The 50,392-nt window shown below is 68.6% G+C and carries 49 protein-coding genes (1 of these 49 running past the window's edge); 19 read left to right on the top strand and 30 right to left on the bottom strand.

Annotated features, from left to right (window positions below; translation table 11 throughout):
- Nucleotides 1-84: 84 nt before the first annotated feature.
- Nucleotides 85-861, top strand: coding sequence for a TSUP family transporter (locus tag CURTO8I2_RS10905; protein ID WP_255475787.1), 777 nt, complete (start codon nt 85-87; stop codon nt 859-861).
- Nucleotides 862-888: 27 nt separating this feature from the next.
- Here the strand turns inward: CURTO8I2_RS10905 and folE are convergent, their stop codons facing one another.
- The 3 genes from folE to CURTO8I2_RS10890 form a co-directional block, all read right to left on the bottom strand.
- Nucleotides 889-1,497 (bottom strand): GTP cyclohydrolase I FolE, encoded by a 609-nt coding sequence (gene folE, locus CURTO8I2_RS10900; protein ID WP_159681095.1) that lies wholly within the window; start codon nt 1,495-1,497, stop codon nt 889-891.
- A 68-nt stretch (nt 1,498-1,565) separates the two neighbouring features.
- Nucleotides 1,566-1,946, bottom strand: a complete 381-nt coding sequence (locus tag CURTO8I2_RS10895) for a hypothetical protein (RefSeq protein ID WP_159681094.1) — start codon at nt 1,944-1,946, stop codon at nt 1,566-1,568.
- A 130-nt stretch (nt 1,947-2,076) separates the two neighbouring features.
- Complete coding sequence (locus CURTO8I2_RS10890; RefSeq protein ID WP_159681093.1) at nt 2,077-3,486, bottom strand: serine hydrolase; 1,410 nt, start codon at nt 3,484-3,486, stop codon at nt 2,077-2,079.
- Between the two features lie 136 nt (nt 3,487-3,622).
- Here CURTO8I2_RS10890 and CURTO8I2_RS10885 point away from each other — a divergent pair, with 136 nt between their 5' ends.
- Nucleotides 3,623-4,156 (top strand): DUF1190 domain-containing protein, encoded by a 534-nt coding sequence (locus CURTO8I2_RS10885; RefSeq protein WP_159681662.1) that lies wholly within the window; start codon nt 3,623-3,625, stop codon nt 4,154-4,156.
- 1 nt (nt 4,157) lies between these two features.
- Nucleotides 4,158-5,339: a glutathionylspermidine synthase family protein gene (locus CURTO8I2_RS10880; RefSeq protein WP_159681092.1), complete on the top strand. Its 1,182-nt coding sequence runs from the start codon at nt 4,158-4,160 to the stop codon at nt 5,337-5,339.
- A 111-nt stretch (nt 5,340-5,450) separates the two neighbouring features.
- Here the strand turns inward: CURTO8I2_RS10880 and CURTO8I2_RS10875 are convergent, their stop codons facing one another.
- Nucleotides 5,451-5,882 (bottom strand): hypothetical protein, encoded by a 432-nt coding sequence (locus CURTO8I2_RS10875; RefSeq protein WP_159681091.1) that lies wholly within the window; start codon nt 5,880-5,882, stop codon nt 5,451-5,453.
- 77 nt (nt 5,883-5,959) lie between these two features.
- Here CURTO8I2_RS10875 and dbpA point away from each other — a divergent pair, with 77 nt between their 5' ends.
- The 3 genes from dbpA to CURTO8I2_RS10860 all read left to right on the top strand — a co-directional run bounded on the left by dbpA (nt 5,960) and on the right by CURTO8I2_RS10860 (nt 9,176).
- Nucleotides 5,960-7,351, top strand: a complete 1,392-nt coding sequence (gene dbpA / locus CURTO8I2_RS10870; protein ID WP_159681090.1) for an ATP-dependent RNA helicase DbpA — start codon at nt 5,960-5,962, stop codon at nt 7,349-7,351.
- 30 nt (nt 7,352-7,381) lie between these two features.
- Complete coding sequence (locus CURTO8I2_RS10865) at nt 7,382-8,611, top strand: glycosyltransferase (RefSeq protein ID WP_159681089.1); 1,230 nt, start codon at nt 7,382-7,384, stop codon at nt 8,609-8,611.
- Between the two features lie 91 nt (nt 8,612-8,702).
- A complete protein-coding gene (locus CURTO8I2_RS10860; RefSeq protein ID WP_159681088.1) occupies nt 8,703-9,176 on the top strand; it encodes a hypothetical protein in 474 nt (157 codons plus the stop codon).
- A 179-nt stretch (nt 9,177-9,355) separates the two neighbouring features.
- Here CURTO8I2_RS10860 and CURTO8I2_RS10855 read toward each other — a convergent pair whose 3' ends face one another.
- Nucleotides 9,356-10,252: a LysR family transcriptional regulator gene (locus CURTO8I2_RS10855; RefSeq protein ID WP_159681087.1), complete on the bottom strand. Its 897-nt coding sequence runs from the start codon at nt 10,250-10,252 to the stop codon at nt 9,356-9,358.
- A 109-nt stretch (nt 10,253-10,361) separates the two neighbouring features.
- Here CURTO8I2_RS10855 and CURTO8I2_RS10850 point away from each other — a divergent pair, with 109 nt between their 5' ends.
- Nucleotides 10,362-11,099, top strand: a complete 738-nt coding sequence (locus CURTO8I2_RS10850) for an SDR family oxidoreductase (RefSeq protein ID WP_159681086.1) — start codon at nt 10,362-10,364, stop codon at nt 11,097-11,099.
- Entirely contained in the window at nt 11,099-11,605 is a 507-nt protein-coding gene (locus CURTO8I2_RS10845; protein WP_159681085.1) for a nuclear transport factor 2 family protein, read from the top strand. The genes CURTO8I2_RS10850 and CURTO8I2_RS10845 overlap by 1 nt, the downstream gene beginning before the upstream one ends.
- Before the next feature lie 136 nt (nt 11,606-11,741).
- On the opposite strand, the gene CURTO8I2_RS10840 is transcribed toward CURTO8I2_RS10845, so the two are convergent.
- From CURTO8I2_RS10840 to CURTO8I2_RS10820, 5 genes are all read right to left on the bottom strand, one after another.
- Entirely contained in the window at nt 11,742-12,134 is a 393-nt protein-coding gene (locus tag CURTO8I2_RS10840; RefSeq protein WP_159681084.1) for a barstar family protein, read from the bottom strand.
- 123 nt (nt 12,135-12,257) lie between these two features.
- Nucleotides 12,258-12,833 (bottom strand): sigma factor, encoded by a 576-nt coding sequence (locus CURTO8I2_RS10835; RefSeq protein WP_159681083.1) that lies wholly within the window; start codon nt 12,831-12,833, stop codon nt 12,258-12,260.
- A gap of 115 nt (nt 12,834-12,948) precedes the next feature.
- The gene (locus CURTO8I2_RS10830; RefSeq protein WP_159681082.1) at nt 12,949-13,746 is read right to left on the bottom strand and encodes a DNA-binding domain-containing protein; all 798 of its coding nucleotides are present in this window, start codon (nt 13,744-13,746) and stop codon (nt 12,949-12,951) included.
- Nucleotides 13,743-14,585 carry a DUF692 domain-containing protein gene (locus CURTO8I2_RS10825; protein ID WP_236551081.1) on the bottom strand — a complete coding sequence of 281 codons (843 nt, stop codon included), beginning with the start codon at nt 14,583-14,585 and terminating at the stop codon, nt 13,743-13,745. Before CURTO8I2_RS10825 ends, CURTO8I2_RS10830 begins: the two co-directional genes overlap by 4 nt.
- 65 nt (nt 14,586-14,650) lie before the next feature.
- The gene (locus CURTO8I2_RS10820) at nt 14,651-14,938 is read right to left on the bottom strand and encodes a hypothetical protein (RefSeq protein ID WP_159681080.1); all 288 of its coding nucleotides are present in this window, start codon (nt 14,936-14,938) and stop codon (nt 14,651-14,653) included.
- 210 nt (nt 14,939-15,148) lie between these two features.
- Here CURTO8I2_RS10820 and CURTO8I2_RS10815 point away from each other — a divergent pair, with 210 nt between their 5' ends.
- From CURTO8I2_RS10815 to CURTO8I2_RS10805, 3 genes are read left to right on the top strand one after another with little or no spacing between them, the layout of a single operon-like run.
- Nucleotides 15,149-15,430, top strand: a complete 282-nt coding sequence (locus CURTO8I2_RS10815) for a DUF2282 domain-containing protein (protein WP_159681079.1) — start codon at nt 15,149-15,151, stop codon at nt 15,428-15,430.
- Nucleotides 15,431-15,442: 12 nt separating this feature from the next.
- Nucleotides 15,443-15,940, top strand: a complete 498-nt coding sequence (locus tag CURTO8I2_RS10810; protein ID WP_159681078.1) for a DoxX family protein — start codon at nt 15,443-15,445, stop codon at nt 15,938-15,940.
- On the top strand, nt 15,940-16,578 hold the full coding sequence (locus CURTO8I2_RS10805) for a DUF1109 domain-containing protein (protein WP_159681077.1): 639 nt from the start codon (nt 15,940-15,942) through the stop codon (nt 16,576-16,578). Before CURTO8I2_RS10810 ends, CURTO8I2_RS10805 begins: the two co-directional genes overlap by 1 nt.
- Before the next feature lie 66 nt (nt 16,579-16,644).
- Here the strand turns inward: CURTO8I2_RS10805 and CURTO8I2_RS10800 are convergent, their stop codons facing one another.
- Together CURTO8I2_RS10800 and CURTO8I2_RS10795 are read right to left on the bottom strand one after the other, a co-directional pair.
- A complete protein-coding gene (locus CURTO8I2_RS10800; RefSeq protein WP_159681076.1) occupies nt 16,645-17,868 on the bottom strand; it encodes an MFS transporter in 1,224 nt (407 codons plus the stop codon).
- Nucleotides 17,869-17,977: 109 nt separating this feature from the next.
- The gene (locus CURTO8I2_RS10795) at nt 17,978-18,280 is read right to left on the bottom strand and encodes a zinc-ribbon domain-containing protein (RefSeq protein WP_159681075.1); all 303 of its coding nucleotides are present in this window, start codon (nt 18,278-18,280) and stop codon (nt 17,978-17,980) included.
- 172 nt (nt 18,281-18,452) lie between these two features.
- Between CURTO8I2_RS10795 and CURTO8I2_RS10790 the strand changes: the two genes are divergently transcribed.
- The 4 genes from CURTO8I2_RS10790 to CURTO8I2_RS10770 all read left to right on the top strand — a co-directional run bounded on the left by CURTO8I2_RS10790 (nt 18,453) and on the right by CURTO8I2_RS10770 (nt 22,413).
- Complete coding sequence (locus tag CURTO8I2_RS10790; protein WP_159681074.1) at nt 18,453-18,896, top strand: DUF3597 domain-containing protein; 444 nt, start codon at nt 18,453-18,455, stop codon at nt 18,894-18,896.
- 237 nt (nt 18,897-19,133) lie between these two features.
- Nucleotides 19,134-20,003, top strand: a complete 870-nt coding sequence (locus CURTO8I2_RS10785; RefSeq protein WP_159681073.1) for a type II toxin-antitoxin system RelE/ParE family toxin — start codon at nt 19,134-19,136, stop codon at nt 20,001-20,003.
- Nucleotides 20,004-20,546: 543 nt separating this feature from the next.
- Entirely contained in the window at nt 20,547-21,230 is a 684-nt protein-coding gene (locus CURTO8I2_RS10775) for an ankyrin repeat domain-containing protein (RefSeq protein ID WP_159681071.1), read from the top strand.
- A gap of 97 nt (nt 21,231-21,327) precedes the next feature.
- Complete coding sequence (locus CURTO8I2_RS10770) at nt 21,328-22,413, top strand: DUF1615 domain-containing protein (RefSeq protein ID WP_159681070.1); 1,086 nt, start codon at nt 21,328-21,330, stop codon at nt 22,411-22,413.
- A 168-nt stretch (nt 22,414-22,581) separates the two neighbouring features.
- On the opposite strand, the gene CURTO8I2_RS10765 is transcribed toward CURTO8I2_RS10770, so the two are convergent.
- From CURTO8I2_RS10765 to CURTO8I2_RS10740, 6 genes are all read right to left on the bottom strand, one after another.
- Nucleotides 22,582-24,789 carry a TonB-dependent receptor gene (locus CURTO8I2_RS10765; RefSeq protein WP_159681069.1) on the bottom strand — a complete coding sequence of 736 codons (2,208 nt, stop codon included), beginning with the start codon at nt 24,787-24,789 and terminating at the stop codon, nt 22,582-22,584.
- A gap of 53 nt (nt 24,790-24,842) precedes the next feature.
- Nucleotides 24,843-25,037, bottom strand: a complete 195-nt coding sequence (locus CURTO8I2_RS10760; protein WP_159681068.1) for a hypothetical protein — start codon at nt 25,035-25,037, stop codon at nt 24,843-24,845.
- Nucleotides 25,034-26,200, bottom strand: a complete 1,167-nt coding sequence (locus CURTO8I2_RS10755) for a PepSY domain-containing protein (RefSeq protein ID WP_159681067.1) — start codon at nt 26,198-26,200, stop codon at nt 25,034-25,036. Before CURTO8I2_RS10755 ends, CURTO8I2_RS10760 begins: the two co-directional genes overlap by 4 nt.
- A gap of 215 nt (nt 26,201-26,415) precedes the next feature.
- A complete protein-coding gene (locus CURTO8I2_RS10750) occupies nt 26,416-27,288 on the bottom strand; it encodes a hypothetical protein (protein WP_201295501.1) in 873 nt (290 codons plus the stop codon).
- 223 nt (nt 27,289-27,511) lie between these two features.
- Nucleotides 27,512-27,694 carry a CsbD family protein gene (locus tag CURTO8I2_RS10745; RefSeq protein WP_159681066.1) on the bottom strand — a complete coding sequence of 61 codons (183 nt, stop codon included), beginning with the start codon at nt 27,692-27,694 and terminating at the stop codon, nt 27,512-27,514.
- 144 nt (nt 27,695-27,838) lie between these two features.
- Nucleotides 27,839-29,338, bottom strand: coding sequence for a helix-turn-helix transcriptional regulator (locus tag CURTO8I2_RS10740; protein ID WP_159681065.1), 1,500 nt, complete (start codon nt 29,336-29,338; stop codon nt 27,839-27,841).
- A gap of 253 nt (nt 29,339-29,591) precedes the next feature.
- Here CURTO8I2_RS10740 and CURTO8I2_RS10735 point away from each other — a divergent pair, with 253 nt between their 5' ends.
- The 3 genes from CURTO8I2_RS10735 (at nt 29,592) to CURTO8I2_RS10725 (ending at nt 32,943) form a co-directional block, all read left to right on the top strand.
- The gene (locus tag CURTO8I2_RS10735) at nt 29,592-30,644 is read left to right on the top strand and encodes a hypothetical protein (protein ID WP_236551080.1); all 1,053 of its coding nucleotides are present in this window, start codon (nt 29,592-29,594) and stop codon (nt 30,642-30,644) included.
- A gap of 317 nt (nt 30,645-30,961) precedes the next feature.
- A complete protein-coding gene (locus CURTO8I2_RS10730; RefSeq protein ID WP_159681064.1) occupies nt 30,962-32,641 on the top strand; it encodes an ankyrin repeat domain-containing protein in 1,680 nt (559 codons plus the stop codon).
- 62 nt (nt 32,642-32,703) lie between these two features.
- The gene (locus tag CURTO8I2_RS10725; protein WP_159681063.1) at nt 32,704-32,943 is read left to right on the top strand and encodes a hypothetical protein; all 240 of its coding nucleotides are present in this window, start codon (nt 32,704-32,706) and stop codon (nt 32,941-32,943) included.
- Between the two features lie 57 nt (nt 32,944-33,000).
- Here the strand turns inward: CURTO8I2_RS10725 and CURTO8I2_RS10720 are convergent, their stop codons facing one another.
- The 7 genes from CURTO8I2_RS10720 to CURTO8I2_RS10690 form a co-directional block, all read right to left on the bottom strand.
- Nucleotides 33,001-33,537, bottom strand: coding sequence for a hypothetical protein (locus CURTO8I2_RS10720; RefSeq protein ID WP_159681062.1), 537 nt, complete (start codon nt 33,535-33,537; stop codon nt 33,001-33,003).
- A gap of 57 nt (nt 33,538-33,594) precedes the next feature.
- The gene (locus CURTO8I2_RS15460; protein WP_236551079.1) at nt 33,595-34,113 is read right to left on the bottom strand and encodes a hypothetical protein; all 519 of its coding nucleotides are present in this window, start codon (nt 34,111-34,113) and stop codon (nt 33,595-33,597) included.
- A 233-nt stretch (nt 34,114-34,346) separates the two neighbouring features.
- Nucleotides 34,347-35,282 carry a DUF2971 domain-containing protein gene (locus CURTO8I2_RS10710; RefSeq protein WP_159681061.1) on the bottom strand — a complete coding sequence of 312 codons (936 nt, stop codon included), beginning with the start codon at nt 35,280-35,282 and terminating at the stop codon, nt 34,347-34,349.
- A gap of 71 nt (nt 35,283-35,353) precedes the next feature.
- Nucleotides 35,354-36,100, bottom strand: coding sequence for a retron Ec48 family effector membrane protein (locus CURTO8I2_RS10705; RefSeq protein WP_159681060.1), 747 nt, complete (start codon nt 36,098-36,100; stop codon nt 35,354-35,356).
- A complete protein-coding gene (locus tag CURTO8I2_RS10700; RefSeq protein WP_159681059.1) occupies nt 36,090-37,292 on the bottom strand; it encodes a reverse transcriptase family protein in 1,203 nt (400 codons plus the stop codon). The genes CURTO8I2_RS10705 and CURTO8I2_RS10700 overlap by 11 nt, the downstream gene beginning before the upstream one ends.
- 467 nt (nt 37,293-37,759) lie before the next feature.
- A complete protein-coding gene (locus CURTO8I2_RS10695; RefSeq protein ID WP_159681058.1) occupies nt 37,760-38,053 on the bottom strand; it encodes an excalibur calcium-binding domain-containing protein in 294 nt (97 codons plus the stop codon).
- A 55-nt stretch (nt 38,054-38,108) separates the two neighbouring features.
- Nucleotides 38,109-38,942, bottom strand: coding sequence for a restriction endonuclease (locus tag CURTO8I2_RS10690; RefSeq protein ID WP_159681057.1), 834 nt, complete (start codon nt 38,940-38,942; stop codon nt 38,109-38,111).
- 247 nt (nt 38,943-39,189) lie between these two features.
- Between CURTO8I2_RS10690 and CURTO8I2_RS10685 the strand changes: the two genes are divergently transcribed.
- Nucleotides 39,190-40,944 carry a hypothetical protein gene (locus tag CURTO8I2_RS10685; RefSeq protein WP_159681056.1) on the top strand — a complete coding sequence of 585 codons (1,755 nt, stop codon included), beginning with the start codon at nt 39,190-39,192 and terminating at the stop codon, nt 40,942-40,944.
- Between the two features lie 98 nt (nt 40,945-41,042).
- Here CURTO8I2_RS10685 and CURTO8I2_RS10680 read toward each other — a convergent pair whose 3' ends face one another.
- The 5 genes from CURTO8I2_RS10680 to recC form a co-directional block, all read right to left on the bottom strand.
- Nucleotides 41,043-41,366, bottom strand: a complete 324-nt coding sequence (locus tag CURTO8I2_RS10680; RefSeq protein WP_159681055.1) for a hypothetical protein — start codon at nt 41,364-41,366, stop codon at nt 41,043-41,045.
- A gap of 76 nt (nt 41,367-41,442) precedes the next feature.
- Nucleotides 41,443-42,162 (bottom strand): DUF4329 domain-containing protein, encoded by a 720-nt coding sequence (locus tag CURTO8I2_RS10675; RefSeq protein WP_159681054.1) that lies wholly within the window; start codon nt 42,160-42,162, stop codon nt 41,443-41,445.
- 168 nt (nt 42,163-42,330) lie between these two features.
- The gene (gene recD / locus CURTO8I2_RS10670) at nt 42,331-44,271 is read right to left on the bottom strand and encodes an exodeoxyribonuclease V subunit alpha (RefSeq protein ID WP_159681053.1); all 1,941 of its coding nucleotides are present in this window, start codon (nt 44,269-44,271) and stop codon (nt 42,331-42,333) included.
- Between the two features lie 526 nt (nt 44,272-44,797).
- Nucleotides 44,798-48,415, bottom strand: coding sequence for an exodeoxyribonuclease V subunit beta (locus tag CURTO8I2_RS10665; RefSeq protein ID WP_159681052.1), 3,618 nt, complete (start codon nt 48,413-48,415; stop codon nt 44,798-44,800).
- A protein-coding gene (recC, locus tag CURTO8I2_RS10660) for an exodeoxyribonuclease V subunit gamma (RefSeq protein ID WP_159681051.1) crosses the window boundary here: on the bottom strand, nt 48,412-50,392 show its 3' portion. Its footprint extends 1,400 nt past the window's final position; only the last 1,981 of its 3,381 coding nucleotides appear in the window; its start codon lies beyond the right edge, outside the window — the gene reads right to left on this strand; its stop codon occupies nt 48,412-48,414. Before recC ends, CURTO8I2_RS10665 begins: the two co-directional genes overlap by 4 nt.

Raw genomic sequence — 50,392 nt, 5'->3', positions numbered from 1 at the left:
CACCCAACCCTCCCCCGTTGAAACGGGGGAGGGCTATGGTCCCCACCGCGCGTATGCTTTGCGCCCCTCGACCCGACTGCCCACGTGGACGCGCTGTTTCCCGAACTGGTCTGGCTGGTCTGCATCGCTTTCATGGCCGGGCTGGTCGATGCCGCGGTCGGCGGGGGCGGGCTGGTGCAATTGCCGGGGCTGTTCACCGCGCTGCCGCAGCACACGCCCGCGGCGCTGCTGGGCACCAACAAGTTCAGTGCGTTCTTCGGCACGGCCGCGGCCGGCTGGCGGTATGCGCGCAACGTGCGGTTTCCGTGGGCGCCGGTGCTGTTCGCCGCGGCCACCGCCTTCGTGTTCTCGTTCCTCGGCGCCACTGCGGTGACGCTGCTGCCGCGCGACGCGGTGCGGCCGCTGATCCTCGTGCTGCTGGTCGCGATGCTGGCCTACACGCTGCTCAAGAAGGATTTCGGGGCCTTGCACCGGCCGCGCGACGTGGGGCGCCGGGAACTCGGGTTCGCCCTGCTGATGGGCGCGGCGATCGGCTTCTACGACGGCCTGTTCGGCCCCGGCACCGGCAGCTTCCTGATCTTCCTGTTCATCCGCTTCTTCGGACTCGATTTCCTGCGCGCAAGCGCGGCGTCGAAGATCGTCAATGTCGCGACCAATCTGGCCGCGCTGTCGTTCTTCGTGCCCTCGGGCCACGTGCTGTTGGCCTTCGCGGTGCCGATGGCGGCGGCCAACGTGGCCGGCGCGTTCGCCGGCACGCGTCTGGCGCTGCGCGGCGGCACACCGGTCATCCGCAAGCTGTTCGTGCTGCTGGTGGTGGTGCTGATCGCGAAGATGGGCTGGGACACGATCGCCGGCGCCTGAGCGCCAGGCCGCGGCGCCGCAGCGACCTCAGCGCCGGCCGCCGCCTTCGATGAAACGCAGGAATTCGGCGCGGGTGCGGGCATCGTCGCGGAAGCTGCCGAGCATCCGCGAGGTGACCATGCTGACCCCGCGCTTGTGCACGCCGCGGGTGGTCATGCACTCGTGCGCGCCCTCGACCACCACACCCACGCCCAGCGGCGCCAGCGCGCGCTGAATGCAGCCGGCGATCTGGGCGGTCATCTTTTCCTGCACCTGGAAGCGCTTGGCGTAGGCCTCGACCACGCGGGCCAGCTTGCTGATGCCGACCACGCGACCGGCCGGCAGGTAGCCGACGTGCACGCGGCCGATGATCGGGGCCATGTGGTGCTCGCAGTGACTTTCGTACTCGATGTCGCGCAGCACGATCATCTCGTCGTAGCCGGCCACTTCCTCGAACGTGCGTGCGAGGTAGGCATCGGGGTCGATCGCGTACCCGCCGAACCACTCGCCGTAGGCGTCGGCGACGCGGCGCGGGGTGTCGAGCAGGCCTTCGCGCGACGGGTCTTCGCCGGCCCAGCGCAGCAGCGTGCGCACCGCCGATTCGGCATCGTCGCGGCTGACGCCGTGACGGGCGTCGGAATCAGGAGAACGGGTCATGGCGGGCACCGCGGCGACAGAGGGCGCCATGGTACCGCGTCGTATTCATTGGATCGGCGGCGGGTGGCTCAACCGACCTTGGGACCGGGCGTGTCGAGCGCGACATCCACCTCGTCCGCATCGTCGTCGGGCGCGAGATCCCAGCCGTCCTCGACCGCGCCACGGGCTTCGATCCAGCCCAGCCGGGACTGGTCGCGGGCCTGGTCCCATCCCTGTTCGAGTTCCCGCTCGACCGCGTCGAAGCGACTGCCGGCGTGGCGCTGGCGGCTGTCGCGGCCGAACCGGTAGGCAGGCGCGTAATCGTTCCAGTGACGGCCGGCGGAATAGTAGGCCGCCTGGGCCAGGCCGGCCTTGAACCGGGTCTCGAGCGCATCCTGGCCCTCCGCGGCGGCTTCGGCCGGCGTGCGGGGGTCTGGGGCGTTGGCGCTGTCGTGCAGATCATGGGTCATGGCGGGTCCGGCGAGCACGCCAGCGCCGAAACGGCGTATGGGAGGGCGGGCTGCGAATGCCACGCTAGGGCCGCTGCTGTCTGACACCAGTGAAAGGTGCCTGTTCGCCCGATTCCCCCCCAGCTGGGATTCATCGCCGCGGCGCGTCTCCGTCGAGACCGGCCAGCACGGCAGCGGTGAACAGCGCCGGGTCGAAGCGCTTGCCGGTCGGGTCTTCGCCCCGCCGTACCAGCACCACGCCGCGCGACGGCACCACGATCACGTACTGCCCGCGGTTGCCCATCGCGGCGAAGGTGTCGGCCGGCACGCCCGGTGCGCGCTGCATCAGCCACAGGGTCGCGCCATAGCCGAGATCGCCTTCGGGCTGCGGGCCGGATGGCGTGGTCGCGGTGCGCACCCAGCCGTCGGGCAGCAGGCGGCGGCCTTCGAACATGCCGTCCTGCTGCAGCAGCAGACCGAAGCGGGCGAGATCGCGCGCGGTCGACCAGACCTGGCTCGACAGCACGAACCCGCCGCGCCAGTCGGTCTCGGCCACGGTGCGGGTCATGCCCAGCGGCCAGAACAGATCGGTGAACGGCCGCGACAGCGCACGGGCCTCGTCGCCGGTGGCCGCGCGCAGCGCATGCACGGCGAGCACGCTGTCGTGGTTGGCGTAGCGGAACCGCGTGCCGGGCGGATGTACCAGCGGCCCGCCGGTCGCGGACTCGGCCACGGTGGCGCCGCCGAAATACAGTGCGTCGGTGCGGTTGCCGGCGGTGTCGCTGTGCAGGCCGCTCGACATGCGCAGCAACTGGTCGATGGTGATCGCGCTGCGTGGATCGCCGGGCGCCTGCCACTCGGGCACCGGCGCCGGCTGTGCGGGGTCGAGTGCGCCGGCTGCCTGCGCCACGCCGACCAGCGCGCCGGCCAGACTCTTGGCCACCGACCAGGTGCGCTGCGAGGTGTGCGGGCCGAAGCCGTCGCGATAGCGCTCGGCGACGATGCGTCCGTCCTGCAGGACGATCACGCCGGTCGTCGCATGGCCTTCGCCGTAATTCGGCGTGTCGAATGCGGCGGACACGGCTGCTTCGAGCGCAGCGGCGTCGCCACGCGGCGTGGCGATCGCGTCGCGTTCGCCGACTGGCCAGGGCCGGTCGTCGAGATCCGGCGCTTCGGTATCGAAGCGCGGCAACGCGGCGATCGCATCGACGCCTGCGCCGATCGGCAACTGCGCGCAGCCGAGGTTGGGTCGCCACGCGGCGATGCGCGGCGGCAGCGCGTCATCGAAGCTGACGGACACGGTGCGCGCGTCGGCATCGACCACCGCGTCCAGCGCCAGCACGTCGGCCTGGTAATCGGGATAGATGCCGACGAGTTCCAGCGCCTGCGCCTGTGTGGCCGTGCGCCCGGCGTTGAACTGCACGCTGCACAGCGTCAGCGCCTTGTAGCCGGCGGCGATCGCGCGCGCATGGGTGGCGCGTTCGCGCTCCAGCGGCGTCGGGTCTTGCGCGGTGACGGCGGCGGGCAGCAACAGCAGGGGCAGCAGCAGGGCGAGACGCATCGGCATTCCGGTCGGCGGGACTGAACGCCAGTGTAGGCGTCGCGCTTTGCCGCGCGGCCGGCGACGGGCATCATGGCCGGCCGGACCCATGCAATACACGGAGCAGGACATGACGGACGCGACTGGCACGCGGCGCATCAAGCGTTCGAAGACGACGGCCCTGCTGCTGATGGGCACCGCGCCGTTGCTGCTCAGTGCCTGCCAGCGCACCGCGCCGGTCGAAGTGCAGGACGGCCTCTACACCTCGGTCGAAAGCTGCGCGCAGGCGGTCGGCGACACCGCGACCTGCCGCATCGCGTTCGAGCAGGCCAAATTGCAGGCCGCCGACACCGCCCCGCAGTACAGCAGCCGCGAAGCCTGCGAGGCCGAGTTCCCGGCCGAGGAATGCGTCGAGCAGAAGACCTCGACCGGGCATTCCTTCATCGGCCCGTTGATGGCCGGCTTCTTCCTGTCGTCGATGTTGAACAACAACCGCGCCGGACTTGCCCAACAGACGCCGCAGGCCTCGCCCGCGTTCCGCGACAACCGCCAGGGCTGGCTGCGCCCGAACGGTGCGCCGGGCGCCGGCCGTGCCGGCATGGCGCAGGTGTCGGCCACTCCGGACCGCGCCGTCACCGCGAATCGTGGCGGCTTCGGTCGCTCGGCCAGCGGTCGCAGCACCGGCGGCTGAAGTGCGGCGCGTCGCGATCGTCGAGCGCGGCGACTGGCAGGCGCAGGCCGCCGAGTGCGGCTTCCGGTTCCACACCATCGATGGCGCCCGCTACTGGGACGAGCGCGCGTACTACGCGTTCTCGATGGCGCAGATCGAGCACGACCTCGAAGACCCGAGCGTCGAGGTCCACCGGATGGCGATGGGGCTGGTCGACGAGATCGTCGAAAGCGACACGCTGATGCAGCGCCTGGCGATTCCCGACGCCTTCCGCGACTGGATCGCCGACAGCTGGCGCAAGCGCGAACCGCATCTCTACGGCCGCCTGGACTTCGCCTACGACGGGAACGGGCCGGCCAAACTGTACGAACTGAACTACGACACGCCGACCTCGCTGTTCGAGGCCGCGTTCTTCCAGTGGCAATGGCTCGAGGACCAGCGCGCCAGCGGCCGCCTGCCGCGCGACGCCGACCAGTTCAATTCGATCCATGAAGCGCTCGTGGACCGCTTCGGCGAGCTCGCATCCAGCCTGCCGCCGCCGCTGCTGTTCGCCGCGGTGCGCGAATCGGAAGAAGACCAGGGCACGATCGCCTACCTGCGCGACTGCGCGGCGCAGGCGGGGCTGTACGGCGACGCGATCGCGCTGGAGGACATCGGCCTGTCCGAGGACGGCCGCTATACCGATCTCGACGACACGGTGATCGGTGCGCTGTTCAAGCTGTATCCGCTGGAAGACCTGTTCAACGACGAGTTCGGCCGCGCGCTGCCCAAATCCGGCCTGCGCCTGATCGAGCCGCCCTGGAAGGCGCTGCTCAGCAACAAGGGCCTGCTGCCGCTGCTGTGGGAGCGGCATCGCGGGCATCCCAACCTGCTCGCGGCCGAGTTCGACACCGGCGGCGATCTGCCTGCCGGGTGGGTGCGCAAGCCGTTGCATTCGCGCGAAGGCGCGAACATCGAGCTGCACCTCGCCGACGGCCAGCGCCTGCACAGCGACGGCCCCTACACCGGCCCGGGCATCCGCCAGGCCGCACACCCGCTGCCCCGGTTCGACGGGCATTACCCGATGGTCGGCAGCTGGATCGTCGGCGATCACGCCTGCGGCATCGGCATCCGCGAGGACGACTCACCGATCACCCGCGACAGTGCGCGCTTCGTGCCGCATGCGATCGTCGAAGCGGACGCGCCGGCGACGTTTTACGCCTGAGGCCGGGTAACTCGGCGGCATGGGTTTCGCTGCGCTCGACCCATCCTACAAAAGCATCGCGACCCGACGGCAGGATGGGTAGAACGCAGCGAAACCCACAGCCGAGAGGGCTCAGGTGCCGGGAAACGCCGGATTCGCCCGCATCCCGAACTGGTCGATCGCCAGCAACACCACCATCGCCACTGCGGTGCCCGCTAGGCCGTACACCGCGTCGCGCGGGTCGGGCGTGTTGAGGACCGGCACCCAAAGCTCGTAAACCACGTTCGCCAGCGCGCATGCCACGCCGAGCATCATCACCAGGCGCCTGTGCACGCCCAACATCAGCCACATGTAGCCGATGCCGGCGACCAGCAGGTACGACAGGCCGAAGTTGGAGACGTGGCTGTAGACGCCGGCGTCTACAGCCAACAGGGCGTCGCTGCGCCAGCCGGGGCGCTTGCGCCCGACCAGAAGCACCGCATGCGCGGCCAGCAGGATGAGGAATGCCAGTGCCGCAACGGGCGTCGGCACACGGCGCAGGGCTGGGCGGAAAGCGTCGGACATATGCACGGTGTGACCGGGATGTCGCGAGTATGCCGCTCGATCCGCCGCTGCCGCCCGAGGCCTGCGATCATGTACGCATGACCACGCCTCTCCCGTTCTCCGCGCTCGCGCTGTCGCCCGCCCTGTTGCAGGGCGTCGATGCCCTCGGCTACACGTCTATGACCCCGATCCAGGCCGAATCGCTGCCGCCGATCCTCGAGGGCCGCGACGTCATCGCCCAGGCACCGACCGGCAGCGGCAAGACCGCGGCGTTCGGGATCGGCCTGCTGCAGAAGATCGACACCGGCCTGATCGAGACCCAGGCGCTGGTGCTCTGCCCGACGCGCGAACTCGCCGACCAGGTCGGCAAGCAGCTGCGCAAGCTCGCGCTCGGCATTCCAAACCTGAAGCTCTCGCTGCTGTGCGGTGGCATTCCGCTCGGCCCGCAGCTGGCGTCACTGACGCATCCGCCGCATGTCGTCGTCGGCACGCCCGGCCGCATCCAGGAACTGGCGAAGAAGAAGGCGCTGCACCTGCGCCACGTGCGCACGCTGGTGCTCGACGAAGCCGACCGCATGCTCGACATGGGCTTCGAGGAGTCGATCCGCGACATCGTCAAGCGCGTGCCGCCGACGCGGCAGGGCCTGCTGTTCTCGGCGACGTTCCCGGATGCAATCCGCGATCTCGGCACCGCGATGCTGCGCGAGCCGGTGCAGATCGGCGTCGAGGGTGACGCGCCGGCGCCGAAGATCGAGCAGATCTTCCACGAGGTCGAACCGTCGCGCCGCGCGCCGCAGCTGGCCGCGCTGCTGCTGCGGCATCGCCCGGAATCGGCGGTGGTGTTCTGCAACACCCGCGCCGACGTCAACGAAGTCGCCGGCTCGCTCGCGCACTACGGCTTCGATGCACTCGCGCTGCACGGCGACATGGAACAGCGCGATCGCGACGAGGTGCTGGTGCGCTTCGCCAACCGCAGCTGCAACGTGCTGGTGGCCAGCGACGTCGCCGCGCGCGGCCTCGATGTCGAGGACATCGGCGCGGTCGTGAACTACGAACTGCCGCACGACGCCGACACCTACGTGCACCGCATCGGTCGCACCGGTCGTGCGGGCCGCTCGGGCCTAGCGCTGAGTCTGGTCACGCCGCGCGAACTGCCACGCACCGCCCTGGTCGAAGCGCAGTTCGGCGCGCCGCTGCGCTGGGAAAAACTGCTGCCGCTCAGCGGCAAGGGCAGCGACGTGCCGGCCGCGCCGATGGTCACGCTGCGCATCGATGCCGGCCGCACCGACAAGCTGCGCCCCGGCGACATCGTCGGCGCGCTGACCGGCGAGGCCGGCCTGCACAAGGACGCGATCGGCAAGATCGACGTCTTCGCCACGCGCAGCTACGTCGCCATCACGCGCGGCAAGGCACAGCAGGCGGCCAACCACCTGCGCGACGGCAAGATCAAGGGCCGCCGTTTCCGCGTGCAGCCGCTGAAGACGACGTAATCGTCCGCGGCGCTGCGCGACACTGCACGCATGCGCTTGCTGATCATCACCTACGGCACCGAGGGCGACGCGCGACCGCTCGCCGCGCTCGGCTGCGCGTTGATGCGCGCCGGGCACACGGTGCATCTGCTCGGCGATGCCGACACGCTCGACAGTGCGCGCGCGCTCGATGTGCCGGCGACTGCGCTGGCCGGCGACATTCGCGGCACGCTGTCGCGCATGCGCGCGATGCGCCAGATCGAGCGCGCGCTGATCCGCATCGTCGAGGCGCGCACGCCCGAATGGATGCAGCAGGCGATGGCGCTCGGCGCGGGCTGCGATGCGGTGATCGTGTCCGGCCTCACTGCCTTCGTCGGCTTGTCGGTGGCAGAAGCGCTGCGCGTGCCGGCGATCGGCGCGATGATGATTCCGATCAGTCCGACCGCCGCGTTCACCTCGCCGCTGTCGCCGCTGCGCCTGCCACGTGTACTCAACCGCAGCTCGCATGCGTTCGTGAATCACATGGTCTGGCGCACGTTCCGCGCGACGACCAATCGCGGTCATGTGGCGATCGGTCTGCCGCCGCGCAAGGCGCTGTGGACCGCGCATCCGGTGCTCTATGGCGTGTCGCCGGCGTTGCTGCCGGACATCGACGACTGGCCGGCTGACGCGATCGCCTGCGGCCAATGGGTGCCGCCCACGACCGACTGGACGCCACCGCCCGGTCTCGTCGAGTGGATCGCGTCCGGTCCGCCGCCGGTCTATGCCGGCTTCGGCAGCATGAGTGGCTTCGATGCGCCGCGCGTGCGCGCGGCCTTGCTGGACGCGGTCGGCGATCGGCGCGTGCTGTTCAATCCGGGCTGGAGCGGCATCGACATCACCGGTCTTCCGCCGAACATCCACGTCATCGGCAGCGTGCCGCACGACTGGCTACTGCCGCGCTGCGCGCTGGCGATCCATCACGGCGGTTCGGGCACCACGCACTCCGCATGCCGCGCCGGCATTGCGTCGGTGATCCTGCCCTTCGCTGGCGACCAGCCGTTCTGGGCGGGCCGCCTGCGCGCGTTGGGCATCGCCGATCGCGTGCTGTCGGGCCGGCGTCCTTCGGCACCCGGCCTGCGCAAAGCGATCGCATTCGCCGAACGCCCAGAGGTCCGCGCGCGGGCCGCCTCACTCGGCGCCGTGATGCGATCGGAAGACGGGTGCGCGACTGCGATCGCCTGTATCGAGCGATTCGCCGCCGCCGGCACCGACGGCGCACGCACGCCGCACCACGCCTGAACGCATCGGGGGCGCCTCGGGTTCACCCGAGATCCCAGCCCCCCGCGCTGTCGAGAAAATGAAGGCCCCCACTGCACATGGACCGCAGCCTATGAGCGACAACGCATCGGGCGTCTCGGGCGCCGACGCCTCGAACGGCGCCAGCGACGCGCGCGCCGCTGCGGCCGAAGCCGCTGCCGAGCACGGCCTGGACGCCACCGCCAACGCGTCGAACGACGCCGTGTCCGCCGCGGAGACCGGCAAGGCCGCGGCTGCTGCAGGCGACACCTGCACCGCCGAAGCCTCGGCGAATCGCGCGGAAGCCGCCGCCGCCGAAGCGGTCGAAGCGGCCGCCGCCATGGCCGACATCGCGGCGAACAATCCGACGCCGGCGACCGAAGCGATGGCGGGATTCGCTGCGAGTTACGCGCAGGCGGCGACCGAGGCCGCGGCGTCCGCGCGCAGTGCGCTCGACGGCATGCAGGCATCGCAGGGTCTGGGCGCGTGCGTGTCCGAGGCGCCGACCTCGCCGACGCAGGGACTGGCGCTGGGCACGATCAACCAGTTGGGTGGGATCTGGTCCTGAGGCAGCAATAACGCGTTCGTTCGATACGAAAAAAACTGAATCCCTGGCGTCTGGACATGAGGCGTCGGGGGCTGTCTGCTGAGCGCTCACGTGCAGCGCCCTCACTCGACGCGCGTTGCGCGTCGATCTCTCCCGGAGGGAGAGATGTCGGGATCGCCCGGATTCAACATGTGATCGGTTCAGCTCGCTTCGCGAAATCTGCGCACGTGCTCGATCAACGCGCGCAGTTTCGGCGGCAGGTTGCGGCGGTCGGGGTAGTAGAGAAAGAAGCCCGGGAATGGCGGCAGGAAGTCGTCGAGCACGGTCACCAGTGCGCCGCGCGTGATCCACGGTGCGAACGTCTCCTCGATGCCCATGGTCAGGCCGCCGCCGGCGAGTGCGGTGCGCACCATCAGCAGCATGTCGTTGGTCGTGACTTGCGGCTGCACGGCGACGTCGAAGTCCTGCCCGTCCTGCACGAATTCCCAGCGATAGGGCGCCACGCCCGGTGCCGGCCGCCAGCCGATGCAGCGATGCGCGGCCAGTTCGCGCGGGTGCGTCGGCGTGCCGTGTGCGTCCAGATAGCCGGGCGTCGCCACGACGACCTGGCGCACCGGTCCGGTCAGCGGTACCGCGATCATGTCCTGCTCGATCACCTCGCCCAGCCGCACGCCGGCGTCGAAACCTTCGGCGACGATGTCCGACTCGTCGTCGGTCACGGTCACATCGAGCGTGATCTGCGGATAGGCCTGCGCGAACGTCGCGACCAGCGGACCTGACAGAAAGCGTTCGGCGATCGAGGTCACCGCGACGCGCAGCAGGCCGCGCGGCGGGCCGTCATCGAGCGCGTCATCCAGCGCGGCGCCGATCCGCGCCAGCGGCTGCGCGATCTGCTGATGCAGCCGGTGTCCGGCTTCGGTCAGCCGCACGCTGCGGGTGGAGCGCGTGACCAGCGCGACACCCAGCCGGTCTTCCAGCTTGCGCACGCCTTGGCTGACGGCCGAACGGGTGACGCCCAGGCGATCGGCGGCGGCGCGAAAGTTGTCGCTGTCGGCGACCGCGACGAACACGCGCAGCAGGTTGAGGTCGAACTCCATTGGTGAGCGAGTCTAACCAACGCATCCAGCGCGACGGGGATTCTCGCGACACCGGGCCGCTTCTACCGTCTCTGCACCGGGCGCAGACGCCCACAGCAGGAGCTTTTCCATGCAGCAGGACCTCGCCGATCGCATCGTGCTGATCACCGGCGCCAGCAGCGGCATCGGCGCCGCCACGGCGCGCGAACTCGCCGGCCGTGGCGCCACCGTCGTGCTCGGCGCACGTCGCGTCGACCGCCTCGACGCACTGGTGGCCGAGATCACCGCCGCGGGCGGCCATGCCGAAGCGCGCGCGCTGGATGTGGTGGCGGCGGACGACATGCAGGCCTTCGCCGATCACGCGCTCGCCGCGCACGGCCGGATCGATGCGCTCGTCAACAACGCGGGCGTGATGCCGCTGTCGCCGTTGTCGGCGCGCAAGCGCGACGAATGGGACCGCATGATCGACGTCAACATCCGCGGCGTGCTGCACGGCATCGCGGCGGTGCTGCCGGCGATGGAACGGCAGGGCTTCGGCCACGTCATCAACGTCGCCTCGATCGGCGCGCACCAGGTCTTCCCCACCTCGGCCGTCTACTGCGCCACCAAGTACGCGGTGTGGGCGATCTCCGAAGGGCTGCGGCAGGAAACCACCACGCTGCGCGTGACCGTGGTCAGCCCCGGCACCACGACCTCCGAACTCGCCGACACCATCACCCACGCCGGCGCGGCTGAAGGCATGCGCGATTTCCGCCGCATCACGATCGAGCCCGATGCCATCGCCCGTGCGATCGCGTTCGCGATGACCCAGCCCGCGGACGTCGATGTCAGCGAGCTGATCGTGCGTCCCGTTGCGAGCCCCTACTGATGGCCGCCCGGTCTTTGCCCCGCTGCTGCCGGCTCGCCGGTCTCGCGATCGCGATGGGACTTGCGGTGCCGGTGGTGTCCGCGCACGCCAGCGATGCGCCGACGCAGGCCACGACACACGACAACGCCGCACAGATCCGCGCCGCATTCGAGGCCTGGCGACTCGGGCAGGGCAGCGTGTTCGACCTGCTCGCCGACGACGTGGTGTGGACCGTTGCCGGCGATAGTCCGGTCTCGGGCACGTACCGCTCCAAGCAGGCCTTCCTCGACGAGGCCGTCGCGCCGATCACCGCGCGACTCGCGACGCCGATCGTGCCGCAGGTCACACGCATCGTCGCCGACGGCGCCCATGTCGTCGTGCTGTGGCAGGGCACCGCGACGGCGCGTGACGGCAGCACGTACCGCAACCACTACGCCTGGCATCTCGAACTCGCCGACGGCCGCATCGTGCGTGCGACCGCCTTCCTCGACACCTGGGCGCTGGCACAGCTGCTCGATCGCGGTTGAGTCGCGCTGTTGCGGTGCTGGGCCGATCGGGCACCTGGCGACCTGCGAAGGCACAGCTGCCGCCGCAACATCGGCTGCACGGACACGACAGAGGTGTGACCATCGACGTCGCCGAGCGTGCAGGGCAAGTGGGACGTCAGCGCATCTCGAGCGTGATGTTCGGATGCGCGGCCAGGATTTCCAGCACCAGATCGAAGAACGTCGGGCCGCTGCCGGCATCGAGTGCATCGAGGTCGCGCCGGATGCGCGCCGTGTCGTAGCGGCCCGGCGTGTCGAGTTTGTCCTGCAGCCATGCGCGCGTGGTCTCGATGCCGAGCGCCTCGCGGCTGCGTTCGAAATCCGTCCAGACCAGCGTCACCGGCGCGTCGCCGTCGAGCGCGCCGTAGCCGCCGTAGAGCATGTCGTCGAGGGCATCGAGGCTGTGGCCGAGACGCCAGTCGACGCCGGTCATGAAGGTCCGGTTGATCGCGTCGTAGAACGACGCGAGATCGCGGATGCGGCGTCCGTCGAGGGTCAGGGTGCGGGACATGCGGGATCGGGCGGGGGCGATGCGGGAGGCCTGCATCATCGATGTGCACGCGTGAGGACGGTGGCCGCGATCGGCCGTTGGCGACCTGTCGGCGGCAAGCGCGGGCGCGAGCAGTGCGACCGCTCAGGCCTCGAGGGCGCGTCCGATCGCCGCGTCGCGGCCGTCTTCCACCGCGCGGGCCAGTGCGGCCACGCCGCGGTGGATGTTGACCTTCACCAGCGATTCGGACTGGCCAGTCATGCGGCTCGCTTCGACCACGCTGTAACCCTCCAGCTTGACCAGCCGGATGGCGATCGCCTGCGCCGGCTTGAGCGTCGCCAGCAGGCCGTCGAGCAGCAGGGCGGCGTCGACCGCGCCGCGGGGATCGGTGGACACGAGGTCGGGGTCGAGCGCCTCGTCCTGGCGGCGCAGGCCGCGCAGACGGTCGATCCACTTGTAACGCGCGATCGCCGCGACCCAGGGGCGGACGGGTTCGCCCGCCCGGTAGGTGTGGCGCTTTTCGTGCAGGGCGATCAGCGCGTCCTGGGCGGCGTCGTCGACCATCGAGGCCGGCAGGCGGTGGCGGAAGTAGCCACGCAGCCACGGGCCGATCTGGGACAGCAGGCGTGCGTAGGCATGCGCGTCGCCCGCCTGCGCGGCGACGAGCAGCGTTTCCCAGCTGTCGGCGTCGGCCTCGCCGTCCGCCCGCGTCGTCACCATGCCCGGCCTCCCGCCTGCGCACGCGGGGAGTGTGGCGCATCGACGCGCCGACGCGGCGGCGCCGAGCGCCGGCCCGGGCTGCCGCAGGCCGGCGACCTGCACCGCGCGGGTGCCGTCACCCGGCATCGCGGCCGTCGCGCGCCGGCGGCTGCAGAGCGGCCAGCAGGCCCGCGTGCAGCCAGCCCGACAGCAGGCCGCCCGCGAGCCGCACCGCGTCGTCCTCGCCGTGCGTGGCCACGAGCCCGGCGCACAGCGCGCCGTAGGACGCGCCGGCCGCGACCTGGCGCAGCGCGTCGCCTTCACCCGGCGTCGCCAGGCGGCAGACCGGCTGGCCGTCCTTGCGCCAGACGACGACCTGCGCCGGCTGCGCGAGGCGCGGGGCCTCGGGCGGCGGCTGGTCGCCAGTGAGCGCGGTCCAGGCGTCCAGGCAGTCGGTGCGGACGTCGATGACGGCGAGTGCCGGCACCAGCTGCAACTGCAGGCCCGCCCAGTCGTCGCCATCGAAGCCGATCGCCGCCTGCTGGAACGCCGCCACGTCCAATGGGTGCGCGTCGGCCGCGGAGAACACGCCATGCATCGCCCAGTCCAGCGCGGCGATGTCGGCGACGTCCGGTTCATGCACGAACAGCGTCGCCAGCAGCTCGGCGAAACCGTCGCCGACCGCGTCCAGGGTCCAGCTGCCGGGGGGATGGTGGATCAGGTAGTGGGTGGCCGCGGCGGTGAACGGTCCGTCGCCGACGCAGCGCCGCGTACGTTCGAACGTGCTGCGCATCGCCTCGAGCTGGGCGCTGCGTGTGTTGTTGCGGTAGACCGCCAACCCGCGCGCCATCTGCGGGCCCCAGTCGGGCGGCAGCGCCGCCGCCTCGTCGTGGAGGCTGGCCATGAACGTCGACTGCAGGCCGGCCAGGTTCATGCGGCGGCCTGCTGCACGGTGGCATCCAGCGCGAGGGCGCGGGCGCGGTCGAGTTCGCGTTCCAGGTCGTCGAGCGGCGGAATGTCGCCGTCGCGTTCGAGCATCGTCGCCACCGCGCCGGGACATCGGGCGATGACCGACCGGTAGAGGGCCCAGACCGCGTCGCAGACCGCGCGGTCGTGGGTGTCGATGTGCAGTTCGCCGGGCGTATGGCCGGCCAGGTGGATCTGCCGGACCTGCGCCAGCGGCAGGCCGTCGAGGTAGGTGTCGGCGTCCCAGCCGTGGTTGCAGGCGCTGACGTAGACGTTGTTGACGTCGAGCAGCAGGTCGCAGCCGGTGCGGCGCGCCATCTCGGCGATGAACGCCCACTCGGTCATCGTGTCGTCGGGAAAGCGGCAGTAGCTGGACGGATTCTCGAACAGCATCGTGCGGCCCAGCCGGGTCTGGGCGCGGTCGATGTTCGCGCAGACCAGATCCAGCGTGCGGCGGGTGTAGGGCAGGGGCAGCAGGTCGTGGCTGTTGTGCGCCTGGGTGCGGGTCCAGCACAGGTGGTCGGACAGCCACAGCGGCTCGATCCGGTCGGCCAGCCGGCGCAGGCGCGTCAGGTAGGCCTCGTCGAGGCCGTGCGCGGAGCCGACCGACAGCGAGACGCCGTGCAGCGCGACGGGCCAGTGCTGGCGCACGCGCTCCAGCGTCGCCAGCGCGCGGCCGCCGTCGACCATGAAGTTCTCCGAGATCACCTCGACGAAATCCACGCGCGCATCGCCGGCGAGGAAGCGCGGGTAATGTTCGCGGCGCATTCCCAGACCGAAGGTGCGGGCAGGCGGGGTGTGTGACATGGGCGGGCTCCCGGACATGGGGCGCCCACGTGCCGCGACGGCACGCGGGTCGCCCACGGGGCAGGTCAGCGCAGGTCGCCGATCGTGCCGTTCTTGGCCAGGCACTCGCCGGCCTTCAGGGCGACGAAGCCGTGGCCGGCGCAGGCGTTCATGCCCTTGCAGCTGTGCTCGGTGGTGGCGCAGTCGGAGTTGCCCTTGCACTGGTGGACGCCGTAGCAGTGGACCATGTCGTCACTGTTGATGGCGCGGCCATTGCTGCCGTTGGGCGCGGGGGCGGCGAAGGCGGCGGCGGACAGGGCCAGCGCGGCGGCGGAGGCGGCGAGGGTGGCGATCGAGCGGTGGGTGATGTGCATGGCAGGCCTCATGGGTCAAAGGAAGTGACGGAACCGCGGGGCGTCGACCCGCAGGCCGATCGCTAGACAGGAGTTCGCAGCAGCGCGTGCCCCGGTTACAGCGCGACGGAATTTTTTTCGGCTGTAACCGGGGCGACGCTTCGTCCGAACTCCGATAGGCCACCGCACATCCGCGGGGGCCACCCACCCACGACACCCAGGAGTCATCCCATGGACACCCGTACCCTCGCCCGCATCTCCGGTCTCGCCCTCGCCGCCGGTCTGTTCGCCCAGGCCGTGCCTGCCGTCGCCCAGGACGCCGGTGCACGCGAAAAGTGCTACGGCATCGCCAAGGCGGGCCAGAACGACTGCGCCGCCGGCCCCGGCACCAGCTGCGCCGGGTCGTCCACGCGCGACTACCAGGGCAATGCCTGGAAGCTCGTGCCCAAGGGCACCTGCACCACGACCCGCACGCCTGCCGGCACCGGCTCGCTGACTCCCATCGACCGCTGACGGCACGCCGCCATGACCCGACCCCTTCTCACCGGCGGCTTCGGCCGCCATCTCTCGGGCCCCGTCGGCGAGGGGCTGGCGCTGCTCGTCGCCCGTCTCGCACTGGCCAGCGTGTTCTGGCGCGCCGGGCGCAGCAAGGTCGTCGACGGGACGTGGCTGCAGATCAGCGACGGCACGCGGTACCTGTTCGAGCACGAGTACGCCGGCGTGCCGCTGCTGCCCCCCGAGCTGGCGGCGCAGCTGGCGACCTGGGCCGAGTTCGGCCTGCCGATCCTGCTGATGCTCGGTCTGGGCTCGCGTCTCGCGGCGGCCGGTCTGCTCGGGATGACCGCCGTGATCCAGGTGTTCGTCTATCCTGACGCCTGGCCGGTCCACCTCGTCTGGGCCGGTCTGGCCCTGGTGCTGATCTCGCGCGGCGGCGGCCTGTTTTCGCTGGATGCCGTGCTGGCCCGCATCACGCGCGGCCGCGGCGGTACTGCCGAGGCCGCAACCCGTTCGAGGATGACCTGATGGACCGAGACGACGCCCTGATCGCCCGCCTGTCGGCGGACCTGCGCCCCGTCCGTCCCCAGCGCCCGCGCGCCGGCTGGGGCCTGCTGGCGCTGGCGATGCTGGGCACCGCGGCGCTGGTGCACCTGGGCTTCGGCCTGAAACCCGGCCTCGCCCTGGCACCGGGCGGCGGCTGGTTCCTGCTGGCCGAGCTGGTCCTGGCGACCCTGGGACTGGCCTGCGCGCTGGCGGTCGTGGCGATGGCCTCGCCGTCGCGCACCGCGCGTCCGGCGGCGTTCTGGCTGGTGGCGGCGGCCTCGCTGATGCCGGTCGCGGGCCTGGTCGTGCTGGCGGTCCCGGGCTTCGGCGACGCGGCCGTCCACGGCGAACAGGGCCACTGGGCGTGCGCGGTCTGGGGCTCGGTGAGCAGTCTGCTCACTGCCGCGGTGCTGGTGGTCTGGCTGCGACGTGGCGCCCCGGCGTCGCCCGCCCGCGCCGGGCTCTATACCGGGCTGGCATCGGGCGCGCTCGGCAGCGCCATCTACGGACTGTCGTGCCCGATCACCGGCTTCGAGCACTGGGCGATCTGGCATTTCCTGCCGGTCCTCGGCTGCGGCCTCGTCGGGCGTCTGGCGTTGCCGCGCATGCTGCGCTGGTAGCCCCTGCGCTGCATCGGCCCGGCGACCGGGCCGGTGCGCGGTGTGCACGGGTGCCGCGGGCACGCGCTACGGTGCCCGCGGTGCGGCCGTCGGCATCGGCCGGCGCTGCAGTGCCCACATCGCCGCGATGCCCAGCACCGGGCCGGGCAGCAGCACCAGAAACACCCAGCGCCAGCTGCCCAGTGCGCCGGCCAGCAGCGGCACGATCCAGATCGTCGCCACCGTCAGCAGGAAGCCCAGGCCCATCTGCAGCGTCAGCGCGGTGCCCACGGTGTGCGGATCGCCGTGCTCGGTGACCAGCGCCGAGAACTGCGCCGAATCGGCGATCACGCTGGCGCCCCAGACCAGGCCCAGGGTGAGCAGCAGCCACAGCGGCGCCAGATGCGCCCAGCCCGCGGCTACGCAGCACGCGCCCGAAATCAGCAGCGCCACCATCGCCGTGCGTGCGCGGCCGAAACGGTCGGCCAGGCCGCCGGCGAGCACACAGCCCACCAGCCCGGCCGCGATCGCCGCGAACGCCAGCCACGCCGCACGCGTGGCATCACCGTCGACGGCCGCCGCGGTCATCGCGAAGGTCGCGAACCAGGCCCACATCGCGTACAGCTCCCACATGTGGCCGAAGTAGCCCAGCGACGCCAGCACCACGCCGCGGTTGCGCACGATCGCGGCGACATCGCGCAGCCGGAACGGCGCGCGCGGGAACGGATACGGCCCGTCGCGCACGCCCAGCGCGATCACCAGCGCGCCGGCCACCGTCGCCGCCGAGGTCCACACGATCACGCCCTGCCAGCGCGCCCCGCCCAGCGCGCTGACCAGGTGCGGCAGTGCCGAGCCCACCGAGATCGCACCGATCAGCACGCCCAGGGCCAGCCCGCGGCCCTGCACGAACCACGTCGCCACGAGCTTCATCGCCGGCGGATACACCAGCGCCAGGCAGGCGCCGGTGGCCATGCGCGCCAGCAGGAGTTGCGCCGGCGATTGCGCGGCGAGCACGAATGCATTGGCCACCGCCGCGCCCAGCGCCGCGACCACGATCAGCCGCCGCGCCGGCAGCCGGTCGGCCAGGCCCAGCGCCGCTGACCCCAGTGCGCCGGCCACGAAGCCCAGCTGCACCGCGATCGTCAGCCACGCACCGAAGGCGTCACCGAAGCCCCAGGCCGTGCGCAGCGGGCCCAGCACCGCGCTGGCGGAGAACCACGGCGACATCGCCAGCACCAGCGCCAGCGCCATCAGCAGCAGGGTGCGGGTGCGGCCTTCGGGCGACGGGGGCGCGACGGTCGCGGCGGTCATGCGGGGGCGCCTCGGCGCATCGGCGGTGGACTCATGCGCCATGGTGCCCGGTCGTCACGCCGCCGTGCATCGGGCGGCGGCCGTTCCGCGGCATCCGGTGCGCGCGGCTCTAGCGGGACGCGAGCGGCGTCGATGCACACGCGGCGCGGGGGCTGCACGCCATGTGCAACGCAGCCGACGGGTCGCTCCGTTGTGGCATCTCGACGTCGATCGGATGCGACGCCTTGGGCGCGAGCCACGCGAAGAGAATGCCGGCCGCGAACATCAGCACCAGCACGCCCACGAGGACGCCCAGCAGGATCCGGATGCCCCTGGAAGACGACGCCATGCGCCTGGGGTCGCCACATTGCGGGCATGCGAGCGCCCGGTCGCTGATCTCGCGTCCGCATTCCCTGCATTGCACCAGCGCCATTCGCATGTCCTCTCGATCGATGGATTTGTGGCGGCGCGACCCGGAAGCGGACGCCAGCGTCGACCACAGCCTAACGTCTGTTGCGAAGTGGCATCACAACCGCACGTTTCTTTCATGCGGCCTTTGCGAACGCCGCCACACACTCGCCGCTCCCTTCACCGGAGTGACCCGCATGGGCCTGTTCTCGAAAATCGCCGACCGCATCTTCGGCCGCAAAGACGCACCTGCCGCCTCCACCCCGGCCGCACCGGCCAGGCCTGCCGCGGTGATCTTCACCGGCAGCGAGCACGATCCCAAGGTCTCGCCGCCCGCACACAACCCGGCACCGGCCGCGTCCGCGCCGGCGCAGCCGGCGGCACCGGTGGATGTCGAAGCGGTGCTGACCGGCCTCGCTGCCGAGAACGGCGGCCCCAGCGACTGGCGCCATTCGATCGTCGATCTGCTCAAGCTGCTCGATCTCGATTCCAGCCTCGAGGCCCGCAAGGAACTCGCCGCCGAGCTCGACGTCAACGCCGGCGCCCACGGCAGCGCCGAGCAGAACATCGCCCTGCACCGCGCGGTGATGCGCAAGCTGGCCGAAAACGGCGGCAAGGTGCCGGACGATCTGAAGGACTGATCCGGTCCAACTGCCGCATGTCTCCGGGCCGGCGCCCTGAAAGCGCCGGCCCTTCGCGTTGCGGCCCGCGGTGAATACCTGCACCGCAGGGCGGCCCGGCGATGCACCTGCATGCCGGCTTGACCGCCGCTTACGGACCACCGCGTTCGGACACCTGCGCGCGTTAGGATGCCGGTCCCCACGCCGCACCTGCCGATTCCGCATGAAGGCCCGCATCTCCGACGCATTGCAGGCGGCATGAGCCAGGCGTTCCGCCGGCCGGAGGGCCGCGCCCCGTCCCGCATCGAACGCCTGCAGCCGTGGTGCGCCGCGCTCGTCAGCGCGGTGCTCCATGTGCTGTTCGCGTATCTGCTGCTCACCTCCCAGCCGATCGTCTTCAAGCCGCCGCAGGGGTCTTCGGCCGGCAGCCCGATGGCGGTCGAGTACATCGGCATCACCCCGCCGCAGCCGGTGACCGCGCCCATTGCGAGCCCGCCACCGCAGACGCCGCCCACGCAGGCCGCGCCCGTGACCTCGCGCGTGGTGACCACCCGCGTCGAGGACGCCGCCGACCCCGTGCCGCCCGACGAACCCGCGCCGATCGAAGCCCTCACCGAAGTCCGCCCGCCGCGTCCCGCGCCGCCGGCCCCGCCGACGCCGCCGCAGCCCGTGCAGTCGCAGGCCGCCGCCAGCCCGCCCGACGCCCAGCGTCGCGCGCGCACCTGGGGCCAGCCGCCGGGCATGCTGCCCGAGGCCACGGCGCCGGTGAACGCCGGCCGCGAACGCACCGCGCGGATCGGCCGAGGCCGTGGCCGCGATTCCACCTCCGACCAGCCCAGTCTAGAAGTCGGCGGCTACCAGGTGGTCTACGACACCACCAGCGAAACCCGCCTGCGCGAGTGGCGCGACGAAGGCGTCACCGAACTCTTCATTCCGCTGCCCGGCACCCGTGACTACATGGTCTGCCCGCTGGAGACCGCGCTGCGCCGCGAGTCCAGCGATTGCCGCATGCTCGCCCCGGAAGATCCGGCGATGGCCAACATCCGCGATTCGCGCGAAGTCATCGGCTTCCATCGGGTGTATCGCCGCGGCGAAGTGGTCTGGCGCGGGCCGGGACCGTATCGCTGAGGCCCGCAGGCGGGCACCGCCGCCACCGGTGCAGCGCAGCGACGCGAACGATCAGGCCAGCGCCCGGCGCGACGACATCGCCGCGTTCGCGCAGCAGGCCCACGACACCGCGGTTGCGCGCGCACGCACCGTACGCGCGGCGCACCTCGAGGCGGCGGTCGAGGATCGCGAAACACAGAGGCCCTGAGCGCACGGCGGCTAGGGTCGCCCCGGGTGTCGTGCGGCGCGGACGCGGGCTACCGTCCACGCCCACGTTCCCGTGAATGGATTCCGCATGCGCTTTTCCTCGAGCGAGCCTGGTCGCGTCTCCGCCGGCCGCGTGACCGCCCGCGACGTGGCCAACGGCGCCGCGTGCGCGCTCGACGCGATGTCCCCGGCCACCTGATGCTGCGCATTCGACGCAACGTGCCACGCGCCGCCGGCGCATCGCATCGCCTGCCGGTGTCCGCATCCGATCACCGCGGCGCGCGTCACGCGCGCTGCGGCAGGGTGCGCGCGGTGCCGCGGCGTTCCGGCCCGCTCCCCCTGGCATTGGCCGCGCTGATGCTGGCCGCTTCCGGTTGCACGCAACGACACGAGGGCATGGGCCCGGATGCGCGCCCGTTCGAGAACCCCGCGCAGGCGCCGTTCGTGACCGCGTTGCGCGCCGGCGATGCCGCGCGCGCCCGCGAACTGCTGGCCGCTGGGGCCGATCCCGATGCCACCGACGCGGACGGCACGCCCGCTCTGCACTGGTTGATCCGCCGCGGCGACCGCGACGCGGTGCGCCTGCTGCTCGACCTCGGCGCCGATCCCACGCGCGGTGACGCCAGGGGCCGCACCGCGCTGCACGCCGCCGCGATGTCGAAGGACACCGGCTGGATCGAGCTGCTGCTCGACCACGGCGTGCCGGTCGACGTGCCCAATACCCGCAACGGCCGCACCGCCCTGTTCGATGCGCTGCGCGCACGCGAGCCGGGCAGCATCGATCGCCTGCTCGCCGCAGGCGCGAAGGTGGATGCGCGCGATCGCGCCGGCACCACGCCGCTGCACCAGGCCGCACTGGTCAACGACATTCCCTCGGTGAAACGCCTCATGGCCGCCGGCGCCGATCCGCGCGCGACCGACGACACCGGCGCCACCGTCGCCAGCTATCTCTACGACGGCGATCCGGGCGTGCTCGCCGCGCCGGTGCGGCGCGATTACGCATGGATCCGCGAACGCCTGGCGGCCGCGCCGAAACACTGAGGCACGTGCGCACGTCGGACCGCGGTCGTCCCGTCGGTCGATGCCCTGCACCTCGCGTCTGGCACGATGCCGGTCCGTTTGCCGTGCCGTGCCGCTCATGACCCGATTGCCGACATGCCTGCTGTTGCTATTGCTGGTGCTCACCGGCTGCGCCTCGCAGGCGCCGCTGCAGATGCAGCGCAGCCCGGACGACGTGCGCGCGGAACTACTGCGCAAGCTGCCGGCCGGCCTCGACGACCGTGCGGACTGGGCCAACGACGTCTACGTCGCGCTGACCGCGCAGGACATCGCGCCCAGCAGTGAACATCTGTGCGCGGTGCTGGCGGTGACCGAACAGGAAAGCACCTACACCGCCGATCCCGCGGTGGCGGGCCTGCCGAAGATCGCGCGCACCGAGATCGAACGCCGCGCCGCGGCGCTGCACGTGCCGGGCTTCCTGCTCAATGCCGCGCTGCGGCTGGATTCGCCCGACGGCCGCACCTACGCGCAGCGCCTGGACCGCGTGCGCACCGAGCGCGAGCTCAGCGAACTCTACGAAGACTTCATCGGCATCGTGCCGCTGGGCGGACGTCTGTTCGGCGGCCTCAACCCGGTGCGCACCGGTGGGCCGATGCAGGTGCGCATCGACTTCGCGGAATCGCACGCACGCGGCTATCCATATCCGGTCGAGCGCGACATCCGCCGGGAAGTGTTCACCCGGCGCGGCGGCCTGTATTTCGGCACGACGCATCTGCTGGGGTACCAGGCGAATTACGACACGCCGCTGTACCGCTTCGCCGATTTCAACGCCGGCTGGTATGCCAGCCGCAACGCCGCCTTCCAGAATGCGGTGACCCGGGCTTCGGGCATCGACCTCGCGCTCGATGGCGACCTGCTGCTGCCCGGCGCGAACCTCGACAATCCGGGCGCCACCGAGCGCGCCGTGCGCGCACTCGGCGGCCGCATCGGCATGGACGACGCGCAGATCCGCCGCGCGCTGGAACAGGGCGACGCCCTCGAGTTCGAGGACAGCACGCTCCATGCGCGTGTGTTCGAACTCGCCGATGCCGCCGCCGGTACGCCGCTGCCGCGCGCCGTGCTGCCGGGCATCGTGCTGGAGAGCCCGAAGATCACCCGCACCCTGACCACCGCGTGGTTCGCGAACCGGGTGCAGGAACGCTGGGAACGCTGCATGCGGCGTTGAGTCCGGCGCGGCGAACCCCCCCCGCCGCGTCCGCGACGGGTGCCCGCGCCGGCCAGCCGCGCCGGCTTCGGCGCCGCGCACCTGCAACTGTAGGGGACGCAGGCGTCGACACACCGACCGGATGGTCCGGTGCCGGGATGTCGCCGAACCTGCGCCGCCGGCGCCCCGTCAGAAGTCGATCGACGCCGACAGCTTGAAGGTGCGTGGCGCGCCCTGCAGCAGATCCGGACGGAAGCTGTCGAACGCCGATGCCCAGTAGCGTGCGTCGGTGACGTTGTCGATGTTGAAGCGCAGCGTCAGCGGACGATCGCGGACCAGCGTGACGTAACGCGCGCCCAGGTCGAATCGCGTCCAGCTGTCGAGCTGCGTGGTGTTGGCGAGGTTGGCCGCCTGCTCGCCGGTGTGGACCGCGCGGCCGGTCAGAGTCAGTGCGGGCAGGGCCGGCACGTCCCACTCGACGTTGGCGTTGACCAGCAAATCGGGCACGCCGACGGCGTCGTTGCCCTGGTTCAGACCGCCCTGGGTGCGGCGCAACTCGGCGTCGAGAATCGAGACGCCACCGATCATGCGCAGCCCGTCGACCGGCGTGGCTTCGGCGCTGAATTCGATGCCGCGATTGCGCTGTTCGCCGAACGGGCCGAAGCGCAGGGTGTCCGGGGTGGCGCCGTCGGGCTGCAGGAATGCGGTCTCGCGGTCCGTCTGGAACAGCGCGACGCCCGCGGCGAGGCGCGCGTGGCCGAACTTGACGCCGACTTCGGTCTGGCGGGAGACGTACGGCTTCAGCACCTCGCCGGCATTGCTGACCGGCAACGGTGCGCCGCCGCCGGGGTTGGCGCCGCTGACCGGCGCGGTCCCGCCCTGGACCAGCGACTCGATGCGATTGGCATACAGCGAGACGCCATCGACGGGCTTGTAGACGACGCCGAACACCGGCGTGACGTCCTGCTCGTCGTATTCCGTGGTCAGCGCACCGGTCACGTTGGAGTACGAGCGCACGTTGATCTTCTGCAACCGCGCGCCGGCGGTCAGCAGCACGCGGTCGTCGAGAACGCCGAGAGTGTCCGACACGAACGCACTGGTCAGGCGCGTCTTCGAGATCGGGAACGGATCGGACAGGTCGCCACCGACGAACGACACGGTCGACGGCCGCACGGTGTCCACCGGGTCGTACAGATTGGTCGGCAATGCGTCGGCGTAGAACTCGAACGCGTTGCGATTGGTCAGCCAGTTGGCCGACACGCCGACATTGAGTGCGTGGCTCACCGGGCCGGTCTGCAGCTGCGTGCGCAGGCCGACGGTCGCGGCCTCGTTGTTGTCGGTGCGCGGAATGAAGGAACCGCTGACGCTGGCAGCGCCGGTGTCCGCATCCAGCAGCGTGAGCGAGCTGTAGAACCCGTCCTCGCGGCCGTCGCGCGCGCCGAGTGCGCCGTAGAGCAGCGTGTGTTCGCCGAGGTCCCATTCCGCGCGCAGCTGGCCGAACACGTCGCGCAGTTCGGTGTACTGCCACGGCTGCCCGTAATTGAGGTCCGCATCCGGCACCCGCGGCACCACGCCGTTGACCGTCACCTTCGGGCGCAGGCGCTCGACGCGGATATCCTGGTAGGCCAGGTCCAGCGACGCGCGGAATCCGTCGCCGGTGTAATCCAGCGCCAGGCCCAGCACATCGGACTGGCGGTCCTCGTCGTCGATCGCCACATCGCCGCCGCGCGTGGCGCCGTTGATGCGCAGTCCCCATGCCGCGTCGCTGCCGCCGCGCCGTGCAACGTCGAAACTCGCGCCCGAATGGCCCGGCGAGGTGAAGCCCAGCGTGACTCGGTTGAGCGGCATGTCCCCGGCCCGCTTGGGCACCAGGTTCACGCTGCCGCCGATGCCGGAGCCGCCCGGCGCGGCGCCGTTGAGGAATGCGCTGGCGCCGTTGAGCACCTGCACGGATTCGTAGAGTTCCGGCGCGACCAGCTGGCGCGGCAGGATGCCGTACAGGCCGTCGTAGCCGATGTCGTCACCGGCCAGCGCGAAGCCCCGCACGACGAACTGCTCGGCCGCATTGCCGAAACCGTAGGTGGTGCGCACCGACGGATCGTTCTCGAGCACCTGCCCCAGCGTCTGCGGCTGCTGGTTGAGGATCAACGCCGCGTTGAAGCTGCGGATGCCGAACGGCACGTCCTCCGCCGCCTGCTCGCCGAGCACGCCCACGCCGCCGGCGCGGCTGACGCCGGTCTGGTTGCCGCGCTGCGCAGTGACGAGCACGCGGTCGAGCATGCGCGCATCGTCAGTGGCATTCGGGGACGGCGCGTCCTGGGCGAATGCGCAGGGTGCGGACAGCGATGCTGCGATCAACACGGCCAGATGGCGGCGGCGCGGATGGGGGTGGGACATGGTCAACTCCGGAAAGAAAAAGCACGCAGATCGGACAGGGAGAGGTGGGCGGATCAGGAACGCCGGGCTGCGCGTGCCCACAGCACCGCCGCCACGGGCGCCGCCAGGCCCAGCCATGCAAGGCCGTCGCGCCAGCCGTCGCCGGTGAGCGCGCTGACCAGGCCGACGATTCCCGCCACGGCAATGGCCGCCGGTACGGCGAAGATGTGGCGGAGCGTGCGGTGCTGCTGCATCGAATGCGGCTTCATCCGGCGCGCCGCGCGCTCGGCGACGGCATGGAGGAGGCAGGCGCGGGACCGGGCGCGCGGCGTTTGCCGAGCCACAGGTACAGGCCGGTCACCAGCACGACGATCGTCAGCACATCGAGGACCGCCCACAGCAGCTTGAGCGGCAGCCCGCCGTAGTCGCCGAAGTGCAGCGGGCGCGAGAGCGAGAGCGCCTTGTAGTACCAGGGCATCGGGCGCGCATCGGTAAACGCACCGGTTTCGGCATCGATCAGCGCGGGGGTGAGCAGCCGCTCGGTCAGCGGCGTGTCGCCCTGGAAGAACACCGCGTAATGATGCTTCGAGCTGAACTTGCCGCCCGGAAACGCGATGAACTGCGGATTGTTGCCGGGCAGCGCCTCGCGGGCACGCGCCATGGCAACGTCGAGCGAGCCGTAGCGCGCCGGCGGCAGCGCCTCGCGCCCTGCGTAGGCGCGGGTCATCTCGCCCAGCTCGCTGCGCTGCCAGGCCTGGTTGATGGGGTCGGCCAGCGTGTGGATGGTGCCGGTGAGGCCGACCACCAGCACCCAGGCGACGGTCACCACGCCCAGCAGGTTGTGGTAGTCGAGCCACTTCGCGCGCGTGCTGCGGGAATAGCGCAGCGTGCCGAATGGCAGCTTGCGGGTGAACGGCACATACAGCACCACGCCCGAGACCACGGCCGCCGCGAACAGCAGCCCCATCGCGCCCAGGAACAGCATGCCCGGCAGGCCGAGGAACATGTCGGTGTGCAGCTGTAGGATGAAATGCATCACGCCTTCGCCGTCGCTCTCGGCCGCGAAGATCTCGCCGGTCGAGCGGTCCAGCTGCAGGATGGTCATGTCGCTGGCGGGCGAATCCGGACGCGGCGCCGTGGTGACGGTCATCGAGGGCTGGTCGTTGTCGAACGCCATGAACACCGGCACCTCGCCGGGGCGTTCCGCCAGTGCACGGGCCAGCATGTCGTCCAGCGGGCGCAGGCCCGCGGCGTCGCTCGACGATCCCACGCCGGGCAAACGGAACTGCGGTGCGCCCTCGGTCAGCAGGTCGATCTCGTCATGGAAGATCAACGGCAGTCCGGTGAGGCACAGCATCAGCAGGAACAGGGTGCAGACGAGGCTCGTCCACTTGTGCACCCATGCCCAGGCACGGATCGAGCGGTTTTGCATGCGCGGATCTTACATGCGAATTACTCTCATTTACAGCAACAATTCGCGCGCAGTTGTGCCTTCAATCCCCGCCGGGCCGCCGTTCCGGGCGGATGGCGGGTCGCCGGGCGAGGCGCGGACCCCTGCGCGCCGGAGCGCCCGTCCGGATCGTCTGCAGCCGGCCAGTCAAAGCGCCTCCTGCCTGGCGTTGCGACGAGGGCGGTGTCAGTCCGCGCTTACGGCAACACCGTCGCGGGCCGCGCCGCGGCACCGGTGAACGTGCCGTTGGCCACATCCCCGGGCTCCCAGCCGCGACCGGTATCGAAGCCCGTCACCCACCAGGTGTGCGCATCGATGCGCAGCGGGCCGCGTACGCGTTCATGGAAGCGCGTCGGCAGCATCACGCCGTCGAACGCGCGGTAGCCGGTCATCGTCGTGTCCACGTGCGCGCCCTGCGTGGTCGGGAAACCGTTCAAGGTCAGGTGCACGCGGTGCAGCAGATGCGTTTGCGCATCGAACCATGCGATCACCGTGTCGTTCGCCGCCTCGCCGAAGCCCGGCGCAATCTCCACCCGCACGCGCTGGTAGCGCGCGCCGCCTTCGTCCGCATCGGCCATGCGCGTGACCTGGGTCGCGCGCGCGGCCAGGAAGGTCGGGCCGAAGTGGAACAGCTCGAACGCATCGGTGGTCATCGCCGCGGCCTGCAGCGTCCCGGTGTCGGTGGCGCGCACGCCGTCGTAGTACACCTCGATGCCGCCGCGCGTGCGCAGCACCTGCTTGGTGCCCTTCGGCCCCTGGTAGCGGATCGCATGCACGCCGCTCGACGGCGCATAACGCGTCTCCGCCGTGACCCGGTAGCCCGCATCCGTGACCACCGGCTGGATGCGCTGGATCAGCGACTCCCAGCGCCCGTCGCTCGCGTAATTCAAATCGCCGCTGCGCGTGCGCAGGTCACCGCCGTGCGCCGCCACGCTGCGCGCCAGCACGGCGGTGCCATCCAGTCCGTCCGCGGCCGCATACGGCGCCGCCGCCCGTGGAAAGCCCGTCGCGCACCCGGCCAGCCACAGGCCCGCCACCAGCACCACCACACTCCGGATCACGACGTGCATTGCAGACGCTCCTTCGATCGGTCTGCAGGGTCTACGGCGCAAGGGGCCGGCTGGATCACGCCGAAGGCGCCCGCTGCGCCGGCCTTCGTGGGACGCGCGTTGCGAGGTCCGGCCGCGCGGGCCGGGCACGCGCGCAAAAAAAGGGCGGGATCCGCCCGACGCGGGATCCCGCCACGCCGCCGCACAGGGCGGCGGCCAAGTGGTGCAAGAGGTGGGGCGTCGATCAGCCGCCGGTCTTGTCGCGCACCTTGTCGGCCACTTCGCCGACCTTGCGCTGCGCCTTTCCGACGGTCTTCTCCGCCGCGCCCTCGGCCTCGGTCTTGCGGTCGCCGGTCAGCTTGCCGATGGCTTCCTTCACCGAGCCCTTGATCTGCTTGGTGGTGCCTTCGATGCGGTTCTTGTCCATGGGTGTCTCCTGGGGGAAAGGAAACCGGACGGGCCGTACAGGACGTGCGTCGCCGGTGGAGACAGGTTGCCCGCCGCGGGTCCGCGCCGACAGCTGCAAATGCACCAGCGGCACTGGTGCATCTGCAGCAGTGCCGCGCGTCGTTCAGCCGTTCTTGTGCGAAGACGCGCCGCTGCCGAAATAGCCACGCTCGCGCGCCCACACGATCGCCTCGGCGCGGCTGTGCACGTCGATCTTCGAGTACAGCGACGCGACGTGGTTGCGCACCGTATTCGTGGCCAGCCCGAGGCGCGTGGCGATCTCCTTGTCCGACAGGCCTTCGCACATCAGCCCGAGCGCGTCGCGCTCGCGCGCGGTGAGGTCGGCCAGCGCGACCGCTTCGGCGCCCGGCGCATTGCCACGGCGCACGTTGGCGAGCTTCTCGATGAGCGTCTGGCTGAACCACGACGCGTCCTGCATCACCGTCTCGATCGCGCCCACCAGTTCCAGTTCCGAGCGCTTGCGGTCGGTGATGTCGAGCAGCGCCATCAGATGGCAGGGCTGGCCGTGGATCGAGAACGACTCCGCCGACAGCAGGCAGTCGAGCAGTTCGCCGTGCTTGCGATGGATGCGGAACTCGGTGCTGCGCAGCACGCCGCTGTCGCGCAACGCGTCCTGGATGCGCGCATGCGCACTGCGGTCCTCGAACAGGCCGATCTCGTCCAGCGACCGGCCCAGCAGTTCCTCCGATGCCAGACCCGTCGTCGTCACGAACGCCTCGTTGACCTCCATCACCCGCAACGTGTCCGCGCTGCAGACCAGGGTGGGCACCGGCGTCATCTGGAACGCCTTGGCGAAGCGTTCTTCGCTCTGGCGCAGCGCATCCTCGGCCTTGCGGCGCGGCTCCAGATCCATGAAGGAGAACAGCATGCAGTCCTCTTCGCCCACCTCGATCGGCTGGCCGGCCACGATCACCAGCTTGGTGCCGCCCGCCGGCAGGCTGAGTTCGGCCTGCATCTGCGGAATCGTCACGCCCTCGCCGAGTTTCTCGATCGCGGCCTTGCGCGCTTCGGCACCTTCGAACACATCCAGCTCGTACACCGAGCGTCCGATCACGTCATCGCGCCCGTAGCCGGTCATCTCCATGAAGCCCTGGTTGACCTTGATGTAGCGCAGGTCGTCGAGCCGGCAGATCACCGCCGGGGCGGGATTGGCATTGAAGGTCTTCTCGAAACGCTGTTCCGCGCTGGCCCACTCGGTGATGTCGGCGATGATCAGCACCAGGCAGTCGGGTTCGCCGCGCGCATCGGTCAGCACCAGGCTGCGCACGCGGTGCACCCAGCAGCGGTCGGGGTCGGCCGCCGGAATGACCTCGACGATGACGTCGCTGAAGGTCTCGCCCGCGATCACCCGGTCGATCGGATAGTTGCCCGCCTGCAGACGGTGGTTGTTGCGATAGCGCAGCGCGAAGCGCTCGCGGTAGGCGTCCACGTCGGCGCCCAGATCTTCCACTGTCTCCACGCCGTGCAGCTGCAGCGCCGATTCGTTCGCCCACACGATGCGGTGGTCGGGTTCCACGAGGATCACGCCTTCGCTCAGGCCGGTGATGATCTGCTGCAGCTGCTTGCGGTTGGTCTGCGTGCCCAGGGTGGCGTCGTCGGTCATCGGTGGCGTCTCGTGGCTGCGCCTGGGCGCGGTCGTCGGGGAGGCCCGTATTGTGGCGTCCGCGTCGCGCCGCCGGACAGCGCCCCGGGTTCGTGCCATCGGTCGCGCCTGCCGCCCGCCCGTCGTCCGCATGCACTAACCCCGCTGGTGCATATGCACGCAGACACCCGCCCCGTGCATCCGGACACTGCGCGCCACCCGGGCAGTGCGTCCTGCAGTGCCCGCTCCCCACAGACGAGATGGTGAGACCGACATGACTTCCACACTGAATCCCAACGACCCGCTCGCGGCCCGGGTGCAACCCGGCGAGGCGCGCCCGCCCGGCACGCGTGAGGCCCGCGTCGAGGCCGCCCGCCTCCGGCCCGCGCCCGCCATTTCCTGGGCGGCCGTGTTCTCCGGCTGCGTGCTGTCGCTGGTCGCCTATCTGTTCCTGAGCATCCTCGGCACCGCCGTCGGCGCCAGCGCCGTCGATCCCACCGGCGATGCCAATCCGCTGAGCGGCTTCGGCACCGGCGCCGGCATCTGGCTGGTGATGTCGACCCTCATCGCCATCTGCGTGGGTGCGCTGGTCGCGGGCCGCTCGGCCCCGGCGCAGGGCGGCCTGCACGGCGTGCTGAGCTGGTCGGTGACCACGCTGGTCACGACGTTCCTGCTGGCTTCGGCGGCGAGCGGCCTCGTCGGCACCGCGTTCGGCGTGGTCGGCAAGGGCCTGTCGCTGGCCGGGCAGGGCGTCGCCGCGGCATCGCCCGGCATCGCGTCGCAGGTCGGCGACGAACTGCGCGAGCGCGGCGTGGACCTGGACTGGGACGATCTGCGTGGTGAGTTCGAAACGCTGCTCGCGCAGTCCGGCAAGGCGGAACTCGCGCCCGAGGCGATCGAACAGAAGGCCGAGGCGGTCGGCACTGACGGCGAGCAGAGCGCCCGCCAGGCGCTCGAAGACCCCACGCAGTCCGGTGATGCCCTGGGCGAGTGGTTCGACCGCGCCCGCCGCGAAGGCCGCACCACGCTGGAAGCCGCCGACCGCGAGGCGCTGGTCAATATCGTCGTCGCCCGCACCGGCAAGCCCCGCGCCGAAGCCGAGCAGATCGTCGCCCGCTATCAGCAGCAGGCGCAGGCCATGGTCGCGCGCATCGACACGCTGAAGGCCGAAGCCGAGCAGAAGGCCCGCGAAGCCAGCGACGCCGCCGCCCGCGGCGTGTCCAAGGCGGCCTGGACGGCCGTCGTGCTGCTGATCCTCGGCGCCGCCATCAGCTGGTTCGCCGGCGCCATCGGCTTCCGTCGCCGCATGCTGCACGCGGCGTACTGAGGTTGAATCCAGAGCCGGCAGCCGAGACATCGGCTGCCGGCTTTCTGCTGTCTGCGATCTGCTGTGCGAAGCGCTCGAGTGCAGGGTCGCGCGCTGTGCACGCAGCACGTGGCGAGGCTGGGGTGAACCCGACGACGCGATCTCCGAAGACAGGCACGAAAACTCCAAGCAGAATGCGGTTCTGCGGGATTCCACTGCGGCGTCATCCGCGGCAATTGCCTACAACGCTGACATCATCGAACCCTGCAGCGTGACCCGACGGCCGGAGCCGCCGAGTCTAGGCAGAGCAATGGACAACCTGGCCAGGAGGCATCGACTTGAAGATCGGCAATCTGCTTGGATTCCCTTCGTTGTCTGCGCTCGCCACGACGGTATTGCTCGGATGCAGCGAGACGACCCCAGGCCAGCCCCTGGACGCATCGCATGCCCAAGTTCCGGCGTGCGTTGAAGGTCAGCCTGCCGGTATCGCACCGACGGCATCAGAGATCGCCGCGCATCGTCAATACGACGTTCCGCTACTGACCATTGCGGAGCCGCATGACCCCGAGCGTATTTGGGGGCTGACACTCGTTCTGCAGGTGGACAGTTCAGGCGCAGTCACCTGCTATAGGGCGGAAGATGAATTCGGGGACCCGCAGCCCATGACCAACGAGCGCCGCGCGCTACTACGTGGAATGCGGACATGGCGCTTCGAGCCGTTTCTGCAGGAAGGCGCGGCGGTTCCCGCCACCGTCCGCGAGCAGGTGTACGAACAGCGGCTCCCGCACACGCATCGGTCGCCCCCTGGTGTCCAGCTCGATCAGGTCACGATTTCACTTCGTCGCACTGGCTGCTTTGGATCGTGTCCTGCCTACAGCGTCGAGATCCAGGGCAACGGTGCTGTCACGTACGACGGACATGGCTGGGTCGACGTCGAGGGCGTGCATCGCTACGAGATTCCGCCAAGTCAGGTGGCATTGCTGGTTGCCGACATGACGCGCAGGAACTTGTGGTCGATGGACACCAGCTATCGCACGCCAATCACTGACAACCCGACGCACGTGCTGACGCTGCGCATGGGGGAGCACGTACATCGGATCGACGACTACGCGGGCGTCATGGTTGGTATGCCGCGTGATATCCGGGAGTTCCAGGCGCACGTGGACAAAGTTGGCCAAGTGGAAGCGTGGACCCGCCTGTCCGTCGCAGCAGTTGACCGACTGCAGCAGGAGGGCTTCGATTTTCGCTCGCCAGCCGCGGGAGATCTGCTCGCGCGGGCAGTCGAAAACGAGGCGGGCCAAGACGAGGAGGCCATGCTCCTGCTGATCGAATACGGCGCTCCTCTTCAAGACGGAACGTCGAATGGGCTACAGACAGCGACTGCTGAGCCGTCCCTGCTGGACAGGGCATTGGAGAATCATCGCCTGTTGCTGGTGTCGCCACTGATCGAGCGTGGGGCATTGAAGACGCAAGGCGCACTCGATCCACACAAATTGGATTCCGCATTCCAGGCTGCGATCCGAGGAGGCAGGCTTGCGGCTGTACAGGCCATCTGGGATCAAGGCGGGCACGGCGTCCAGCCGGCACTGTTCTTCACGGAAAAACCCGATCAGATGACGAAAGACGTGCCCGTCACGTTTCTGCTCGCACGTCGTTACGGAGACGAACGCTGGGAAGGCCTGCGGATTGCGCAATGGCTGGCCGCCCGCGGGGTCGACCTCAAGGCACGTGGCGCAAGCCGAACGACGCTTCTGCACATCGCAGTTAAAGCGGGAGACATCGAGTTCGTACGCTTTTTGCTGAACCAGGAGTTCGATGTCAACGCGCTTGGAGAGTTCGATCTCCCCGCGCTGGGAGGCGCTACAAACGAAGACATCGCGCTCCTGTTGCTTCAGCACGGATCGGACTGGCAGATGGATGACAACGGCAGCGGATTTCTGCGTTACGCCCGCGATCAGCATTGGAATCGCGCGCTGGCTTGGCTGAAAGCTCACCAGCAACCAAAGCTGCAGCGGTGAACCGCGTAATGCGGCGCCGGTGCAAGCCGGTTATCGTGCCGTCCTGATCACGCAGATGCCCCATGAAGAAGACCTACGATCCGCCGCTGACCGAGAACTCCAACGCGCCCCTGTTCCGCGTCGACCGGGCCGTCCGCCTCGCCCATGAGCGCCTGGCCTCGGCCATCGACATGAAGCGGCACCACACCAGCCACAGCCTCGCGCAGGAAGTGATCAAGGAAGCGCGCGATTCGCTGCGCAAGGCCGAGCAGCAGCGCGAACTCAAGCTCAAGGAACTCGCCAGGGCCGAGGCCGAATTCTAGACGCGTCGTCAGCGGTGATTCGCGAGTAAGCGAACCTGACCCCGCTTGCCGGCGTCGCTAGCGATCGCCGTTTGTATCGCGGTGATAGCGGGCGGCAAACCGCCCGTTCGACACCGTCATGAATTCGGGTTCGGGGCCATCGCCGCTGCGCAAGAGCGTGCCCGAGAACGTGCCTTCCACGCCGTCCCTGCCGATCGCGGTCAGCGTCACGGTGAAGGGCATGCCGAGCGATTGATTCGCCGCATACACGACAAGATCTGCGTCCCCGCGCGTGTCGCCGTGGTAATTCACGTGCACCACGCCGTCGCCAATGCTGTACGTACCGGGACGAAGATCGCGGCCGTTGATCTGGAAGAAGAAGCCTTGCGATCGCAGGTTTTCCCGCTCGCGTGCGCCGATCGAGAGTGTGTCCACACGTCGCGCCGAGCCGAACGCCAGCGCGGTGACGGACACCGGCAGTACAAGACTCCGCCCATCCAGTTCGAGCGTCATGTATTCCTGGGAGACAACGTCGCCACGGGTACTGCAGGCGGCGAGCAGCGCCGTCAGCGACAACGCTGCCAGGACGCGGGCGAGGGAGTGTGTCAGCTGCATCGTGTGTGGGCTCCTGTCATCTGGATGGATTCTTCCGTGGCGCAGTGCGCGCGGGGATCAGCTGCGGCACGTCAGATAGCGATGCTCCGCATCGAGCGCCTGCTGCCAGCCGTTCGGCAGTCGCAGCATCACCAGACCACCCATGCACGCGACACCGTAACGCTTTGCGTCATCGGTGCCATGCGCCGGCACCGTCAATACGCGGGTCGACGGCTGCGGGCGACCCATGATCCGTGCCACGCTCTGCTTCGTCGGCGCATCGCTCTGCTCGCACATGGTGCGGAACAGATGCGCGTAAGGATTGGCGCGCTGATCGCGGGTGATGACGCTGCAGTCGTGTGGCTGGCTATAGCTGACATCGCCGTAGCGGCCGGACTGCGCACATACCAGCGTGGGCGCGAAAAGCCCGATCAGTAAGCACAGATGACGCATTCGACCTCCATGTCGGGCGGGGCCCTCGAAGGCTACGCCGGAAGCGAACCTGACACCGATAGTTGTTCGCCGGCGCGCTGAGGCGCATGCCGCGCGGTAAGTGAACCTGGCACCGTTATCGTAATGGAAGAGGACGAGGTCCACTGCAAGCCTCGTCAGTACGCCAAGCGAGCACACCAGGCACGCTGCTTTATGTGAACCTAGCGCTGTTCACTGCAGGAAGTGATCAAGGAAGCGCGGTCGCTGCGCAAGTCGGACCACGAGCGCGAGTCAAGCTCATAGAGCTCGCCCAAGCCGAGGCCGAATGCCAGGCGCGCCGTCCGTGCGGGTAAGTGAACCTGACCCCGTTATTCCGTTATTCGCGCCTTTTATCCATCTCAGTAGAGTTTTGGATCTGATTCTTGTTCCGGCGGAATAGGAATCTTCGATGCCCATTCGTCAGAGAGCGGAACTCTTCCGAACAAAAGTGCTGGGGAAGGTCGCAGTCCGACTTGCAGTACCTCTTCTAAATCTACTTCGTCGCGCCGAAGGGCGAAGTTGTCCTGGCTGAACGAGACATCATAGAAATGTAGTGGTTTGGATCTGTCGTGCATTGTCTTGACGATCGCAGTCCGAACGCTCGAATTACAGCGCTCACCGAAATAAATCGCAGCGAGATCGAAAGGGACTGAATGCGGCCCACTTGACCTCGCTAGACATCTCCATTCTTCTTCATAAGACCAAGCTGGAGCTTTCGCTAAGAATGATGTCTCCAACACGCGTTTTCGTGCAGCGAAATCGCCTTTCAATTTCCAGTCGTAAAGATCTTGAAGACTGACTGACCTAGGCGCGTCATATCTAACCATCAGCAAGTTTTTCGCTACATGATCTCGAGTCGAGTATTCGAGACAGACACCTGTGTGTTGAGCGCCATAATGGCTCCACATGAGAGGGCAGTCCCAGTTAGAGGCTAGGCTCAATACGCCGGTAGACCCAATCCAATTAAGCAGCATCTGATGAATCTTTAGCTCTACAGATAGCTTGTATCTTTGTTGGATAGCCAGCGCATCAGAAGTTCCTTCGGTGGCGTTATAGCGGCAAATAGCTAGTTCGCGAGCTGGGTCCCCGCTCTTAGGAGACTCCTCCATAGTTCGACAAAAAAGTTCCTCTAGTCGCTCCAATGGGAGGTCTAAGATGATGCTCGGCTTTGAATCAAGCGGGTCATTGAGCGTAATTGGACTTGCAAAATAAATCTCGCTATTGCAAAGCTCGGCTATCAAGTGTGGATTAAACGATCGAAACTTATAGAGATAAGGGGGAGGCGTGTCTGGCATCTAATTTATTCACTAGAAATAAACCGTAATTCGCAATTCTAGCTTCGTTCTTAACTCGGTGCCGGAAGTTGCTAAACATAACGTCTGGAGGGTAGTCGAGAAACCCTTTTATCGGAGCAGAAAACAACGACTATTGAATCTATTAGGTCAAAAATCTGCGCCTCAATCTCTAAAAAATCCATTCGATGTCTAGTGATCTCACATTTTATACCTAGCAAATCGAGGGACTTCTTCAATTTTGCTTGGTGGACTCTTAGGTTGAAAACCGAGCCGCCTGTTGAAAGATATATCAAATTTGACTCGGAAATAATATCTGCGACGCCGTTTAGCTTATCAATGAATTCATCTGATAAGTCCATTGAGCCGCCCCTGGATTTGGAAAACATTAACGAGTAGAGCCCATAGATGTCGATGGATTCTGTAGCAATTTTATCGCGTTTGGAGATTTCATAAGAAAGATACGCACTGAAAACAGAGATATGGGATACGTGGTTACCAAACGCGCTCACTCGTGATGTGTGGAAAAAGCTAAACAACGCAACAATTATTCCGCCGACAGTCGCGATGACCACCATTGCTTGTGCAGTTATATTCAGTAGCGACAACGGGCCGAGGAATATCTTCTTTGCATAGGCGATGCAGCCCGAATGCAGGCAGAGTTCAATTCGAACTGGAAGTTCGCTTTTCGTCACGTACCACGATGCTAGTGAGATGATAATTCCGAGGGTGCCGCATATCGCAAGGGCCACGACCAACGACCAAAGAAACATATTTGTTGTAAATTTCTTAGTGAGGCCTTTGGCAGCTTTAGTCAACATAAGAGGGCTTAATCCTTTTGACATGGGCGCGCAGCATGGCCGCAAGCTCTTTGTGGCTACGGGCAATCAAATTTAGCCTTTCCATCAAAATGTAGTATCTTTTTCTATAGCCAAACGTATTTCCGCGACTATGAAATTCTGCGCTCAGAGTTCGGATTGAAGCCACGGCTTTCTTAATGTCTCGGCGAGAAGGAAGCGGGCGAACTGCTTGGAGTCTTTTCAGGAGCTTGCTGTGCTGCGAATGACCGACTCTTTTTAGTTTATTTACGCGACCCATGCACTTATTAAAGCTTTTTCTAAAGCCGGGCGTAGACGAAAATGAGGTATCTGCCGCAAGAAGCTCGATGGTCTTCACTGAGGCTCGAATTCTGCCGACCTCTGCAGCCGGTAATCTGGGAGTTTCGAAGTTGACTCTAAGTCCATGGACCGTAATCGCTTCTGTGCTCAAAGAAACTCGCTTTACTTTGCTCTCATTTATTGGCAAGGCTCTAGAAATCAGCATTGCCCGGACGAGAGCTAAAGCAAGTTCGAAGTCATAATTGCTTAACGGCGATGAGATTGTAATATCATCTACATAACGGGTATAGCGAAGTCCCTTTAGGCGCAGGGTCGCGACAGTCTTCGCTTCTAAATCGAATAAACAAAGCATGGCTAGATAGCTAGACGTTATCCCGCCCTGCGGCAGGTTGTCGTCTTTAAGGCAGAGATTTGTAAGCACAAAGGCTACATCGCCTGGATAGCCAAAAAGCTCGGTCCAGATGCGCATGATAGTGTCGGAATGAATATTTCCGAAAAAATCTTTAATATCTATCTTCAAAACGCTTCTGGCGTCGCAGTGTTGAGCGGCACAGGTCACGTAGTCTTTTTTTAACTCATTCCCATGGGCGTCAATCTGATTAGGCATGGAGCCGTAAAGAAAGTCATGCCATCGTACGGCGCCGGGCACTTTTAGAATTCGCTTTACAATCTTGAGTTGAATTCGCCGAACCTCGCGGCAAGGATTAAAGACTTCCCGCGCCGATCCGTCTGACTTGGCCGCACGACTGCGAGCAAGCGCATAGCGTTGGCTGCCCGGCATCGCAAGAACTCGATCGAGCACACGCCTCTCGACATCGAGGATGGTGCACAGGTGATCCAGGTTCCTAATAGGACCGTTAGAGCCGCGCATGGAGCTGTAAGGCTTCGATTTCATGGTGAATCCAAGCCTAGCCAACCCATGCTATAGGGCTTAGCGATGAGGTCCATCTTGGGCCAGCAAGTCGCGAACTGCTGCCTCTCATCGCCTGGCTAGGCTTGTTGTTACACCACGCTCCATCTTTTGCGGACGCGGGGGGAAGGTAAATCTGGTCCCCAATGCCAGCAAATGCTGGCGCCCTTTCGGGCAATGCTTGCGACTTGAAAATTACTGACCGCGATGGCTGAGCGATTCGCCCAGGCGTTGCGATGCTATCTCGTAGTGAGGCAGAGTGCAATTGCATTTTCATATTCTTCAATTCTCCTATCCAGGCCCAAATACCAGTCAACGGTGGCAGATTCACTTCGGCAAATCTTCAAACGCCATCACCGCCGCCCTCAGTTTGATCGAGACGCCGCAATCGTCTGCTTCGCACCGGAATGTTGCATTGCAGCGAACGGGAGCGAACGGTGCCATGCTCTTTTCTAACCACACCACTGCGTCTCGCACGGCACCCCGTCTTCATCCCCATCCATCTTCGTGTCCGGGCAATTGCGGCTAAAGAACGTCGCTTCCTCGCATGACCGCATCTGCGCGCAGTGCTGGCGTCCGTCGCAGCTGAAGCGCTGGGTTGGCGCCGGCAATACGCGCGTCGCGGCGGCGCGTGATGGCGTGGCGGTCGCGGCGATCGGTGTGATCGCCACAGGTTCCGGTGCATGGAGGTGGCGATAGCCGCCCCACGCGGCGGCGATGAGCAGCAGCACGATCAGATAGCGCATGGCGGGTTCTGCCTGGTGGGTGGCGGAGGGAGACAGCTATCACCGCGGGTAAAGCTCATCGCGTGCCGCGGCATGCGGGAAATGTGGTGCAGCCCCAGAAGATGGTGTTGGCGCGGCGGTTGGTGCGTTCGACCATCGCGCTGCCGCAGCGTGGGCAGTCGGGTGTCGCTGCAATGACCGGCGTGGCGGCGGCGAAAGCGGGTTCAATCCGGGGTGGGGGCGCCGGCGCCGGTGTTGACCCGGGCGCGCGATCAGCGGTCTGCACGCCGCGGATCATCGCCAGCAGGGTGGCGCCGTCGATCAGTTCGATCGGCTTGCCGTGTGCGAAGCGCGCGGCGTCCTGGGTGAAGCCGCCGACGGTCGCGATGCGTACGGCGTGTGCGCCGTGGTGGGCGAGCAGGCTGTACATCTCGCGCACGATATTCACCGGTACCTGTTCGCGGCGCCATTGCTTGCACTGCACCAGCGTGGCTCGGCCGCCCTTGCGCAGGATCAGATCGATGCCGCCGTCGGCGCCGCCCAGGCCGGTTTCCTCGACGCTGTAGCCCTGACGACGGAACGCCTCGCCGACGAGGCGTTCGAAATCGCGCCAGCCGATGGCGGCGAGGCTGTCGAGCCCAGTGCGTGTGTCGAGCAGGCGGCGCCGTTTGCGTGCGTTGGCGAATGCGGCCAATGCACAGAGCGCGCAGACGGCAAGGAACATCCACGCAAGCGGCGCGAGCGATGCACTTGCATTCGCCAGTCCTTGCGCGAACGGCCCGTCCTGCCGCGCGAAGAACGCGGGCACGCCGTGCCGGATGACGGCATAGCCGATACCGCCGACGACCAGTGCGACCGACCACGGCAGTTTGATCAAGTCGTCGAAAAACCCACGACGTCCGCGTCCCATGCGAATCCCCCTTCCCCTGCGGCTGACCTTAGCGCGAAGGGCGAAGCTGTGAAAGCGGTCACAGGCGCGGCGCGCGCATGCCTGCACCGCGTGTGGTCAATCGAGTGACACCCCGCAGCCATGTTCCTTGCGGGCAACGGAACACGGGGTGTGTGCCCTAGGGCCAGCCCGGTATCGGGCGTCGGGGCGTGCGGCGACAGTCGAACCCGTACATGCACGCACCCGTCGTCATACAAGGAGCCGTCACATGGCCAACGTTCTCGATCCGATCAGCATCGTCAACCAGTTGCGGGAGATCGCCGCCGCCGGCGGCCTGCCCGAGCAGGCATCGCCCGACCAGTCCGAGCTGCAGGACATGGCGAAGGAACTGCACGCGGTCGGCGACCGCAAGGGCAAGGACGACTACGACAAGCGCCTGACCGCGCTGGCGAACGATTTCCTGCCCGACATGAGCGTGGAGGACCGCGGCCGTTTCATCGGCGCGATTCTCGAGAACGATCCCGGCGCCACGCGATCGGATTCCTGGCTGCAGGGCGGCCGTCTGGACAAGCTCGTCGACAACGGCGACATCACCACCGCGCAGCGCCAGCAGGTGCTCGAGGCGTTCGGCGCGGCGTATACCGCCGGCAAGGCGGACACCGAAAACACCTGGCGCTTCATGGAAATGGACGGCGTCAGTGGCGAGGTGGAGATGAAGGGCAGTGAGCGCCTCATCAGCCTGGGCGGCGGTCGCGTGGAGAACAACAACACGTCCGGCGAGGTGCTGGAACGCTTCCTCAACGGCCTGGGCGAGAGCGATACGCGCAGCAGCGCATTCGCGGATTTCATCGAGACGTTCACCATCGACCAGCTGCAGGCGGGCACGGTCGGCTCGACGAAGACCGGCAGCGACGACCGTGGCGATTACCTTGGCCTGCTGCTCAATGCAGCCGACCACGCCGGTGACAAGCACGAGGTGGTGAACAACATCCTGCACGGCGTGGACAGCGAAAAGCGCGCGCAGGCCATCCAGGATGTCAGCGAGAACTTCAGCAAGGTCACCACCGACAATGCGTGGCTCGACCGCGAGGACAGCCATCTGCCCGACAGTTACAACCGCGATCCGATGGAGATCATCATCCGCGCCGTGGCGAACGACCCGTCCAGTGTGTATGCCGGTGACTCGCGCAGCCACGCGGCGGATCTGGCCGAGGTGATCCTCGACCAGTCCGAGAACAACCCCTGGGGCGACAACGGCTTCTTCGACGACCAGAACATTCCCAAGGCCGGCCGGCAGGAGGCGGTGAACGAACTGGTGACGAAGAAGGCCGGCGAGATCTTCGAGTTCAACGGGCTGGGTGAGTCGGGCATCCACGACGGCAGCAACATCACCAATACCGAGCGCAACGTGCAGACGATGGCCAATCTGACGCGGCTGACCGGCCTGTCACCGACCAACGACGCCGCGCCCGATGTGCTGCAATCGCTGACCAAGCTGTCGGACGGCTGGGCCAAGGATTTCGTGACCGCACGCGAGGACAACAACGACGACCGCATGCGCGTCAACGAACTCCGGCTGACCCATGCGGTCGCCTCGACCGAGCAGGCGGTGCTCAACGGATTCGCCGACAAGGCCGAAGACGACGCCGCACGCCAGGCCGACATGATGAAGATGCTCAACTTCTTCGTCGGCATGGTGCCGTCGCCGGGCGGCGTGTTCACCGACAACCTCAAGTCCGGCATCACCAAGGTCTTCGGCGAGAACAGCGGCGTGACCAAGATCTTCGACAGCGCGTCCGACTCCGTGAGCGGGGTGATCGACGAGAACAGCGTCGATGTGTTCAAGGACAAGATGGTCGAGCTGCTGGGCAAGTCGGACTATCAGGACCAGTATCTGGCGGAATTCCGCGAGAACGCCAACAGCTTCATCGAGGACCAGCTGCTGCGCGGCCTGGACGGCGACGGCAATGTGGGCATCCGCTCTGACATCGTGAAGGAGGCCTCCCAGCTGGTGAAGGCCTGATCGCGAGGCCCGGAACGACGATGCCCCGGCATGGGCCGGGGCATCGGGGGGATGACATCTGCAGAGCCGCCTGGCAGCGGCGCCGTTGCCGGCTCGGATCAGCGTGCGAACGCGATCCGCTCGAGCGTGTTGTCGGCGGCCTTGATCCACACGTTGAGTTCGCGCCCGTGCGACGTGCGGCCGCCCAGCGTCGGCGCGGCGTCACTGGCCTGACGGGGCTCGAACACCACCTGGAACGTGCCGTCCGCGGCGGGATGCACGTGCACGTGGAACTGCGCGAGATCGGCATCGGGCTGCTTGTCGTGGAACACCGGCACGGCGGCGGCGAGGGCAGCGGCGCGTGCGCCATCGAGTTCGACCGGCGTGGGCGTGGTGCCCTGGGCCGCCTGTGCGGCGAGGGCGGAGAAGGCGAGCGTGCTCATGAGCAGGATCCTGTGGAAGACCATGGAGTGACCTCCGGTGCAAAGGGAGCGGCGCCCGGCGGGCGACGCTGCGCCATCAGTTGATCACCGTGTCCTGGCGCGTGGCCGAATCATACTTTCGGAAGTCGCCACCCGGTGTGGAGACGTAGATCACCGAGCCCCAGTAACCGCCGTCGGCGACGCGCTTGTCCTGGCTGGAGAACTGGTCGCTGTTGAACTCGTCGCCGGCCAGATCGGTGCGGGTGCCATCGGCTTTCGAGTAGTCCGCATGGCCGTGATAGCAGGCGTGCAGCTCCATGCCGTCGGGCTGCGGCACCTGGCTCGGATCGAAGCCGTCGAGCGTGCCGCCCATCGGCGTGGACACGAAATACTGGCCGCTGTCGGGATCGCGGAACACGAGGCCGCCGTTCTCCAGGTTGGCCTGGATCGACAGCGGGTTCGAATATTCCATCATCGCGACGGCCGCGGCGTCGCCGGTGTCGAACGGGCCGAGCACGGTGCCCGGCGGCACCAGCGGCGCGACTTCGGCGATGTTGACCGGCACGGTTCGGTCGTCGGCGATCGCGCCGGCGGCGCGTTCGGTGAGTGCTTCGTCTGTGTAGCAGACCTGGTCGGTGGTTTCGATACCGGCGACGAGGTCGTAGGCGTGGTCGCGCTGCGCCTGCGTGGCGTCGGAAGACACCAGGGTGTTCACGACCTGCTCGTAGCGCGGGTTGTCGCGCGCCGTGACCGCCTGCGCGGCGGCGATGTCCCGGATCGCGGCGGCAGCGCCGCCGCCGAAGGAGTCGATGTGCATGGGGTCCAACCTCAGCCGATATTGCCTGCAGCGTGTCCGGGCCGGCGTGGCCGGACAAGCTAGGGCTGCCCCTAGCGCGACCGCGACGTACCCGGGGGCAGGCGTGTCCGATCCGCATGTATCGCACCGGTCAGGCGCGTGCGTCCCGATGCGCGCATGGGCGCGTGATCAGAACAGCGCGCCCTGGTGCGGTGGTGCATCGGACGCGCGCGGCGCCGGCGGCGACACCGCATCCGGTGCGCCCAGCCGCCAGCCCAGTCCCGACCAGCGGCCTGCATGGCGGGCGAGTGCGTGGCGCAGGATCGGCGCGCCCGTCACGACATGCAGGCCGCTGCGCGCGCGGGTCATGCCGGTGTAGACGAGTTCGCGCGACAGCACGCGATTGAACCGGTCCGGCAGCACCAGCCACACGGTGTCGAATTCGCTGCCCTGCGCCTTGTGCACGGTCATCGCGAACGCGCTGTCGTGCGCCGGCAACGCGGCGGGGTGGAACGGCCGCGGATGCCGTGGGTCGTCGCCCGGAAACCAGGCCATCACGACACCGCTGTGATCGGCCAGACAGATGCCGATGTCGCCGTTGAACAGGCGGTGGCGGTAGCTGTTCTCGGTCACCAGCAACAGTCTGCCGTGGAAATACCCCGGCCCGGCGCCGCGTCGCGTGGTGCCGCCGAGCAGCTCTTCGATGCGCGCATTGAGCCCGCGCGCGCCCTGTGGCCCTTCGCGCACCGCGGTGAGGATGCGCAGGCGACCGGCACGTGCGAGCGCTTCGGCGGGATCGCGGGTGTCGGCGAGTGCGATCCAGTGCGCGAGCAGCTGGTCGCGGTGCGCGGCGAGGGGGTCGGACTGGCCTTCGTGGAAGTGCACGCCGGCGAGTTCACCGGTGCGCAGCAGCGACAGCGCGGTCTCGGCATCACCTTCGCGCACGGCCGTGGCGAGCGGCGCGAGATCGAGGGCGGCGCTCTGGCGGTAGCCGCGTTGCAGGTGGATGCGGCGGCCGGGGAATGCGCGCGCATCGGTTGCGGCAGTCGCCGGTTCCCGGTCGTCGCCGGGGCGATGCCCGGATGCACCGAGCAGTGCCTGCAATGCAGCGTCGTCGTCATCGGCGATGCCGGTGCCATCCCCGGCCGCACGCAGGATGCCGCTGAGCACGTCGCCGGCCTCGACCGACGGCAACTGGTCGGGATCGCCGAGCAGCACGAGCCGCGCGCCATCGGCGACGGCGTCGACCAGTTTGGCCATCAGCGGCAGATCGATCATCGACGCTTCGTCGACGACAACGACATCGAACGGCAGCGGATTGTCGGCGTGGTGGCGGAAGCGCGGGCTGTCGGGAATCGTGCCGAGCAGGCGGTGCAGCGTGGTGCCGGCGGTGGGCAGCACCTCGAGCAGGGCGGCATCGACACCGGCTGCGGCGAGCGCCTGCACGGCCTTGCGCACGCTTTCGGCCATGCGCTCGGCGGCGCGGCCGGTCGGCGCGGCCAGCGCGATGCGCGGCGCGGGGTGTCCGGCCTGCAGCGCCAGCGCGGCGAGCAAGGCCAGCAGACGGGTGATCGTCGTGGTCTTGCCGGTGCCCGGGCCACCGGTCACGAGGACCAGGTTATGGCGGAGCGCGACCGCCGCAGCGCGGGCCTGCAGGTCGTCGCCGGTGCGCGCATCGGGAAACAGCTGCGCGAACAGCGGCGCAAGTGCGTCAAGGTCGCCGCCTTTCGGCCTGTGCGCGCCGATACGGCGCAGGCCCAGCGCGAGCTGGCGTTCGTATTCGCGATAGCGACGCAGGTAGAGCAGGCCGTGTTCGAAGACCAGTGGCGTGTCGGCGATGGATTCGGCGTCGGCCTCGTCGGGTTGCGAGATCCACGGCGAGGCATCGAGGTCGGCGCGCCAGATGTCGGCTGCGGGCCAGTCGATGTCGGCCTCGACCAGACGCTGCGGCGCGGCGGGATCGAATCCCGCATGGCCGTTGGCGACCGCGAGCGATGCCAGCGCGGCGGCGGCGAGCACGCTGTCGGGCGTGGCGGGATCGAGCCGACGCAGCGACTGCGCGAGCGCGTTGTCGAGCGTGCGCAGGGCGCCGGCGTCGCGGAGACTTTTGAGGAGGGCGGGGGTGCTCATGGGGCGACAGCCGGACAGATAGCGGCGAACCGCCCAGTCCCCCGCGTGCGGAGGGAGGTTGGGATGGGGGCGAAGGGTCCGATTGCGGATGGAGAAAGCTCAGGCATGAAGGTTGGTCGCGCGATGAACGCTTCCATGCGCTGACGGTTCGCCCCCATCCAACCCTCCCCCGCAAGCGGGGGAGGGCTTTGATCGGCCCAACCCGTCCGGCCCGGCGCAGCGCGCTGCGCGATCAGCTCAATTGAGCGAGAACACAGCGCCTTCCCCCGCCTGCGGGGGAAGGTTGGGATGGGGGCGAAGGGTCCGGTCACGGATGGAGAGAGCTCAGGCATGAAGGTTTGTCGCGCGATGAACGCTTCCATGCGCTGATGGTCTGCCCCCACCCAACCCGTCCGGCCCGGCGCAGCGCGCCGGTCGTTCGATCGATCCGCGCGGCAGTGCCGCGCACACGGATCGCTCTCACCCCCCGCGTGCGGGGGATAGCTCTGATCCTGCGCGTGCTCGAAATAGATTGAGCGTCCGGCATTCACGCCGCCACCCCCACATCCCGCCCCGCAAACAACGCATCCAGCGCATCCACCAGTTCCGGCGCGAACCGCCACGCCTGCACGCCCGGCGCATCGTCGCGCGTGGCATCCAAGCCGCGACAAAACAGATACCGCACGCCACCGAAGTCACGCGCGTAGTCGTAGCCGTCGCCCAGGCGGAAGCGCAGCCAGCGGTGCAGCGCGACGGTGTAGATCAGCGCCTGCAGGTCGTATTCGCTGTGCGCCATCGCGGCGTCGAGTTGCGCGGGGCCGTAGCCAGGCAAACGGTTGGTCTTGTAGTCGAGCACGTACCAGCGACCGTCGTGCGCGTAGGTCAGATCGATCAGGCCGGTCATCAGGCCTTCGAGCTGGCGGCGCGTGCCGAAGCCGCTGCGGGCACGCAGCACGTCGTGGCCGTGCAGCAGCGCGAGCAGGGCCTCGATGCGCGTGGGTGCGAGGGCGAACTGGAATTCGATTTCCGGGCGACGCGCGTCGGACGGCACATCGGCGAGGCGCACGCCTTCGGGCAGGGTGACGGTCAGCGTCTGGCCGACCAGTGGCGTCAGCACATCGATGCCGTCGTCAAGATCGGCATCCGCGTAACCGGCCGCGCGCAGGCGCGCGTCGATGACGTGCGTCTCGCTGGCGGGCGCGGGCGTGCCGGGTGTCCACGTGGCCCACTGCGCGAAGTCGCTGCGTTCCAGCACGTCGTGCAGCACGACGCCGAAGCGCGCGCCGGCGAAGCGTGGGTCGTAGTCGTCGACGCCAGCCGTGGGATCGGGCGCGGCGTCGGGATCGACAGCAGGTTCGTCCAGACCACCGGGCGCGGCCTGCGTGGATGCGCTCGATGCGTCGTGGCCGGATTCGGCATTCGCCAGCTGGGTGAAGCTGTAGACCCACCAGTCGCTCAGCAGCGAGCGCGTCGCGATGCGCGCGGCCGGCACGGTCTCTTCGGATTCGGGCGGCAGCCACGGCAGCGCTGCGGGCGACGGCTGCGTGTCGACGCGGACGGCAGTGCCCAGCGTCTCGGCGAGCGCGTCGGGGGCGGCGATCATGTGCGCGATCGCGGCCTTGCCGTACTCGTACAACGCGCCGCCGGCGATCCACAGCGCATGCCGCGCGCGGGTCAGGCCGACGTAGAGCAGGCGCGCGTCTTCGGCGCGCTGGCCGTCCTGCCAGCGCTGCTTCGCGTCGTTCCAGCCCGAGCGCGACGGCAGCAGTTTCCAGTGCAGGGCACGGCCCGCGTCGTCGGCCACGGCGACATGGCGACCGGCATCGCGCGGCTTGCCGCCGATGCCGGCGAACGGCAGGAAGACCAGCGGATATTCCAGGCCCTTGCTCTTGTGCAGCGTGACCACCTGTACCCGGCGCGCGTCGGATTCGAGGCGCAGCAGCTGGCTGTCGTCGTCACTGCTGGCGGATGCGATCGCGCGCGACAGCCAGTCGACCAGACCATGCAGGCCCAGCGCATGCGCCTGCGCTTCCTGCAGCAGTTCGGCGAGCTGCAGGTAGTTGGTCAGGCGACGCTCGCCATCGAGCAGGCCGAGCAGACGGCCCGCGTGCGCGGCGCACAGGTCGGTGATCAGGGCCAGCGGTCCGCCGCGCTGCAGACGGTCGCGCCAGCCGAGCGCGGCCAGCTGCCACGCGCGCAGCGCATCGCCGTCCGCATCGAGCGCGGCAACCTGCGTCGCGTCCTCGCCGATCAGCACCGTCGACAGCGCCATGCGCAGACGGCCGTCGTCGGCGCCGTGCAGCAGTGCGAGCAGCAGGGCATGCACGTCGCGCGCTTCCGCGGTCGCGAACAGGCTCTGCTTGCCGGCGGCGACCGCCGGAATGCCGACCATCGCCAGCGCGGCGCGGATGCGCGTGGCCTCGCTGTGCGAGCGCACCAGCACCGCGATGTCGCCGGGCTGCACCGGCCGGCCTTCAATCAGCGCCGTGCCCGCGCGCGCCTCGGTGAGGACGCGATGGATCTCGGCGACGCAGGCCTGCGTCGCGAGTTCGCGCGAGCGGCCGGCGCTCCAGGGTTTGACCTTGCCCTTGTGGTCGGGCGGCGGATCGGGCGCCTGCCACAGCGTGAGCGCGGGCGCAGGCACGCCGCCACGCAGATAGTCGTCGTCGCGCCGCACGCCGCCGGGTGCGACCTCGCGAAACGCGATGCGGGCGTCGACGAATGGCGGATGGCCGCTCGCATCGGCCTGTGCGTACAGCGCCGCCACCGCGCGCAGTACGCCGGGGCGCGAGCGGAAGTTCAGCGCGAGCGGCGGCGCGCGCTCGGCCGAGGCCTGCGCGGCGAGATAGGTTTCGACGTCGCCACCGCGGAAGCCGTAGATCGCCTGCTTGGGATCGCCGATGACGAACAGCGCCGGTGCGCCACTGGCGACGCCGAACACACGTTCGAAGATCCGCCACTGGCGTGGATCGGTGTCCTGGAATTCGTCGACCAGCGCGACCCGGTACTGCGCGCGCAGCTGCGCGATCAGCGCGTCGGCCTGCGGCCCGTCGACGGCGTCGGCGACGCGGTCGATCAGATCGTCGTAGGTCTGCACGCGCTGCTGCTGCTTGAAGCGCTCGACACGGGCGCGCGCGTCGTCGCGCAGGCGGTGCAGCAGTTCGACGCGGCGCACGTCCTGCCACTCGGCGATCTCGTCGAGCGCATCGAGATACGCGGGAATCGCGTCGCACACCGGCGAGTCCGGCGTCGGCCCCTTGGCGGTCTTGTTGGTTTTCTCGATCAACCGGTCACGGCGCAGCTGCGGCAGCTTGGCGTGCTGGAAGGGCGCGTCGTGATCGCCGGCTGCGCACCAGGTGCGCAGATCATTGAACAGCGCGGTGATCCAGTCGGCCTTGTAGCTGGCGCCATGCAGGATCTTGTTGTCGACGGCCGCGATCAGCGACGCGCGGAAGTCGTCGCCATGCGCGTGGAAGGCATGCGCGAGCGCGGCACCGGCAGCGCGCACACGCGGCGCGGGATCGTCCGGAAGTTCGGCCAGTGCGGGTCGCAATAAGCGTTCGCGCACCAGCGGCGACAGATCGCCGGCGAGCGCGATCGGGCCGCCGGACCACAGGCTCAGCAGATCGTCGGCGGCATCGGGTTCGACGCCGTGCGAGCGCCACAGATCGGCAGCGATGGCCTCGCGCAACGCGGTGTCGCTGGCCATCAACTCCGGCGCGTCGAAACCCTGCCCGGCTTCCAGCGCGTGTTCGCGCAGCGCGCGTGCGCAGAAGCCGTGGATGGTGAAGATCGCCGCGAGATCGGTCTCGTCGGCCGCCGCGCGCAGGCGACGCCGCAGCGCATCGGCGCTTTCCTCGCCGCGCGCGAGATGCTGGGTGAGGACGGCACTGGTCAGCACGGTCTCGGGCGAGGCGTCGTCGCCGATGTCGACCTCGACCAGCGCCTCGGCCATCTTCAGACGTTTGTGGATGCGGCTGCGCAGTTCCTGGGTCGCGGCCTCGGTGAAGGTCACGGCGAGAATTTCGCCGACGCGCAGACCGCCTTCGACGACGAGGCGCACGACCAGCGTCGCCAGCGTGAACGTCTTGCCGGTACCGGCCGAGGCCTCGATGGCGCGCACGCCGTCGAGCGGCAGCAGCAGGTAGGGATCGGTGCCGGTCATTCCGAGTCCTCCACGTCGAGTGCCGCGGCGATCGCGCGCAGCGCGTCGAGATCGGTGCCGCCGTAGACCATGCCGGAGACGACCGCGCTGAAGACCGTCAGTGCCTGATCGACGAACGCGACCTGCGTGGCCTCGTCGGTAAACGGATCGCGTCCGCGCAGCGCGAGGCGCAGCGCTTCGGTATTGCCTTCGCCCCAGCTGCGGTCGCTGCCGTGCCACTTCTTCGCCGCGCTCGAAAGACCGCGTTCGAGTGTCGGCGCGTTGAACAGTTCCCAGCCGCTGTAGGGTGCGAACGGCAGTGGCGCGCGCAGGCCCTGGGCGCGCAGGGCCATCAGCTGCGCGAGCAGGGCGCGGGCCTCGTGCGGTGCGAGCGTGGCGCGTGTGTGCGGACCAACGCCCGCATCGCCGCCGTCATGGAACTGCACCAGCGGTGTGTCGCGTCCGGCCGCGCTGGCGAGCAGCCAGTCGAGGCCGTCGCGGATCGCGGAATTCCCGTTCGGCGCATCGAAGCGGATGCGCGCGATGCCGTGCGGATACACGTCGCCGAGCCGCCCGTGCAGGCGCACACCGTCGATCTCGGCCTCGATGCGAGGGGATTCGGCCACCGCATCACCACGCCAGGCACGGAACGCCTCGGCGTAACCGTCGACCTCGCGTCGCGCCGCATCGAGCGTGCGACGCCCCAGTGGCCCCGACGGCAACAGCCCGCGTGCGCGCAGCAGAGCCTGCGTGGTCGCATCGTCGTCGCCGCGCAGTCGCGCTTCGAACACCGCGCGCTGCAGCTGTTGTTTCGCGAGGCCGCGGCCAGGCGCGAGCAACGGTTCGACGTCGCCTTCGAGCGTGTCGACCTCGGCCAGCCGCATGCCGAGCCGCTGGCGCAGGAAGGTCTCCGCCGGTGCCTGCAGGAAGCGCCGCAGCGCATCGAGCGACAGCGCATCGTCCGCTTCTTCGATCGGCGGCAGCGGCGTGCCGTCGAACCACGCCGGCAGCGCGACACGACGCTGCGCGGGCTGCGACGCGGCCTGCCACCACTGCTGGCGGTACGAGAACCGGCGCGGCTCGTCACCGGCGCCGAATGCGGCGGGCGCGAACGGCTGCAGCGGGTGATGCACGACGAGGTCGTCCGCCGCATGCGCGTCCGGCGCGTGCTGTGCATCGGCGGCGGCCAGCAGTTCGGTCACCAGCACCGAGGGCTCGCGCACGCTGCCGTCGCGCGGGTCCGCGCCCTGGTAGCTGACGTAGAACACGTCCTGCGCGGCGGCGAACAGCTGCAGGAACAGGAAGCGGTCGTCGTCGCGCGTGCTGCGGTCGCCGACCTGGCGGCGATCGGTGCCGAGTTCGGCGGTCAGGCGATTGAGCCCTGCCGCGGAATCGCGACGCGGGAAGTCGCCGTCGTCCATGCCGAGCAGGCAGATCGCACGGAACGGCAGCAGGCGCATCGGCACCATGCGACCGACGCTGACGCCGCCGGTCAGCAGTGGCGCGCGCGTATCCGCTTCGCCGAGCACGGCGGCGAAATGCGCACGCACGGCCTCCGATGGCACCGGTGCATCGAAGCCGGCGCGCGTGGCGTCGGCGGCGAAGGCGTCGATCAGGCTGCGCAGGCGATCGAGTGCGCGCTGGGTGGCGGGCGCAGACGGCGGCTTCGGCAGCAGCGCGTCGAGCAGGCGCAGCAGGCGATCGCGCCAGGCCTCGGGCGGCATCGCCTCGCCGAGCAGGTCGGCATGACGTGCGAGCACGCGCAGCAGGCGGACCAGCGTGTCGAGCGCATCGAGCGCGCTGCCTTCGAGTTCGGGCAAGGGAGCGATGAGCTGGCCTGATGCCGTCGCGATCGGTGCATCGCTGCCGCTGGCGTGGCCGAGCAGCAGACGGTCGAGCGCGAACGCCCAGGTGTAGGCGTCATCGGCCGGCGCATCGAGGCGCGCGCGATGCGCAGCGTCGATGCCCCAGCGCGCACCGGCCGCGAACAGCCAGGCA

The sequence above is a fragment of the Luteimonas sp. 9C genome, assembly GCF_902506295.1.
In the GTDB taxonomy this organism is placed as follows: Bacteria; Pseudomonadota; Gammaproteobacteria; order Xanthomonadales; family Xanthomonadaceae; genus Luteimonas.
Note: the sequence above shows the minus strand (reverse complement) of the source record. Positions and strands in the feature narration are given on the sequence as shown.

Coding starts and splice junctions, on each gene's coding strand:
- folE (WP_159681095.1), bottom strand. CDS start 1,497: ATGACCCGTTCTCCTGATTCCGACGCCCGTCACGGCGTCAGCCGCGAC.
- CURTO8I2_RS10895 (WP_159681094.1), bottom strand. CDS start 1,946: ATGACCCATGATCTGCACGACAGCGCCAACGCCCCAGACCCCCGCACG.
- CURTO8I2_RS10890 (WP_159681093.1), bottom strand. CDS start 3,486: ATGCGTCTCGCCCTGCTGCTGCCCCTGCTGTTGCTGCCCGCCGCCGTC.
- CURTO8I2_RS10875 (WP_159681091.1), bottom strand. CDS start 5,882: ATGTCCGACGCTTTCCGCCCAGCCCTGCGCCGTGTGCCGACGCCCGTT.
- dbpA (WP_159681090.1), top strand. CDS start 5,960: ATGACCACGCCTCTCCCGTTCTCCGCGCTCGCGCTGTCGCCCGCCCTG.
- CURTO8I2_RS10865 (WP_159681089.1), top strand. CDS start 7,382: ATGCGCTTGCTGATCATCACCTACGGCACCGAGGGCGACGCGCGACCG.
- CURTO8I2_RS10860 (WP_159681088.1), top strand. CDS start 8,703: ATGAGCGACAACGCATCGGGCGTCTCGGGCGCCGACGCCTCGAACGGC.
- CURTO8I2_RS10855 (WP_159681087.1), bottom strand. CDS start 10,252: ATGGAGTTCGACCTCAACCTGCTGCGCGTGTTCGTCGCGGTCGCCGAC.
- CURTO8I2_RS10850 (WP_159681086.1), top strand. CDS start 10,362: ATGCAGCAGGACCTCGCCGATCGCATCGTGCTGATCACCGGCGCCAGC.
- CURTO8I2_RS10845 (WP_159681085.1), top strand. CDS start 11,099: ATGGCCGCCCGGTCTTTGCCCCGCTGCTGCCGGCTCGCCGGTCTCGCG.
- CURTO8I2_RS10840 (WP_159681084.1), bottom strand. CDS start 12,134: ATGTCCCGCACCCTGACCCTCGACGGACGCCGCATCCGCGATCTCGCG.
- CURTO8I2_RS10835 (WP_159681083.1), bottom strand. CDS start 12,833: ATGGTGACGACGCGGGCGGACGGCGAGGCCGACGCCGACAGCTGGGAA.
- CURTO8I2_RS10830 (WP_159681082.1), bottom strand. CDS start 13,746: ATGAACCTGGCCGGCCTGCAGTCGACGTTCATGGCCAGCCTCCACGAC.
- CURTO8I2_RS10825 (WP_236551081.1), bottom strand. CDS start 14,585: ATGTCACACACCCCGCCTGCCCGCACCTTCGGTCTGGGAATGCGCCGC.
- CURTO8I2_RS10820 (WP_159681080.1), bottom strand. CDS start 14,938: ATGCACATCACCCACCGCTCGATCGCCACCCTCGCCGCCTCCGCCGCC.
- CURTO8I2_RS10815 (WP_159681079.1), top strand. CDS start 15,149: ATGGACACCCGTACCCTCGCCCGCATCTCCGGTCTCGCCCTCGCCGCC.
- CURTO8I2_RS10810 (WP_159681078.1), top strand. CDS start 15,443: ATGACCCGACCCCTTCTCACCGGCGGCTTCGGCCGCCATCTCTCGGGC.
- CURTO8I2_RS10805 (WP_159681077.1), top strand. CDS start 15,940: ATGGACCGAGACGACGCCCTGATCGCCCGCCTGTCGGCGGACCTGCGC.
- CURTO8I2_RS10800 (WP_159681076.1), bottom strand. CDS start 17,868: ATGACCGCCGCGACCGTCGCGCCCCCGTCGCCCGAAGGCCGCACCCGC.
- CURTO8I2_RS10795 (WP_159681075.1), bottom strand. CDS start 18,280: ATGGCGCTGGTGCAATGCAGGGAATGCGGACGCGAGATCAGCGACCGG.
- CURTO8I2_RS10790 (WP_159681074.1), top strand. CDS start 18,453: ATGGGCCTGTTCTCGAAAATCGCCGACCGCATCTTCGGCCGCAAAGAC.
- CURTO8I2_RS10785 (WP_159681073.1), top strand. CDS start 19,134: ATGAGCCAGGCGTTCCGCCGGCCGGAGGGCCGCGCCCCGTCCCGCATC.
- CURTO8I2_RS10775 (WP_159681071.1), top strand. CDS start 20,547: ATGCTGGCCGCTTCCGGTTGCACGCAACGACACGAGGGCATGGGCCCG.
- CURTO8I2_RS10770 (WP_159681070.1), top strand. CDS start 21,328: ATGACCCGATTGCCGACATGCCTGCTGTTGCTATTGCTGGTGCTCACC.
- CURTO8I2_RS10765 (WP_159681069.1), bottom strand. CDS start 24,789: ATGTCCCACCCCCATCCGCGCCGCCGCCATCTGGCCGTGTTGATCGCA.
- CURTO8I2_RS10760 (WP_159681068.1), bottom strand. CDS start 25,037: ATGAAGCCGCATTCGATGCAGCAGCACCGCACGCTCCGCCACATCTTC.
- CURTO8I2_RS10755 (WP_159681067.1), bottom strand. CDS start 26,200: ATGCAAAACCGCTCGATCCGTGCCTGGGCATGGGTGCACAAGTGGACG.
- CURTO8I2_RS10750 (WP_201295501.1), bottom strand. CDS start 27,288: ATGCACGTCGTGATCCGGAGTGTGGTGGTGCTGGTGGCGGGCCTGTGG.
- CURTO8I2_RS10745 (WP_159681066.1), bottom strand. CDS start 27,694: ATGGACAAGAACCGCATCGAAGGCACCACCAAGCAGATCAAGGGCTCG.
- CURTO8I2_RS10740 (WP_159681065.1), bottom strand. CDS start 29,338: ATGACCGACGACGCCACCCTGGGCACGCAGACCAACCGCAAGCAGCTG.
- CURTO8I2_RS10735 (WP_236551080.1), top strand. CDS start 29,592: ATGACTTCCACACTGAATCCCAACGACCCGCTCGCGGCCCGGGTGCAA.
- CURTO8I2_RS10725 (WP_159681063.1), top strand. CDS start 32,704: ATGAAGAAGACCTACGATCCGCCGCTGACCGAGAACTCCAACGCGCCC.
- CURTO8I2_RS10720 (WP_159681062.1), bottom strand. CDS start 33,537: ATGCAGCTGACACACTCCCTCGCCCGCGTCCTGGCAGCGTTGTCGCTG.
- CURTO8I2_RS10710 (WP_159681061.1), bottom strand. CDS start 35,282: ATGCCAGACACGCCTCCCCCTTATCTCTATAAGTTTCGATCGTTTAAT.
- CURTO8I2_RS10705 (WP_159681060.1), bottom strand. CDS start 36,100: ATGTTGACTAAAGCTGCCAAAGGCCTCACTAAGAAATTTACAACAAAT.
- CURTO8I2_RS10700 (WP_159681059.1), bottom strand. CDS start 37,292: ATGAAATCGAAGCCTTACAGCTCCATGCGCGGCTCTAACGGTCCTATT.
- CURTO8I2_RS10695 (WP_159681058.1), bottom strand. CDS start 38,053: ATGCGCTATCTGATCGTGCTGCTGCTCATCGCCGCCGCGTGGGGCGGC.
- CURTO8I2_RS10690 (WP_159681057.1), bottom strand. CDS start 38,942: ATGGGACGCGGACGTCGTGGGTTTTTCGACGACTTGATCAAACTGCCG.
- CURTO8I2_RS10685 (WP_159681056.1), top strand. CDS start 39,190: ATGGCCAACGTTCTCGATCCGATCAGCATCGTCAACCAGTTGCGGGAG.
- CURTO8I2_RS10680 (WP_159681055.1), bottom strand. CDS start 41,366: ATGAGCACGCTCGCCTTCTCCGCCCTCGCCGCACAGGCGGCCCAGGGC.
- CURTO8I2_RS10675 (WP_159681054.1), bottom strand. CDS start 42,162: ATGCACATCGACTCCTTCGGCGGCGGCGCTGCCGCCGCGATCCGGGAC.
- recD (WP_159681053.1), bottom strand. CDS start 44,271: ATGAGCACCCCCGCCCTCCTCAAAAGTCTCCGCGACGCCGGCGCCCTG.
- CURTO8I2_RS10665 (WP_159681052.1), bottom strand. CDS start 48,415: ATGACCGGCACCGATCCCTACCTGCTGCTGCCGCTCGACGGCGTGCGC.